Origin of the sequence: Staphylococcus nepalensis (assembly GCF_002442935.1) — a bacterium.
Taxonomy (GTDB): Bacteria; Bacillota; Bacilli; order Staphylococcales; family Staphylococcaceae; genus Staphylococcus; species Staphylococcus nepalensis.
Map to the genome: position 1 here is coordinate 57,672 of NZ_CP017466.1, position 57,671 is coordinate 115,342.

The 57,671-nt window shown below is 32.0% G+C and carries 49 protein-coding genes and 2 pseudogenes (1 of these 51 only partly in view); 33 read left to right on the forward strand and 18 right to left on the reverse strand.

Features of this window, described 5'->3' with window-relative positions; translation table 11 throughout:
* The 3 genes in view from BJG89_RS00245 to BJG89_RS00255 are tightly spaced (at most 9 nt apart) and all read left to right on the forward strand, a layout consistent with a single transcriptional unit that may run on beyond the window.
* Positions 1 to 208, forward strand: the 3' end of a protein-coding gene (locus BJG89_RS00245) for a glycosyltransferase family 4 protein (protein ID WP_096807983.1). The gene continues 938 nt to the left of window position 1, outside the view; 208 of the gene's 1,146 nt are visible here — the last part of the coding sequence; its start codon lies off the left edge, out of view; its stop codon occupies positions 206 to 208.
* 9 nt (positions 209 to 217) lie between these two features.
* Complete coding sequence (locus BJG89_RS00250; RefSeq protein ID WP_096807984.1) at positions 218 to 775, forward strand: sugar transferase; 558 nt, start codon at positions 218 to 220, stop codon at positions 773 to 775.
* A complete protein-coding gene (locus BJG89_RS00255) occupies positions 775 to 1,635 on the forward strand; it encodes an NAD-dependent epimerase/dehydratase family protein (protein WP_096807985.1) in 861 nt (286 codons plus the stop codon). Before BJG89_RS00250 ends, BJG89_RS00255 begins: the two co-directional genes overlap by 1 nt.
* Positions 1,636 to 2,362: 727 nt before the next feature.
* Here the strand turns inward: BJG89_RS00255 and BJG89_RS00260 are convergent.
* From BJG89_RS00260 to BJG89_RS00290, 7 genes are all read right to left on the reverse strand, one after another.
* On the reverse strand, positions 2,363 to 5,392 hold the full coding sequence (locus tag BJG89_RS00260; protein ID WP_096807986.1) for a type I restriction endonuclease subunit R: 3,030 nt from the start codon (positions 5,390 to 5,392) through the stop codon (positions 2,363 to 2,365).
* Between the two features lie 12 nt (positions 5,393 to 5,404).
* Entirely contained in the window at positions 5,405 to 6,715 is a 1,311-nt protein-coding gene (locus BJG89_RS00265; RefSeq protein ID WP_096807987.1) for a restriction endonuclease subunit S, read from the reverse strand.
* Positions 6,705 to 8,492, reverse strand: a complete 1,788-nt coding sequence (locus BJG89_RS00270) for a type I restriction-modification system subunit M (RefSeq protein WP_096807988.1) — start codon at positions 8,490 to 8,492, stop codon at positions 6,705 to 6,707. The genes BJG89_RS00265 and BJG89_RS00270 overlap by 11 nt, the downstream gene beginning before the upstream one ends.
* Before the next feature lie 142 nt (positions 8,493 to 8,634).
* Positions 8,635 to 8,856: a hypothetical protein gene (locus tag BJG89_RS00275; protein ID WP_037576854.1), complete on the reverse strand. Its 222-nt coding sequence runs from the start codon at positions 8,854 to 8,856 to the stop codon at positions 8,635 to 8,637.
* 14 nt (positions 8,857 to 8,870) lie between these two features.
* Positions 8,871 to 9,374, reverse strand: coding sequence for a DUF1643 domain-containing protein (locus BJG89_RS00280; protein WP_096807989.1), 504 nt, complete (start codon positions 9,372 to 9,374; stop codon positions 8,871 to 8,873).
* A 14-nt stretch (positions 9,375 to 9,388) separates the two neighbouring features.
* Positions 9,389 to 9,700: a DUF960 family protein gene (locus BJG89_RS00285; RefSeq protein WP_096807990.1), complete on the reverse strand. Its 312-nt coding sequence runs from the start codon at positions 9,698 to 9,700 to the stop codon at positions 9,389 to 9,391.
* 95 nt (positions 9,701 to 9,795) lie between these two features.
* Positions 9,796 to 10,134, reverse strand: coding sequence for an SAUGI family uracil-DNA glycosylase inhibitor (locus BJG89_RS00290; RefSeq protein ID WP_096807991.1), 339 nt, complete (start codon positions 10,132 to 10,134; stop codon positions 9,796 to 9,798).
* A gap of 556 nt (positions 10,135 to 10,690) precedes the next feature.
* On the opposite strand from BJG89_RS00290, the gene BJG89_RS00295 reads away from it, so the two are divergent.
* Positions 10,691 to 10,978 carry a hypothetical protein gene (locus tag BJG89_RS00295; protein ID WP_232514191.1) on the forward strand — a complete coding sequence of 96 codons (288 nt, stop codon included), beginning with the start codon at positions 10,691 to 10,693 and terminating at the stop codon, positions 10,976 to 10,978.
* 34 nt (positions 10,979 to 11,012) lie between these two features.
* On the opposite strand, the gene ccrB is transcribed toward BJG89_RS00295, so the two are convergent.
* The 5 genes from ccrB to ssb form a co-directional block, all read right to left on the reverse strand.
* Positions 11,013 to 12,644, reverse strand: a complete 1,632-nt coding sequence (ccrB, locus tag BJG89_RS00300) for a cassette chromosome recombinase CcrB (RefSeq protein WP_096807992.1) — start codon at positions 12,642 to 12,644, stop codon at positions 11,013 to 11,015.
* 21 nt (positions 12,645 to 12,665) lie between these two features.
* Positions 12,666 to 14,015, reverse strand: coding sequence for a cassette chromosome recombinase CcrA (gene ccrA, locus BJG89_RS00305; protein WP_096807993.1), 1,350 nt, complete (start codon positions 14,013 to 14,015; stop codon positions 12,666 to 12,668).
* Positions 14,016 to 14,206: 191 nt separating this feature from the next.
* On the reverse strand, positions 14,207 to 14,482 hold the full coding sequence (locus tag BJG89_RS00310; protein ID WP_096807994.1) for a recombinase family protein: 276 nt from the start codon (positions 14,480 to 14,482) through the stop codon (positions 14,207 to 14,209).
* Positions 14,483 to 14,550: 68 nt separating this feature from the next.
* Positions 14,551 to 16,338, reverse strand: a complete 1,788-nt coding sequence (gene cch1 / locus BJG89_RS00315) for a cassette chromosome replicative helicase (RefSeq protein ID WP_096807995.1) — start codon at positions 16,336 to 16,338, stop codon at positions 14,551 to 14,553.
* Positions 16,338 to 16,583 carry a cassette chromosome ssDNA-binding protein gene (gene ssb, locus BJG89_RS00320; RefSeq protein ID WP_096807996.1) on the reverse strand — a complete coding sequence of 82 codons (246 nt, stop codon included), beginning with the start codon at positions 16,581 to 16,583 and terminating at the stop codon, positions 16,338 to 16,340. The genes cch1 and ssb overlap by 1 nt, the downstream gene beginning before the upstream one ends.
* A 137-nt stretch (positions 16,584 to 16,720) precedes the next feature.
* On the opposite strand from ssb, the gene BJG89_RS00325 reads away from it, so the two are divergent.
* The 6 genes from BJG89_RS00325 (at position 16,721) to BJG89_RS00355 (ending at position 23,391) form a co-directional block, all read left to right on the forward strand.
* Positions 16,721 to 17,764, forward strand: a complete 1,044-nt coding sequence (locus tag BJG89_RS00325) for an ACP synthase (protein WP_096807997.1) — start codon at positions 16,721 to 16,723, stop codon at positions 17,762 to 17,764.
* Positions 17,765 to 18,118: 354 nt separating this feature from the next.
* Positions 18,119 to 19,501 (forward strand): YfcC family protein, encoded by a 1,383-nt coding sequence (locus BJG89_RS00330; protein ID WP_096807998.1) that lies wholly within the window; start codon positions 18,119 to 18,121, stop codon positions 19,499 to 19,501.
* A 32-nt stretch (positions 19,502 to 19,533) separates the two neighbouring features.
* A complete protein-coding gene (locus BJG89_RS00335; protein ID WP_096807999.1) occupies positions 19,534 to 20,421 on the forward strand; it encodes a succinylglutamate desuccinylase/aspartoacylase family protein in 888 nt (295 codons plus the stop codon).
* A gap of 10 nt (positions 20,422 to 20,431) precedes the next feature.
* Positions 20,432 to 21,253, forward strand: coding sequence for a MurR/RpiR family transcriptional regulator (locus tag BJG89_RS00340; RefSeq protein WP_096808000.1), 822 nt, complete (start codon positions 20,432 to 20,434; stop codon positions 21,251 to 21,253).
* A gap of 11 nt (positions 21,254 to 21,264) precedes the next feature.
* Positions 21,265 to 22,392, forward strand: coding sequence for a M20 family metallopeptidase (locus tag BJG89_RS00345; RefSeq protein WP_096808001.1), 1,128 nt, complete (start codon positions 21,265 to 21,267; stop codon positions 22,390 to 22,392).
* 444 nt (positions 22,393 to 22,836) lie between these two features.
* Entirely contained in the window at positions 22,837 to 23,391 is a 555-nt protein-coding gene (locus BJG89_RS00355) for a DUF488 domain-containing protein (protein ID WP_096808002.1), read from the forward strand.
* Between the two features lie 131 nt (positions 23,392 to 23,522).
* Here the strand turns inward: BJG89_RS00355 and BJG89_RS14540 are convergent, their stop codons facing one another.
* Together BJG89_RS14540 and BJG89_RS00365 are read right to left on the reverse strand one after the other, a co-directional pair.
* Positions 23,523 to 23,696 carry a hypothetical protein gene (locus tag BJG89_RS14540; protein WP_096808003.1) on the reverse strand — a complete coding sequence of 58 codons (174 nt, stop codon included), beginning with the start codon at positions 23,694 to 23,696 and terminating at the stop codon, positions 23,523 to 23,525.
* Between the two features lie 15 nt (positions 23,697 to 23,711).
* Entirely contained in the window at positions 23,712 to 24,857 is a 1,146-nt protein-coding gene (locus tag BJG89_RS00365) for a globin domain-containing protein (RefSeq protein ID WP_096808004.1), read from the reverse strand.
* Between the two features lie 216 nt (positions 24,858 to 25,073).
* Between BJG89_RS00365 and BJG89_RS00370 the strand changes: the two genes are divergently transcribed.
* The 18 genes from BJG89_RS00370 to BJG89_RS00455 all read left to right on the forward strand — a co-directional run bounded on the left by BJG89_RS00370 (position 25,074) and on the right by BJG89_RS00455 (position 44,255).
* The gene (locus BJG89_RS00370) at positions 25,074 to 25,493 is read left to right on the forward strand and encodes a hemerythrin domain-containing protein (protein ID WP_096808005.1); all 420 of its coding nucleotides are present in this window, start codon (positions 25,074 to 25,076) and stop codon (positions 25,491 to 25,493) included.
* Position 25,494: 1 nt separating this feature from the next.
* Entirely contained in the window at positions 25,495 to 25,797 is a 303-nt protein-coding gene (locus BJG89_RS00375) for a hypothetical protein (RefSeq protein ID WP_096808006.1), read from the forward strand.
* A 17-nt stretch (positions 25,798 to 25,814) separates the two neighbouring features.
* The gene (locus tag BJG89_RS00380; protein WP_096808007.1) at positions 25,815 to 26,087 is read left to right on the forward strand and encodes a hypothetical protein; all 273 of its coding nucleotides are present in this window, start codon (positions 25,815 to 25,817) and stop codon (positions 26,085 to 26,087) included.
* Entirely contained in the window at positions 26,087 to 29,767 is a 3,681-nt protein-coding gene (locus tag BJG89_RS00385) for a nitrate reductase subunit alpha (protein WP_096808008.1), read from the forward strand. The genes BJG89_RS00380 and BJG89_RS00385 overlap by 1 nt, the downstream gene beginning before the upstream one ends.
* Positions 29,757 to 31,274, forward strand: coding sequence for a nitrate reductase subunit beta (gene narH / locus BJG89_RS00390; protein WP_096808009.1), 1,518 nt, complete (start codon positions 29,757 to 29,759; stop codon positions 31,272 to 31,274). Before BJG89_RS00385 ends, narH begins: the two co-directional genes overlap by 11 nt.
* A complete protein-coding gene (gene narJ, locus BJG89_RS00395) occupies positions 31,271 to 31,870 on the forward strand; it encodes a nitrate reductase molybdenum cofactor assembly chaperone (protein WP_096808010.1) in 600 nt (199 codons plus the stop codon). Before narH ends, narJ begins: the two co-directional genes overlap by 4 nt.
* Positions 31,871 to 31,912: 42 nt before the next feature.
* Positions 31,913 to 32,614 (forward strand): respiratory nitrate reductase subunit gamma, encoded by a 702-nt coding sequence (narI, locus tag BJG89_RS00400; RefSeq protein WP_096808011.1) that lies wholly within the window; start codon positions 31,913 to 31,915, stop codon positions 32,612 to 32,614.
* Between the two features lie 152 nt (positions 32,615 to 32,766).
* The gene (locus tag BJG89_RS00405) at positions 32,767 to 33,921 is read left to right on the forward strand and encodes a nitrate/nitrite transporter (RefSeq protein WP_096808012.1); all 1,155 of its coding nucleotides are present in this window, start codon (positions 32,767 to 32,769) and stop codon (positions 33,919 to 33,921) included.
* A gap of 295 nt (positions 33,922 to 34,216) precedes the next feature.
* The gene (locus BJG89_RS00410; RefSeq protein WP_096808013.1) at positions 34,217 to 36,076 is read left to right on the forward strand and encodes an AbiA family abortive infection protein; all 1,860 of its coding nucleotides are present in this window, start codon (positions 34,217 to 34,219) and stop codon (positions 36,074 to 36,076) included.
* A gap of 33 nt (positions 36,077 to 36,109) precedes the next feature.
* Positions 36,110 to 37,435, forward strand: a complete 1,326-nt coding sequence (locus BJG89_RS00415; RefSeq protein WP_096808014.1) for a DUF6038 family protein — start codon at positions 36,110 to 36,112, stop codon at positions 37,433 to 37,435.
* Positions 37,436 to 37,645: 210 nt separating this feature from the next.
* Complete coding sequence (locus BJG89_RS00420; protein ID WP_096808015.1) at positions 37,646 to 38,746, forward strand: DNA polymerase; 1,101 nt, start codon at positions 37,646 to 37,648, stop codon at positions 38,744 to 38,746.
* Positions 38,739 to 39,107, forward strand: a complete 369-nt coding sequence (locus BJG89_RS00425; protein WP_096808016.1) for a hypothetical protein — start codon at positions 38,739 to 38,741, stop codon at positions 39,105 to 39,107. The genes BJG89_RS00420 and BJG89_RS00425 overlap by 8 nt, the downstream gene beginning before the upstream one ends.
* Positions 39,107 to 40,750: a DUF5906 domain-containing protein gene (locus BJG89_RS00430; RefSeq protein ID WP_096808017.1), complete on the forward strand. Its 1,644-nt coding sequence runs from the start codon at positions 39,107 to 39,109 to the stop codon at positions 40,748 to 40,750. The genes BJG89_RS00425 and BJG89_RS00430 overlap by 1 nt, the downstream gene beginning before the upstream one ends.
* A 224-nt stretch (positions 40,751 to 40,974) precedes the next feature.
* Positions 40,975 to 42,651, forward strand: coding sequence for a cassette chromosome recombinase CcrC (gene ccrC, locus BJG89_RS00435; protein ID WP_096808018.1), 1,677 nt, complete (start codon positions 40,975 to 40,977; stop codon positions 42,649 to 42,651).
* A 105-nt stretch (positions 42,652 to 42,756) separates the two neighbouring features.
* The gene (locus BJG89_RS00440) at positions 42,757 to 43,095 is read left to right on the forward strand and encodes an SAUGI family uracil-DNA glycosylase inhibitor (RefSeq protein WP_096808019.1); all 339 of its coding nucleotides are present in this window, start codon (positions 42,757 to 42,759) and stop codon (positions 43,093 to 43,095) included.
* 95 nt (positions 43,096 to 43,190) lie between these two features.
* On the forward strand, positions 43,191 to 43,502 hold the full coding sequence (locus BJG89_RS00445; RefSeq protein ID WP_096808020.1) for a DUF960 family protein: 312 nt from the start codon (positions 43,191 to 43,193) through the stop codon (positions 43,500 to 43,502).
* A 14-nt stretch (positions 43,503 to 43,516) separates the two neighbouring features.
* Complete coding sequence (locus tag BJG89_RS00450) at positions 43,517 to 44,020, forward strand: DUF1643 domain-containing protein (protein WP_096808021.1); 504 nt, start codon at positions 43,517 to 43,519, stop codon at positions 44,018 to 44,020.
* Between the two features lie 13 nt (positions 44,021 to 44,033).
* On the forward strand, positions 44,034 to 44,255 hold the full coding sequence (locus BJG89_RS00455; RefSeq protein ID WP_096808022.1) for a hypothetical protein: 222 nt from the start codon (positions 44,034 to 44,036) through the stop codon (positions 44,253 to 44,255).
* Between the two features lie 110 nt (positions 44,256 to 44,365).
* On the opposite strand, the gene BJG89_RS00460 is transcribed toward BJG89_RS00455, so the two are convergent.
* From BJG89_RS00460 to BJG89_RS00470, 3 genes are all read right to left on the reverse strand, one after another.
* Positions 44,366 to 45,535 (reverse strand): restriction endonuclease subunit S, encoded by a 1,170-nt coding sequence (locus tag BJG89_RS00460; RefSeq protein ID WP_096808023.1) that lies wholly within the window; start codon positions 45,533 to 45,535, stop codon positions 44,366 to 44,368.
* Positions 45,528 to 47,084: a type I restriction-modification system subunit M gene (locus BJG89_RS00465; protein WP_096808024.1), complete on the reverse strand. Its 1,557-nt coding sequence runs from the start codon at positions 47,082 to 47,084 to the stop codon at positions 45,528 to 45,530. Before BJG89_RS00465 ends, BJG89_RS00460 begins: the two co-directional genes overlap by 8 nt.
* Before the next feature lie 117 nt (positions 47,085 to 47,201).
* Positions 47,202 to 49,994, reverse strand: coding sequence for a type I restriction endonuclease subunit R (locus tag BJG89_RS00470; protein WP_096808025.1), 2,793 nt, complete (start codon positions 49,992 to 49,994; stop codon positions 47,202 to 47,204).
* 227 nt (positions 49,995 to 50,221) lie between these two features.
* Here BJG89_RS00470 and BJG89_RS00475 point away from each other — a divergent pair, with 227 nt between their 5' ends.
* The 5 genes and pseudogenes from BJG89_RS00475 (at position 50,222) to BJG89_RS00495 (ending at position 56,813) form a co-directional block, all read left to right on the forward strand.
* Positions 50,222 to 51,301, forward strand: a complete 1,080-nt coding sequence (locus tag BJG89_RS00475; protein ID WP_096808026.1) for a hypothetical protein — start codon at positions 50,222 to 50,224, stop codon at positions 51,299 to 51,301.
* 34 nt (positions 51,302 to 51,335) lie between these two features.
* On the forward strand, positions 51,336 to 52,085 hold the full coding sequence (locus tag BJG89_RS00480; protein WP_096808027.1) for a hypothetical protein: 750 nt from the start codon (positions 51,336 to 51,338) through the stop codon (positions 52,083 to 52,085).
* Positions 52,086 to 52,126: 41 nt separating this feature from the next.
* Positions 52,127 to 53,103: pseudogene (locus BJG89_RS00485) on the forward strand (DUF1002 domain-containing protein).
* Positions 53,104 to 53,383: 280 nt separating this feature from the next.
* Positions 53,384 to 53,577, forward strand: a pseudogene (locus BJG89_RS00490) (sugar phosphate nucleotidyltransferase); the annotation flags it as partial.
* 362 nt (positions 53,578 to 53,939) lie between these two features.
* A complete protein-coding gene (locus BJG89_RS00495) occupies positions 53,940 to 56,813 on the forward strand; it encodes a bifunctional glycosyltransferase/CDP-glycerol:glycerophosphate glycerophosphotransferase (RefSeq protein WP_096808028.1) in 2,874 nt (957 codons plus the stop codon).
* Positions 56,814 to 56,991: 178 nt separating this feature from the next.
* Here BJG89_RS00495 and tnpA read toward each other — a convergent pair whose 3' ends face one another.
* Entirely contained in the window at positions 56,992 to 57,468 is a 477-nt protein-coding gene (gene tnpA, locus BJG89_RS00500; RefSeq protein WP_096808029.1) for an IS200/IS605 family transposase, read from the reverse strand.
* Between the last annotated feature and the right edge of the window lie 203 nt (positions 57,469 to 57,671).

The window sequence follows — 57,671 nt, forward strand, 5'->3', positions numbered from 1 at the left end:
TTCAAGGGAAGAAGTGTTACATGGCAAAAATGGTTATCTATTTGATATTAATGATAGCCAAGCAATAGCAAAATATATAGAAATTCTGTCAAATAATCCTAAATTATTAAATGATTATAAAGAATTTAGTTTTGAAAGAGCTCATTCTATCTATAATGAAGAACTTGTTATTAAGAAGCAATTAAAAATATTTAATAAGTACAAATGAGGTGGAAAATTGAAAAAATTATTTGATTTTACTAGTTCTTTATTTGCAGTTTTTATTTTTTTACCAATATTAATCTTTACATCTATAGCAATTAAACTAGAATCTAAAGGTCCAATCGTTTTCAAACAAAAACGACCTGGTATAGATAATAAAATTTTTAATATTTATAAATTTAGATCTATGAAAATTGAAACACCAGATGTAGCAACTGATAAAATTGATGCAAATATGTATATTACTAAATCAGGACGTTTTATTAGAAGAACTTCAATCGATGAATTGCCTCAATTATTTAATATTATTAAAGGTGATATGTCTGTAGTTGGTCCAAGACCAGCTTTATATAATCAATATGATTTGATTGCTAAAAGAACAAATGAAAATGTGCATACGGTAAAGCCAGGTTTAACAGGTTTAGCGCAAGTTATGGGTAGAGATGATATTACAGATGATCAAAAAGTTCAATATGATAAATATTACGTTGAAAACCAAACTTTCATTTTAGATATGTTTATTATATACAAAACGATTAGAAACACGATAACATCTGAAGGTGTGAAACATTAATGGGAAAAACAATTTTAATCACTGGTAAGAATGGATATGTTGGGAATCGTATAAATGATTATTTAAAAGCACAAGGTCATGTTGTTGATCAAATTAATGTTAGAGATAATCAGTGGAAAGCATTAGATTTTAGTAAATATAACGTCGTTATACATTTAGCAGCAATTGTACACAATAATAACCCAAATGTTACTATGGTAGATTATATGAATGTAAATTACCATTTAACTAAAGAGCTAGCTGAAAAAGCTAAAACCGAAGGCGTAAATCAGTTTATATTCTTTAGTACAATGTCAGTATTTGGACTTGATGGCGAAGTAGGTAAACAAGTTATTATAGATAATAACACTTTAACTAAACCAACAACTTCTTATGGAATATCAAAACTACGTGCAGAAGAAATGTTACGTGAAATTCAATCAAATGAATTTAAGGTAGCTGTTTTAAGACCACCAATGATTTATGGGGAATCAGCACCAGGTAATTTTAGCAAGTTAATCAAAATATCTAAAATTTTACCTCTATATCCTCGGATTGATAATCAAAGAAGTAGCATATATATTGAAAATCTTGAGATTTATATTAATGAACTTATTGAGAATGAAGGTTCAGGTATATTACATCCTCAAAATAATGATTACTTAAATACGAATCATGCAATTTTTAAAATGAGAGAATTGCAAAATAAGAAAAGTATGAGTATTAAATTACCAAACAGTTTATTAAAATTATTTGGTAAAGTATTAATCTTTAATAAATTATATGGAAATTTAATTTATTCAAAGGATATTGATGACTTTGAATATACCGCTAGATTCACAAATGAAATTGAATCTTACAGAAAGACAATTAATAAATAAAAAGATGTTATTAAAGAAGTGTGATTTATCAAGGACCTCAATAAGTGCTGAAAAACATTATGTATTTCAGTACTAAAAACACGGTAAAGTTAGTACAAATTCTAGCTTTGCCGTGTTTTTGAATTTATTAGTTTAAGATAGTAATAATTTCATATCAATTAGGTTATTCAAAGGAATACATGATGTTTACTAGATTCATGCAAGCATGTACTTATTGCTATTTATTTCTTATATATACGAGTATCAAATGATGATATGTTGTTTCAATATCATACTTGATGATAAAGGTAACAGAGAAACATAAAATTTTTAGCAAAATAACTGATAAGGGGAAGCATATCATAAGTGATGCGGTTTTTTCTTGAAAAATTTAATCAGATATTAGAATCCTTTAATTTATTTGAAAATCAGAAGTGAGTAACAAGGGCAAGTGAAATAGTTAGTGAAATAATTGGAGTTATAGGAATTTATTGAGACGTATGAAGATGCGAGGCATTTATTGAGTAGATTATAATTAGAGCATGTAGGTGATTTGCTTCTCCATGCAAGTAAATTATGACCTTTTAAAAATCCTATAAGAATTTAGAAATTTTAGAATAACTAAATATTAAAAAACATATCGTATGAAAGTGAACTTGGGATGAGAGACTATAGCTAAATTAAAAATTTAGCAAAAACTAACTTAAAGACTGTGAACAATCTTTAAGTTAGTTTAAAAATAATTAATTTAAGCAAAATTATCTGCTTTTTGGGATCGCAGCCATCTATAATAATCTTTTGCTAGTAGTTGATAAACAGTGTCATAAAAATCTCTATTATTGCCAAACATTTTAGAGTATGCAGCTTCTCCTTGATTATATTGATCAATCAAGAAGTCTAGGAATTGTTGTTGGAATAAACTATTCGCAAACATTTCTTCGCTATTGTTTTGAGCCATGTTTACAAGTTTCGCATTTGTATTGTTTATCAATGTTTCTCGCATATTTTCAACGAGTACTCTATCGCCTTGAGTAAAATCATCTGGGAAACGTTCATTGATTTTGTGTATAATTTCATTTAAAGAATCGTACTCATCTTCAGGTTCAACAGTTGCACTCACTTCTGAAGGATGAGCCAATTGCCCACTTTCTATATCTTCATTGACGAGTTCTATATTTCCTCTGAAATCTTCTTGCAATTTATAGTATTCTAACTTTACTTTGTCTTCTATATCGATATAATTGCGTTGTTTTTTAGGAATGAATTTTAATAAAAAACCAGTAAAAATACTTTCTTCTAGTAACTCTTTGTCAAAAGTACGATCAATTTGAGCGATATAATTATACCATTTGTTAAAGTTTCTTAGTGTAACTCTGAAATCGTATTGAACATCTTCTGGAAGATCATTGTATCTACTGATAACGGGACGTAACACACTACTCAATCGACCAAGTAATTGATCATTTTGTTTTTGTTTTGCCTGACGATTTAATTTCATGACTGTTTGAATGTCATCATCATTGTATATATGGAATTTACGGAGTTTACTCTGTGTATCATAAATTAAATTAATATTAATTTCTTCTTTTAGAGAAGTTGCTTCGTAAAAAGGTTGGAATGCTTCATATATTTCTTCTTCAGTATTTACAAAATCAAGAACAAAAGTATCTGCTTTTCCAGGCATAGTACGATTGAGGCGAGACAATGTTTGGACTGCCTTTACTCCGCGTAATCTCTTATCGACAAACATTGTATGAAGTAAAGGTTCGTCAAATCCCGTTTGGTATTTTTCTGCGACAATTAATAAATTAAAGTCTTCACTATGAAATGCTTCTTTCAGTTGATTTTCTTGGATGCGTTCTCCAGATTGTGTTAAGTTCATCTTTGGCTCTGTATATTCAATTCCATCATCTTCTACTGTACCTGAGAAAGCGATTAACACATCCATATCTGTGTATCCTTTTTCTTTGATGTATTTTTTAAATTCTTGCATATACCGTACGGCGTGGAGTCGAGAAGCTGTCACAATCATTGCCTTTCCTCTACCTTGAATTGCTTTTTGTGTCACTGATCTAAATTGTTCAATCATAATCTCGGCTTTTTGTCTAAGAACCCAAGGATGAAGAGATTGATATTTAGCGATAGCTCGAACAGCTTCTGTCTTTGGCAATTCCGGGTCTTCTTCAATCGACTTCGCAATTTTATAGGAAGTACTGTATGTCATGTAATTTTGTAAAACATTTAGAATAAATCCTTCTTCTATGGCTTGTCTCATGCTATAAATATGGAATGGATGATAGGAACCATCTCCTTGTTTTGTTCCAAACATTTCAATGGTTTTTTCTTTTGGTGTAGCTGTAAAAGCAAAAAAACTTAAGTTATCATGTTGACCTTGAGACAGTAGCGTTTGAACAATTTGATCTTGATCATCTAGCGATTGATCTTCAACGCTTTCTTCAAATTCTTGGTATTCCTTTAAAGAAGCTTCTTTGTCTGCTAACGCATGTTTTAATTTTTGTGCACTGTTTCCTGTTTGAGAAGAATGCGCTTCATCGACCAAAATCGCAAAGCTTCTACCTGCTGTATTATCTATTTCATCATAAATTACTGGGAACTTCTGTAATGTAGTAATAATGATTTTCTTTTGATCATTTATAGCTGTTTTTAAATCTTGAGAAGTTTTATTATCTCCAATAGTTTCGACTTGTCCAGTGGTATGCTCGAAACTCATTAATGTATTTTGAAGTTGGCGATCTAAAACAGTACGGTCTGTAACAATAATGACCGATGAATAAATCGGCTGATTCTCGTCATTATGCAAGGAAGCAAGATGGTATGCCAACCAAGCAATACTATTAGACTTACCCGAACCAGCAGAATGTTGAATGAGATAATTCTTTCCAGGACCATGATGCTGAGTATCTGATATTAATTTTTTCACAACATCCAGTTGGTGATAACGTGGAAAAATCAGTAGTTTCTTCTTCTCTTCTAAGTTCATAAACCGTTCAATAATATCCAATAACTGATGACTTGTGAGTACATTTTCCCATAAATAAGAAGTCGGATAGCCATCAGGATTTGGTGGATTTCCTGCGCCTCCGACATGACCAGGACCGTTAGATCCCTGGTCAAAAGGAAGAAAGTAAGTTCTGTTTTTTGCAAGTTTTGTTGTCATTAACACATTAAAATGATCTACTGCGAAATATACTAGAAAACGAGTATTAAATTGAAAAATTAATTCTCGTGGATCTCTATCTTGTTCGAATTGTAATCTCGCATGTTCTACATTTTGACCTGTGTATTGATTTTTAAGTTCTAACGCAACAAGGGGGATTCCATTAATCATTAACACCATATCAATGGTGTTTCTATGCTGATTACTATACTGAAATTGGCGCACGCATTGGAAACGATTGGCTTCATATTTTTTAATGTTTTCTGTGTTCAAAGATGATGCAGGTTGAAAGTAAACAACTTTAAAAGAAACTCCTCGATCCCTGATTCCTTTACGAAGAACATGTAAGATTCCATGTGTCGTGATTTCTTCATTTAGGCGTTTTAAAAATTTCTGTTCTGCATAAGTACGATAGATGGCTACATACCGCTTCCAATTTTTGGGTTGAGTTTGTTTTACAAATTCTAATAATACTGTTTGGTCAAGTGCGATATTTGCATCGTAATAAGTGTCTTGAAATCGTATAGATTCCCAACCACCATTTTGAACAAGGCTATTTTCTATGTCTTGTTCAAAATTAATTTCTCTATTTTTTATCACTGATATCACTCCTTACACTTCTTTTTTACCTGTAACATATTCGTAAATTAATGAATTCTTATAATTCTCTAATTCTTCAACGACTTTTGTTTTATCTTCAATAAGTCTATCGATAGTATCAACTTTATCATTTAGATATTTGAAGATTTCTTGTTGTTCATTTAAAGGTGGTTCTATAAAATTTAGTGACAATAAAGCTCGACTAGTAATTGAAGGATAAGCAATACCTGTTGAAAATTGTTCAACTTGATTAGTGAAGTAATCTGATTTAATTGCATATTCTAAAAAATTAGCTGAGATATGATTTCTAGGTTTTAAAACACAAAAACCTGTAGAAACAATTAAAGGAATATTATAATTTATTCTATCAATGCTTTTTAGGTAAGTTCGAACTGTAGAAATGATAATATCATTATGATAAACGATTTTTCTTGCTCTTGAAGGAGCATCTTTGAATTTAAGAGACTCTATTTTTTCCACTCCTTTTGCATAGGAAACCGAACTAATATCAACATAATTTATCTCATCGTAAGGATTCATTTGAGAATTCAATTGTTCTTTTCTTTCATTTACAGAATATTTTATAGGTTTAACTTCCCAATTTTTTGGAACATCACGAACCCACTCAATACCACTATCTTTCATTTCCACATTCGGGTCTATGCCTTTTGTCACCGATTCTGTGATGAGTGATTGTTTGTAATTTTTTAGTTCTTTGATGGATTGTTCGGTCTGATTTATTAATTTATTTACAACTTTTATGTCTTTTGCTAAACTCTTGACAATTAAGTCTTGAACTCTCCTAGGAGGTAGGGGAAGAAATAAACCAGCTAATTTATCCATAGGTATTCTCATTCTAATTGTATTCAATTTACCTGTAGATGACTCTCTCATCATTATTCCATTGCCTAAACCTAAAAGACTTCGTTGGAACTCTCTTGTTCGAAATAAATAATAGTAATAAGTTATATTAATTTCTTCCGAAGTTGTGTATAACGTATAATACACGGGACTAACAACACCCGTGTATCGAGATAGTCCTACTGCACCCGCTAATATATTCATACTGTTAATTACAATATCATTTGGATGAGCTACTTTATAGGCTGTTAGATCCGACTTGGATTTATTTCCGCCACCAGTCTTTTCTGCATAAGGAAAGATTCCTCTTTCGACTGATAATGATAAAATATTATCAGTAATTATTGGATTATTCTTTTCGTTTCTTTCTTCAAGTGTATACTTTAGCTTTCTAATTTCCCAATCCTCTGGTATTTCCCCAATCCACTTAATTTCGCTATCCTTCATTTTCCTAGTCAACATTTTCCACATCCTTCCCTGATAGTGCTTGGAAGTTTGCGACAATTGATTCCTCTAATTTTTTGATGCGTTCAGCAATGACTTCTGATGGCTCTGGTGCTGTGTACTTATAGAAAAGTCGCGTGAAGGGAATTTCATAGCCAACCTTATCTTTTTTACGATCCACCCATGCGTCTGAACTAAACGGCAATACCTCACGTTCAAAATATTCATTTATATCTTCTGTTAGAGGAATATCTTCTGTATCTCTAAGGTTCGTGTCTACATTTTTGCTTCCATTCTTCTTATAAACGATATCTCCGTTTTCGTCTCGTTGAGGCCGTTCAATAGTGACTTGAGTAAAACCAAATGATTCATTATCAAATATTTTTGACTCTACTGTTCTGTCTCCTAGATAATATTCTTTATTATCAAATTCTCCATAAGCTTGCACAATCATTTCTCGACATGCTTCAGAAATATCTACGCGTTTTTCACCAATATTCTTATGGCGTTTTTCATACATATTGGACGCATCAACGAGTTGTACTTTCCCTTGACGTTCTGGAGATTTATCTTTAGTAATAATCCAAATATATGTTGAAATTCCTGTATTGTAGAATAAGTCGTTAGGAAGTTGGATTATGCCCTCTAACCAATCATTCTCAATTACGTACTTACGAATTAAACTCTCGCCTCCACCAGGATTTCCAGAAAACAAGGCAGAACCGTTGTGAATAATTGCCATGCGTCCTGTTTCCTTTAACTTTGAAATACCATTGAGTTGAAACAGCAACTGTCCGTCACTAACTCGAGGCAATCCAACTCCAAAACGACCGAGTTCACCAAGTTCGTGTTCTACTTTTACTGCTTTTTGGTCCTTTTTCCAATCGACACCAAATGGTGGGTTGGAGATACAGTAATCAAATGTAAATCCTTCAAACTGGTCGCTCGTTAATGTACTTCCAAGTGCCATGTTTTCAGGATCTCCACCACGAATCATTGTATCTGCTTTCGCAATTGCATAAGTTTCAGGGTTTAGCTCTTGACCAAATGTAGCTACCTCTGCAGTATCATTCATATCGTGAATACGTTCTGTCATTGCTGAGAGCATTTGAGAAGTTCCCATTGTTTGGTCGTAAACAGTTTTGAAAACATGTTCTTTAAAGAAAGTATCTTTATCTTCGATAAGCAATAAATCAGTCATGAGATAAATGATATCTCGGCTCGTGAAGTGTGCTCCTGCTTCCTCGTTATAGCTTTCCGAAAATTTTCGTACAAGCTCCTCGAACACGTATCCCATATCTGTGCTTGTCATCTTGTCCGGACCTAGATATGCATCTGCTTTGTTAAATTCTTGAATCACATAAAATAGCGCATCATTATCTGCCATTGTCGTAATTTCAACGTCGAACTTAAAGTTATCGAGAATATCTTGCATATTTTCAGAGAAACCATTGAGATAAGCTCTAAAGTTTGATTCAATATTTGCTGGGTCTGCGAGTAATGTTTCAAAAGTATATAAGCTTGTATTATAAAATGAATAACCTGAAGCGTTCTTCAAAAGGTGTTCTCGCATCACGTTATTCATTGATTGAGTATTTTCTGCGGTCTTAAGAACCTCGTCTCGCGTTTTTAATAACGTATCGTGAAGACGCTTAATGACTGTCATTGGTAAGATGACCTTCCCATACTCATGGGGTTTATATAATCCTCTTAAAATGTCTGCAACGTTCCAAATAAGGTTGGCTTGTTTTTGGACGTTGATTGATGTTTGGTGGTGTCTTTTATATTCATTCATTATGTATATCTCCTTTAGTAGATAAAAAGTTGAAGTTCTCTACTTCTATATTATCAGAGATTAAAATAAAAAAAACAGTAATAAGAGCATCTCTCACCGTAAAGTGAAGGATGCTCTATTTTTATTGTAAGTAATATAATGTTCATTTTGATAGGTAATGATTAATAATTATCTGTAAATCATTGTTAAGTACCGTTGTTATAGAGTCATCATTCATAAAATCGTCATAGATTTTATCAAGTATTTCCTCCTCTTCAATTGCTGTGAAGTGATGTACTAGTCCTTTTACTATTGAAACGTAATCATGTGATGCTAAACAATTAGCAACCCTATGCCAATCTGATTGTGTAGTATCATGGTTCATAGATGATCCTCCTTTTATTTCAACGTCCATTTTTGACGTGCTTTAGGGTTAAGTGGATGCATGATTTCATTCGTTACTGGATTAGTGAGCTTTTTGACTTTCTTTTTATGAGGTTTTAACATTTCCATTACTTGTTCAACACGTTCTACAACAACTGACCGCTTCGCATAGGCACCATAAGCTAGAATCACTGTGTCACTTTCACTTATCGCTTTCATCAAGTGAATGTTTGTGTGCTCATCGTATGGCTCTTTGATATGCTTAAGATTTTCAGGTGTTTTGATATTAGAGAATAGATTTACAAGATATACACCGCCATATTGTTCAGAATTTGCTAATTGGTTGAGGATAAGAACTGTTGTAAGATCGAGTGATAATACGCCATCTAAATGAGGATACATCGTTATCACTGTACATGCGGGTTTGTTTTTATCCCAAGTCTTTTTGAGTAAGTAACGATGTTTTTCATCGTCGCTAAAAATTGCTTCTGTGTGTATGGTGCTTTTGATTGTATTCATAGTATTCACTTCCTTTAGTATTCTTCGGGTAAAAGCATGACATAATAAGAAAGGTCTATATCATCTTCACGAATGATATAGACCCTATTGATATTGATAGGATGTTTGACATTTGACTTATGAGTTTTCACATATGTTGGTCGTTCTTGCTTGTGTTTGATATATAGTCGATCATTGTGCATGTTGAACTGGAAAATATGAAAGTAATCTATTGCTTCTAGTTCCTTAGACTGTTCGTTTTCACGTTGAGCTACAAGTTGCCATAATTGATGTTGTAAGGTGATAGGTAAGTTGTTATCGATACCACGAGTGATATATCTATTCATAAGCGTTTTCCTTTCGTTCTGCTTCTTTCATCCAAGTAATGATTTCACTTAGAACTGTAATGACGAGTTGTGTAATTTTGATATATTTATACATATTATTGTCCTCCTGTTAGTAAGTATCGTTGATCCAAAAGGGGCATGACCGTGTTGTGTAGATATAAGAAATCCATATCGTGGTTTTCATCAATATAACCAATGGCTATGAGCTGTTTCTGATAGTAGAGAATGAAAGGGTAGATATTACTTTCGTGAAGTGTATCAGAGTAGTAGGTGTAAGTTTGAAGTGTTTTATTACTGAGTGGCCCAAGCCTTACATATTGGTCAGGTAAGATATCATCAGCGATTTCCTCGATAGATTCACATTCCCACTTTTCATCTTTTGGCAGTTTGAATAAGTTGGTTATATAGTGCTTGAGTTGTTGTTCTAGTCTCATCATTATGACCTCCTAATGTGTTTGATGGATGTATGCATGTGATACATCATTTTGATAATATAAGTTTGAAATACCATTTGTTTCGCCTAGAAATCCCACTGAAATATAGAAAAGATCCCAATCGAAAGTCGTCACAATTGTTGATATGATAAGGAAATCCCGTTATCCCGCTCAATTCTCGGGAAATATAGCTATATATTTATATATCATTTGGATTAATAGGTGTGGTTATGATTTACTTTTTTCTTTTTATATTATTTATTTATAAATAATAATGGGATTTCGGGATTACGCTTGCGTAATCCTTCTCCTACATGAAGTTAGCCAATCCCGTTACTATCCCACTTATATTTTGTTTTGGGATGTTCTTTCGTCATATCAATATAAGCTTCACATTGAGTTATGAGTAGTTAGCGTGTTGAAGATATTTGTTAGATAGGTGTTATTGAATGACGAAAGGACAAAGGAAAAATTAATTGAAATACATACCGATTTTACTTTGACTAACTTTAACCTTTAGTGTAATATAAAGTGAAAGTCAAAGGAGTTGAAGCTAGTGGTAAATTTTAATAACTATGGCCATTATTCAGATGATGACTTGAAGTATGAAATGAATGGTTCTATTGATGGTTATCATTTGCATGATGGAATATACATTACCGATAAAGTTTGGTCTCATATGCAGATAGAAGATGTAAGTTTTGAAAAAGCTTTGAATGATCTAGGGTTGAATTATGATGATGCTGTTGCAGATGAAGAAGATATCCATGAATTCGAGGAAAAGAGAAAGCGTTTTATGGAAGATCCAAATAGGTTTCCATTTGAATATGATGAAGATAAGTGATAGGCAAGGTGCATAAATGCATCTTGCTTTTTTATTAAATTGTAAGGTAAAGTGTTTGAGGCAAAAACAAAGACGAAGTGCTGAGGAGCACTTCGTCGAGCGAGTTATTATTGAAAAGTTGTTTAATAATTTCATTATTGAGCTTGAGTGTGACAAAGAATTGCTTTTTATGACTCTCATCTTTACGAATATCGATACAATCAATGACCGTAAGGTATAATGCCTTGAGTTGCGATTTATCCATGGATTCTATATTTTGAAATATTCGTTGTAATAAAGCAGCGATTTGCTTCGTATCGTAAGATGGTTTTTCTTGGTTTTGTTGCTGCTTGAGTTGATTCATTTGGTTTGTAATGTCATTGAGTTGTGTTTCATATTGATGAATGGTTGGTTTGAGTGCAGATGTTAAGTCTGGATTGTCTTCGATGGTTTGAATTAGATTTTTTAGTTTAATGTTTATTTCATCAAATTGTTGTTGTTTATAAGCAATATCATGGTTAAGTGCAGCTACATCGACTTGATTTTCTTGATTAACACGTTCGACAACTTGTTTGAGAACTTTATCACTTTTGACAATTTCCAGTATCTGATCCATAACATATTTTTCAATGACATCGGCTCTAACACTATTGGCCGAACATACCTTTGATCCTTTGTTGCGAAAGTTACTACACGAATAGTAGCGAATACGTTTCTTTGTACCATCTTTAAGTGTGTTGGTGGTATTGCTGGCAGCCATGGGTGCGTTACATTGTGGGTTTGGACAATGCAGAATCCCTGTTAAGAGGTTTGTCCCTTTTCCATGAACTTGTGGCTTTTTGCTTACTTGCTTCTTACGTGCTTGTACTTTATCCCATAAATCTTGACTAATAATAGGTGTGTGTTTGCCTTCAGCGATCACTGGATTATCATTCAAGCCTTTACGTCGTTTATCATTCCAATCTTTGTATTTCGCGAATTGAATTTTACCAATATAGAATGGGTTTGAGAGAATATAAGTAACAGCTGAAATACTAAATGGATTACCTTTCTTAGTGACATAACCTTTATGATTGAGTGCATTGGCTATTTTACGATAACCATGACCTTTGGCATAAGATTCAAAGATATATTTAACGATGTTAGCTTCATGTTGATTAATAATTAATTCTTTTTTATTATCAGGTATGTTATTATATCCTAATGGAAGATTTCCTTGATAATAGCCCTCTAAAGCTCTTTGATGTTGGCCGGTGTAAATATTCTCTAAAATTGTATTTCTTTCAAATTCGGAGAAACTTGCAAGTATATTTAATAATAGTTTGCCGGTCGAATTTTTGACTTCCATGCGTTCAGACAGGCTAAAAAATTCAACATTTTGGCGATGTAGTTCTTCGACTATTGTTAGTAGGTTGGAAGTATTACGTGCTAAACGATTTATTTTATAAACAATCACACAGTCTAACTTTCCATTTTTTGCGTCTTGTAACATGCGCTGTAGTGCAGGGCGGTTCATAGATTTTCCAGAAATACCTCGATCTGCGTATATATCAACGAGGTCATAACCATTAAATTGGCAAAATTGCTCTATTTGTGTAATTTGCCCATCTACACTATAACCTTCCACTTGTCTCTCTGTGGACACGCGAATGTACGCTCCGATTCTTTTCTTCTTCATTTCATTCATATTTTTTCATCCTTTCATCTATTAAGCAATCGATGATTGCGTAGTTTGATTGATTATGTTTAAAGGTTCATTTTTGAAATAAATGCCAACAAGTATTTTCTTTTTTGTGATATGAATTTCATCAATATAAGGGTATAACATGTTTAACGTGAAACGTTGTTTAATGACGTTTTGAAAAGTCCTTTTAATTTGAAATGCATTGATTGACGATATAGGTTTAGATTGTTGACGTAATAATTGCGTTTGTTCTCTGAACGTTTCTGCATCAATTTTGCCTTTGGCTAATTTTTCTATCAGCTGTTCATGGTTTAGTGTATTTTTGGTTTCTATGTCTCTTTGGTTTTTGAGTTGTTTTTGAATTGATTGGTTGATTTTTGAGTATAGCTGTTGGTTCTGAAAGAAGTCCTGACAAGTCGTTAAAACACTTGTTTCTAATTCTTGTGCATTGATGCCTTTGAAGTCACAAACAAAACGTGATTCATTCATATTTCTTGGGCAGACATAGTAACGTAATGAATGCGTCCCTTTTCTAATGGTCATATTGGTAAGTTTAGATCCACAGTAGGGGCATTTGATTTTTTGTTTGAGTTGATTGTCTGAAGGTGTTCGTTTGATTTGTTTTTGCGATCGTAGAGCTTGCGCTTGTTCGTACATATTTGTAGAAACAATAGACGGAAATATGTTGTCATATTGTCCATATTTATTGATAACACGACCACAGTAATTGGGATTCATAATAATATTACGTACTTGATAAGGTTTCCGGTTGAGTAGTTTGTTATCTTCTTCTAAGAACTGTGTAATTTTTTTATAGCCATTACCTTGAAGATAGTAATTGAATACGGCAATTACCGTTGGTGATTCATTCTTATTTATCGTGAATGTATCACGTTTGTAGTGGTAACCAAAGGGGGCGTGTGTAGTTATCAATTTACCCTGACGCGCTTTTTCTTTTATCCCGTTGTTTACTTGTTCGCCAATATTATCAGATTCTAATTCGGCCAAGCTGATGAAAATATTGAGTTTGAGCCGATCGAATGCTTTATCCATATCAAAATAGCCATCATGAACGCTTAAGATATGGACATGGTATTTTTGACACAATTTCATGAGTTTTAATGCATTTTTTAGATTACGATGAAGTCGATTCAGACGATAGCAACATAGTACGTCACATTGTCCTTGTTGAATCAGTTCAGTAATTTGTTGGTAACCGTTTCGCTTATCAGTGCGTCCTGATTGCTTATCGCTATAAAATGTGATGTGTCGAATATTGTGTTTTTCAGCTAATGTCTTGATGGCTTGTTTCTGTGCCGGAAGTGATTGTTGTTTTGTTGTACTTTGACGTAAGTAACCCATTGCTTGTTTCATCCTGTTTCCTCCTTTCAAAGGGATAATATATATTTATGAATGAATTTACACATAAGCCCAACACCAATCAGGTATTGGGCGTTATTATTAGTCATCAGCGTGATTGATTTCTTCAATCACTAAATCAGCGAGTAATGTGATTAATTCGTCCATATTCTTCCTCCCAATTGACTTTGATAGTAGTAAAAGTGTTATTCCAACATTGGAAACGTTGTAATGAGTTCGATACCTCGTGTTGAGCAGAGTCTGACCAATTCAGGATAATCTTCATAAATGCCCCAAAAGACAATACGTTTAGGTTTGACGTGCTTCAGTTTAATATCATTTATTAATTGGTTATCGTCGTTATAATCTTTTGTGATTTTATAACCATGTTTTTTACAATATGTTCTTACAGTATCAATAGGTTCGTCTAAGTAGGCTTCTCTTTCATCTGTAATATTATGTGCTAATACAATTACATTCATAGTTAATTCCTCCGGTTGATTTAATGAGCTACAACGCATAGCGCGTTGTAGCGGTATAATATTCAAATTTATAGTTCCAAATCGTCACTTGCTTCTTTTTCTTTCGCTTGTTTAATAAAATTATTAAGCAAATCTGGATTTGTATTAATATCAAATTGCGGTGGTGTGAAAGTTTCTGTATTGGAACTTAAGCCAAAAATAGGTGCAAGTTCTTTATCCAATATAAGATGATAGAATACAATCGATTTTGTTTTACCTTGAGTATTTTTGATACTACGCTTTGTTGTCTGACGACCTCGGTCGGATTGAATATGTCCTTTATCTCGTAGAGCATTGACGACATTTTGCACATCTTGGAACTGATACTCTTCCAGCATATGTTTAAAAACATCTTTAAGCATTTTGACTTGAATGTGGTCGTCTTTCAGCTCAATAAGGCCATAATTTTCAATCATTGTTGAGAGTTTTCCATTTTCAGCAAATTTCCCACGATTTCTCATGACGAACTGCACAATTACATCGATGGCCTTATCCCCCAGGGACCTTTCACTTACGGAATCAGCGTGATAATTAATTAGGTACTCTCTTACTGCATCCAAATCTATGGGTGTCGCAATTACACGTGCTAATATTCTTGCTGATGTCGTAATGGTGGCGTAGCGCTTAAACATACGTATGCCTACATTGTTTGTTTCATTGTTAAGCTGTGTTTTGAACCAATCGTGTTCACAATGAAACCAATTGATTACTTCAGATTCACGATTTAGAAGATATTCAGCTACTAATGGCATTACGTGTCCATAGTTTTTCGATGTTCCTTTTTTTATGGCGTCTGCATTGTCAGCACTTGTAGTAAAGACATCAGAAATTTCTATGCATCTTGCTCTCAGACCGTCATTTGCACTAGCATCTTTGAATATTGTGTGTTCTGCTGTACTAATCACACTAGATCCAAAGTGGTGAGGATTTTTTACATTTCCTTCTCGATTAGCACGTAGACGACCTTGCCCCTCTGCTAGGGAATAAAGTAAACCATTTGTATCTTTAAAGGTAGCTGCTGATAATTCATCTAAGGCAATAGGAACACCAAAGTTGTTACTTAAGTATCCTTCAATTGCATTACGGGTGCCGTTCCAACCTCTGAATAATGTTTGGTCACCTTTAGATGGATTACCTGCTATTGAAACTGCTAATGCCGCTGCAGTCGATTTACCCGTACTAGAGTTCCCCATAAATGAAAATACCGTGCCAAAATATTCGACTTCATGCTTTGTTTTTAAGAACGCAGTCACTAATGAAGAAACACCAAATATCACAGCAAGCTCCAGTAACAAGTTTCCTTTTACTTCATCAAGATACATTTGCCACCAGCCTTCAAATGTACCTTTAGGTTGTAAGTCATACTTTGTTTCACAAATGATTTCATCAGCCTGAGACTGCTCGATGTCTTTTGAAAGATATGGTTCATCTAATGAAATGACAGTACCTTCATCAGTACTTAAGACACCTACACCTGTATACAATGTAGAAATGGGCAGTGATTGACGCATTAATTGTAGTGCATTACCTAGCGATTTAATGTACTTTTCATTGATGCTGAACCCAAACATAACCAGTCTAGGTAACTTTTGTGTCGTTAGAATATCTGACGTTTCAATACGTTCAATATTTTTGCCATCCGTGATAGTCAATTTCTCAACCCCTGTAGTAGGGTCGAGAAATTTGTTTTCTATGATGATTGGACTAGATAAACGAATTATCTTATCTTCGTCATTTTTGTTTTTTGCTCGAATAAGTTCATACCATGCAGTTGAATCTAACCAGTATGGATATTGCTCGAAGATATTGTCAGTCATTAGTTGTTACCAACTTTCACTTTTTTATATGTGATAGGATAAGTGTGATCGACTATAACAAATGGTACATCAGCATTTTTAACCCAGTATGCAAAACGTCTTGCAGCTTCTTGCTGATCAGCCGTATTGCACATATGATTCACGCTTTTACGCAAATCGCTATAATGAAAACACTTATTCTCAGGAAATTGATAAGCAACTGCAATAGATGCTCTGTATAAAAAGTTTTGTGCATTACTTTTCATTTTAAATTCCTCCAATAACTTTTAAAGAGTCAATCTGATTAAACAAGTTAACACCTATTCAATCGATTGCTATAATAAGCTTAATTGAAAGAAATAGATTTACCGCGGAACAAAAAATAGGAGGGAGGGGTATGTGAGTGATACCTACTTTGGAAGACGTAATTATTTATAGCGATGATTTTATCGATATAATTAACTACGATACGTCATATCTAGTATATGAAGATGTGTTGCTGATAAAAAGCTTAAACGATTTAAATAAGTATCAAATGGTGGATAGGGTATTATTCATGCAAAAATATTGTAAAGGTGATTTTGATTACTTGTTGGATGATGCAGAATTTAGATATATAAACAAAAATTATAACAATTTAAATTTATTTACATTTATTAACAGTGTAAATAACAACTTTAGTCTTAAACCGTTTTTAAATGAGGAACAGCTAAAATCAATATTAGCCATTAAGAAAGAAGATGCAGCTTGGAGCTATAATTCATCTATTACTTCAGATGAATTATCTAAATTAAATAAGACGCAAAAAAAATTAAGTACAAAGCTCGGTAGTATCTATACTATTTCAAAAAAAGACAAAGAATATGTGCGATTGGGACCAAAATTATCCTATATAAATTTACAACAGCACTGGAAATATTTACATAGTGAAATTAATTACTATAATTATCCTAATCAATTGATAAGTTATGTAGCATTAGAAATGGAGTATGCCTGGGCTTTTTTTAATGAACTATTTTATTTGATTGATTTATATCTGAAATCTCTAATTGCTCAAAAGAAATCTGTTGCAAAATATAAGTCGAGAATAATTAAATTCATTCAAGAGTATTTGATAATTTTACTTATAGATATACAATTACCAACTGTTAGGATTTGTTTGATTAGGAGTATAGTAGATGAGTGTGAGAACGAAACGGATTATAATAAAAAAAGAAAGTTGATAGAGCAAGCTGTCCAAAGGTATAAATATGTGAAAGGTCAAGTAGTTAGATTTCAAAGTGCCATGAAAGCATTAATAAAAACACCAATATCTATTGAAAAAAATATGATGAGAGCTAAAATTAATAATTATAAAAAATATTATTGTCCCAGACAAAAAACTAAATGTAGTAATATTGAATATAATGTGAGTTTGTTTTTTGAAGCTGTAGAAGATTTTAAATAAATTAGCTATAAAAAATGAATATAAATGGTATTTCTAGTTTATATATGATATAGCCATTATATGCATTGAATAATCATGAGGAGTGAAAGTCAAATTAAAGTTAAGTTGAAAAAGTAAATGAATGCAGATAAGTTATAATATGGCTTCCAGTTCAATGGTCTAGTCTAATGACAAGGAAAAAAATTTTAATTTAGCATCAGCACCTCCTATATTCAATTAACACTTAAATTTTACTTTGTAACTAAACATATAATGTGATAATATGTAGCAAATACTTCATTTATGAATATAGTGAAGTATTTAATTTTTATCGATAATTGAAAACGCTTTCTATTAGAAGGAGATGCATTTATTATGAAAAAAAGTAGATTTGCTGTTCCAAATACATTTGTCATTCTCTTCGTATTATTATTTATTGTATGGCTTTTGACATTTGTTATTCCGTCAGGGGCTTTTAAGACGAGCGGGGCAAATGATGCAGTAATTCCAGGAAGTTTTAAATATATAGATAGTGGATTTTTAAATATTTTAGATTTCTTTAAAGCTATACCCAAAGGGTTAATCAGTACGGCAGATTTAATCTTCTTAGTATTAATTATGGGAGGATCCGTTGCAGTTATTGAAAAGCAGGGTACATTTAACGCAGCAGTACAAAAATTGGTCGATAAAACAGGTGGTAATATATACACACTTATTATCGTTATTGGTATTACGTTCGGATTGATACACGCATTTGGTGTAAGTGCGAATGCAGTGATTGCATTTATTCCACTAGGTGTTATTTTAGCTCAAAAATTGAAATTAGATGCAATTGCTGGTGTAGCAATCGTATACCTGAGTTACTTCGTAGGTGCCGTTGCACCATTATTTGATCCCATTGCTTTAGGTATTGCACAGTCCGTTGCCAAACTACCGATATTCTCAGGTGTTGGGTTGCGCATAATCATGTTTATTGTATTTATGATCATAACGTTAGCCTATATTATTTGGTACATTAAAAGAATTTCGAAAGATCCAAGTAAAAGTTTGATGGGTAAAGAAAAGTTTACAAAGTCAATGACTGATAATCCAGAGGAACGACCACCATTAACAACAAGACATAAAATTATTATTTTCTTGTTTTTCGCTACAATATTAGTATTTGTTTATGGTTCATTGCGACTAGAATGGGGTGTTAATGAATTATCTGCCTTATTTATTATAGATGGTATTTTAACTGCAGTTGTAGCAAAGCAGAAACCGAATGAATTTATAGATACCTTTATGAGTGGTGCTAAAAACATATTATTTGGTGCATTAATCATTGGTGTTGCACGTTCTATTACGATATTAATGGAAGATGGACAAATTTTAGACACCGTTGTTCATGCTTTGTTCGTTCCATTAAGTCAATTGTCACCGATGTTGGGGGCAATTGCTATGTTCTTATTCAACGTGATTTTTAACTTACTAATACCTTCTGGTAGTGGTCAAGCTGCAGTAGTTATGCCTTTAATGACGCCATTATCAGATGTGCTTGGTGTGACACGTCAAACAGCAGTTATTGCTTTCAAAATGGGTGATGGTATTACAAACATGGTTACACCTGTTTCTGAAACATTGATGGCTATCTTAGCAGTCGGTGGTGTCCCTTTCACGAAATGGTTTAAATTTGCGTTACCTTTAGTATTCATTTGGTCTTTTTTAGCTATTATCTTTGTTATTGTGGCAGTCTTAATTAATTATGGTCCAGCTTAATAGAAAAAATATAGAAACGGAGTTGTTAGCAAATGGAATCAATTACTTATCAAAGTCCAAGTTTGTCTACGTATGATGTTTGGAATTTTGGCAAAGGTGAAGGCCCATCCATCGTTATTACTGCAGGTATACATGGCGTAGAACAAACTGCAATATACGTAGCAGAACAATTAATTGACTACTTTAATAAGCATGAGCCGTCAGGTAGTGTTAAAATAATACCCGTTTGTAATAAAGCTGCATATTTCGATCGATCAAGAACATCACCTTACGATCAACTTGATTTAAATCGAATCTTTCCAGGAGATAAAGATGGTTCGCAATCGATGCAATTGGCGCATGCGCTATGGCAGTCTACAGAAGGTGCAGATTATTTAATAGATTTGCATTGCTGTGGGCAACACGGTTCGAATTATGTCATGTCATTGTATAGTGAATATGAGCAACAACAGCCTCTAGCGTTAGCTTTAGGTATACCGAACGTCGTACATTCTGGAGGTGCTGCTGGTCAACTCTTTTTGGAAGCATGTAAAAGAGGGCAACAAGCGCTACTTGTAGAATTAAAGGGCGGGCAGCCTGATGGCATGGTTGATTTTGAAGCAGCAGCATTGTGTGAATCACGTTTACTTCAATTTATGTCTCAAAAAGGTGTGATACATGATGACAGTGAAGCAGCTAATGACGACGTAACGGTTTGCTTCCATAAAAAAATGACAACACTTAAATCAGATCGACATGCTTTTTTTAAAGCGATGATGTCTTCTGGTACTCATTGTAAAAAGGGTGATACACTGGGTATGTTAGATAATAAACGCATTCAAGCACCTTTTGATGGTTATATTGCTGCGATTAATTATTCAAGATATTGTTTTGCAGGTGAGCGAATGGTGCGTATAGCTGAAAATAATACTGAAAGGTAAGGAAGCCGTTATGACTCAAGATATTGTTACATTAATAGAGGCTCATTTTGATAGTTTATCACCTGGTAAGAAGAAGGTGGCACGTTTTATTTTGAGAAACCTAAACGAAAGTAGTTATTTGACATTAGCCCAACTGCAAAAAAAGACACAAGTCAGTGAAGCAACAATTATTCGTTTTGCTTATACGATTGGATTTGCAGGGTATACAGAGATGCAAAATTATGTGCGTGATTATGTGTTCCATACAGAAAGCACTGATAAAACGTCAGAAGTTCAGCATGTGAATACAATGTCCAAAGATATGCAATTGATACAAGAAATATCAAATACATTGAATGATGCGGATATCGCAACCACGGTACAATATTTACATGAAGCTAAGATGATTTATGTCCTGGGAAATAATACATCATATGCCTCGGCATATTGGTTTAGTTATGTATTATCAAATTATAAAGCTCAGGTGAAAGTAGTAGATAAAGATGATATGAACAAACATTTGTTAGATATGCAATCAGATGATGTCGTTTTGGCTATTTCATTTCCTAGATATCATAAAGATACTGTGCACTTTTTCAATCAAGCTAAGATGATGGGGGCAAAAACTATTGCCATAACTGATGCCCAAGTATCGCCAATCTATAAATCAGCAGATATAACATTTTTTGGTAAAACGAATCGAGATGTTAGTGGATATAACGAAATAGCACCGGTGATTAGTCTTTTAAATGTCATAATCAACCAATACCGCACAACATATCACGATGAAGTTAAACAACGTATTCAACAAATAGAACGGTTAAATGATCAATCCAATAATTTAGTAGAGTAGGAGTTGTTTTGATGCGTAATATAAAACAATATTTAACAGAGCATAAAGCAGACATCATTGAAGATATTCAAGCACTCGTAAAAATAGAATCACCAACTAAAGATAAAGTGGCAGTGGATAAAGCTGGTAGTTGGATCAAAGATAAAATTAAATCCTATTTAAATATTGAACCAGAAACCATTGAACAACACGAAACGGGTAATCATATTCGTTTCACAGTCGGAGAAGGTGAAGAACAAATCTTACTTAGCGGTCACTTTGACACTGTATGGAATAAAGGTGATTTACCACTAAAAGAAGATGGTGAAGTCATCTATGGCCCAGGTATTATTGATATGAAAACAGGCATTGTTCAATATTTATGGGCTTTGAGAGCTTTAAAGGAAAATGATATCTCCCCTAATAAGAAAATCGTAGCGATCTTTAATGGAGATCATGAAGGTATCGCGTCACCAACATCTCGACCATATATCGAAGCAGAAGCGCGGCATAGTACATATGGTATGGTTGCTGAAGCAGCAACTGGGGAACAAGGCGCATTAAAAACTTTTCGTAAAGGTATATATCGTTATACCATTCAATTTCACGGTAAAAGTTCACATGCTGGTAACGATCATGAAGCAGGAGAAAGTGCTATTTTAGAAGCAGCATATTTTACGTTACAACTAGAGAGATTAACGGATTATGACAAGGGAACAACTGTGAACGTAGGTCAGTTGACTGGTGGTACGGGTATTAACGTGCGACCTGATTTTGCTGAAATGAAAGTAGATGTGCGTGTGACTAATCACAAAGCGGGCGAAGAAATTGACAAGGCCATTCATCACATAGAAACGCACAATCATAACATTAAAGTTAATATCGATGGTGGCGAAGTGCGTCCTGTTATGGAAAAAACACAGGAAACAGAAATGCTATTTCAACAGGCTAAAACATATGCAACAGAGATTGGCTTTGATCTCGAACAAGTTGCAGTAGGTGGCGGTAGTGATGGTAGCTTCATTGCAGCACAAGGTACACCAACTTTAGACGGTTTAGGTGGAGTTGGTGGTGGCCCACATGCACGTAATGAACATATCAATACGTCAAAAGTAGTCAATCGTACAACATTACTTGCGACACTAATTGAGAAATTATAATATATTAAAATTACATGTATGTGAGAAAAATGAAAGAGCGATTCGTTTTTATATAAAACATTAATTTGAAATAAGATCTAAGGAATTTGAAGCAGAAACTCAAGAATATGAATATCTTATGAAATGGAATAGTAATTGAAATTACAAAAGTAACAATAAATAATTTTATGTAAAAAGATAACAAATAATATACTCTATCAAGTCCCACAACTTGATAGAGCTTTTTGTATATATTAAGCATTTATGCTACTAGTTGATATTAGACGTAAAGTATTTATAGTAGTAATATATCGTTTTATCTAGCTGTACGAAAAATCAATTACAAAAAACCGCATCAACAACCGATAAGCAGAGCCCTACCACAAATAAAACTAAAAATCATATTGTATGATATATACTTCTTAAAAATACTTATATTTTATAAGTCATGGAGGGTAAAATAAAATGACAATATTTACGATAGGCCATTATAATTATACGCTTGATACATTTCTAAAGATGTTAGAACAAGCGAAGATAACAAAAATTATTGATGTGAGATCATTTCCAAATAGTAAAAACAATCCACAGTATAATCGAAATGAGTTCTCTGTTTGGTTAAAAGAACATAATGTAAAATACAAACACATTTCATTGCTAGGTGGAAGAAGCAAACGTTCAAATATAGTTGGAGAAAATTTGAATGCTGGGTGGCAAAATCAATCATTTCACAATTATGCAGATTATACTTTGACTAAAAATTTTAAAGAAGGTATCAATATATTGATGAAAGAGAAAGAAAATCATATGGTTGCTTTGTTATGTGCAGAACGTCATCCTTCACGATGTCATCGTTTGATTATTAGTAATTGGCTAGAGTTGCATAATGAAAAAGTCGTTCATATTATTGTAAATAATAATGATAAAGTAGCGCTAATACCGCATGAATTAGGGCAGTGGGGAGCTTTACCTATTATTGAATATGACGGAGAAGTTGTATATCCAACTACAACAGAGTAATTTTATATAAATAATCCAAATTTAATATTAACAAAGCAAGCTACCATTTTTTAAATGTTAAACTATCATTAACTATAATAAAAAGGTTAAGTATAAATATACTTAACCTTGATTGGTAAATTTATAAAAATTTAGTTTGTTTTTAATTTTTTTAAATATTTTAAACCTAAAGCAAAAAGTGTGTAACCTATAAATATTTGCGACATTACTTTAATTAAATTGTTATTTTTAACGAGTATATTTGAAATTAAATTACTTATTAAATACAGCACAAATACTTTAATATATCTTTGATTGATTTTCATATTTGATAACTCCCTTTAAACTTCGACACTTAATCTCGGCACAAATGTTTCATAATGAACGTGGTTCATATCATGATCTAGAGCTTTTAATGCATCTATAATGGAGTGTAAAAAGCTCGTTCCACCACAGATATAAATTTCAGGGTCATTTATTAAGTAGTTTTTTAGATTATCAGAATTGAAGTAGCCATGTTTACTTTTTAGATGTGTCTCTAATTTTGCACTAACGTTGTTATGAGCAATCATTTCAAAATCTTCTTTAAAAGGTAAGTGTGCCTCATCACTTCCAACCTGTATCATTTGTGATTCAAGGCCTTCTGAAGAGGCTTGATTAAACATCGCTACCAAAGGCGTTACTCCAATTCCAGACCCTATGAATAGTTTTGGATGACTTGTATCTTCTAAAACAAAGCCACCGACAGGTGCAGCCAAATTAATCATATCACCTTCATTGACTTCATCGTGTAAAATGGTTGAAACTTCTCCTTCGTATTCGTCAGTTGTATCCCGTTTAACACCAAAAGTTAAATGATTTTCATCACCAGAAGTAATTGAATAGTGACGTTTAGCTCGATAAGGTAGTTTTTCACTAGAAAGATCTACAGTAATATATTGTCCAGGTTTAAATTGGCTTAAATCATACTCTGAAGATTCAATTGTAAATGATTTAACATCTTGAGACTCTTGTTTGATTTTAGAAACTTTAAAAGGTTTAAAGCCAATCCATAACATTTGATCATATATGCTTTTTTCAATCTGTATAAATGCATCTGCAAGCTCTCCATAAGCTTTAACCCATGTTTGGATGATAGGATCATTATCTTCTAATCCTGTAACATCTTGTATTGCTTTGATTAAATTTTCACCGACAATGGGATAATGTTCAGGATAAACTTGTAAAGCACAGTGTTTATAAGCAACAGGCATAATTACAGGTTTAATCGCATCTAAGTTATCAATGTTAGCAGCCCCAGCTAAAACAGCTTGCGCTAAAGCCGATGATTGCATGCCTCTTTTTTGATTTGTTTGATTAAACATATTTAATAATTCAGGATGAGCTTTGAACATTTTAGGATAAAAAATTGAAGTAATTTCTACACCCTTTTCTTGTAATAGAGGTACGGTTTGTTGAATAATATCTTTTTCTTCTTTCGTAAGCATCAAATTCCTCCTTTTGTTCTTTAATTCCATTGAACCACTAAAATAAATACAATTCAATAAACTATTGGCTTAAATTGTGAAAATTTTAGCAATTTTCATACTTTTAAAACAAACATGTAAAATTTTGTTTTGAATAGAGTTGCTTACAATAACAATAAGGTGTAGCATTACATTATAAGGAGATAATATAAGCATATATGATAGGGGGAACGTTAAATGGCAGGTCCTAGTTTGAAAAAGTCCGAAAGTCATAATTCTATTCATGAAGCTTCTTTAAATGAAGCTAGAGAGATTACAGCAGTGCTAAAAAAAACGATGAATCAAAGAAACAAAGCTTTAGAAATTGCATATGTTTTATTAGAACATTGGGAAGCAAGAGTTCTTGCTCATGCCGATGTTGAAGAAGAAGGATTATACCCTGAATTAGCAGGAGATAATCCCTCTCAAATAAAAATTATGCACAGACTTCAAAGAGACCATGACTTATTAAGAAAATTAGCAAAACAAATTAAGTTAGCATTAAAAAATGAGGAAATGAATCATGAAGTATTGGTAAAATTTTATACTATGATAGAAGTGGATGATTTACACAATGAAGATGAAGAAGCTTGGGTTGCAAGTAAGGAGAAGGGATAAAATGATTCAGAAAAAGGAAAAACCATTAAGATTTGTTAATGAAGATATATATAACTTAATGGTGAATGAGTTAGAAAAGAATAATATACATTTTTTTGACGTTGATGCTACTGCAATTGTAGATGGGGATAATTTAGAAATTTCTGTCCGTTATGGCGAAACATTTAAACATGGTACAAGTTGTTATTTTAAGAAACAAGCGCTTGAAGCGCCATATAATGATATATTGAATTTTTTTAAATATACAACAGCAGCATGTCATCGAATATTTATTTCAGAATATTTCAAAATGATAATGCCATAATGAATAGGGGGGATGATATGTTTTCAATGGAAAATGAAGCAATGCTTATAGAGGATAGAGAAGACTTAATAGGTATTTTGCGTATGAGATTTGGCTCAATTTCTGGTGAAATGATAGAGAAAATCTATAATATTAACGACAATAATACAATTGAACGACTCATCTTAGTTGCTGCAAATGCACCAACATTTGAAATTTTTATTGAAGAACTAAAAGAGGGTAACGGAGCATTTAAAATTACAGGTGAAAGATTTAATCCGATTTCTAAGAGTGATGGGGAGATGTCTTGATGGATAAAAAGCATAATAAATTACTACATAAACTTAAACATTTAAAACGTGGAAATTTAATAAACAATAATTGGACTGAAGAAAGTCCTAGACCTCGCGATTGGGAAAGTATTTATCGAAATCGTTGGCAACATGATAAAGTAGTACGTTCGACACACGGTGTTAATTGTACTGGATCTTGTAGTTGGAAAATTTACGTGAAAGACGGTATTGTCACTCAAGAAACACAACAAATTGATTACCCTTCTACAGGAGACGATTTTCCACAATATGAACCTCGTGGTTGTCCTAGGGGAGCAAGCTATTCATGGTATACATATAGTCCAACTAGAGTTAAATATCCATATATTCGTAAAGACTTATATGAATTATGGGAAAACGAACTTGAAGAAGTACAAAACCCAGTTCAAGCTTGGGAAAATATTGTCAGTGATAAGAAAAAAAAGCAGAAATATATTAAAGCACGCGGAAAAGGCGGTTTTATAAGAGGAAATTGGAAGAGTATTTGTCAAATGATAGCTGCTTCATCTATTTATACTATAAAAAAATATGGTCCAGATCGTATTGCTGGATTTTCACCTATTCCAGCTATGTCAATGATAAGTTACGCAGGAGGGACTCGATTTTTATCTTTAATTGGTGGAACAATTATTAGTTTTTATGACTGGTATGCTGATTTACCTCCTGCTTCTCCTCAAGTGTGGGGCGATCAAACTGATGTTCCAGAAAGTGCAGATTGGTATAATTCTAAATATTTCATCATATGGGGGACAAATTTACCACAAACAAGAACGCCTGACGCACATTTTATGGTTGAATCTCGCTATGCAGGTACTAAAGTTGTTGGTGTTAGTCCTGATTACGCTGAATATGAAAAATTTGCTGATATGTGGCTGCCAGCAAAAGAAGGCACGGACGGTGCACTTGCTATGGCAATGACACATGTTATCTTAAAAGAATTCTATGTCGATAAAGAAACACCTTATTTTACTCAATATATAAAGCAATACACAGATTTACCATTTCTTGTCCAATTGAAAGGTAAAAATGGCGGTCTGAGAGCAGACAATTTCTTGAGAGCTTCAGATTTATCTGACGATCATGATTTAGCAGATTGGAAAACAGTAGTGTGGGATGAAAATACACAAAAACCTGTTGTTCCAATTGGTAGTGCCGGTCATCAATGGGATGGAAAACAAAATTGGAATTTGGAATTAGAAGATGAATCAGGAAACGAAGTCAATCCTATACTTAGCTTTATAGATATATCTGACAACGTGGACTCAGTTGATTTCCCGCATTTTGCAACAAAAGATAAGTCATCAATGACACATAAAGTGCCAACTAAAGTAATTAAAGATAAAAACGGCAATAATCTCCTGGTGACTACGGTATATGATCTGATGATGGCTCATACAAGTGTAGACCGAGGTTTAGATGAAAACATGCATGTTACTTATGATGATTCTACTGTACCTTATACACCAGCATGGCAAGAAGGAATCACTGGTGTAAAAAAAGAGCATGTGATTCAGGTTGCTCGTGAGTTTGCGCAAACTGCTGAACTTACTAAAGGTAAAGCTATGATTGCGATGGGTGGGGGTACAAACCATTGGTATCATAGTGACCAAATTTATAGAGCAATACTTAATATTATTATGCTGTGTGGTACAGAAGGTGTTAATGGAGGGGGTTGGGCTCATTATGTTGGTCAAGAAAAAGTAAGACCTTCGGAAGGATTTGCTCAAGTCGCTTTCGCAAATGATTGGAAAGGTACACCAAGACATATGAATGGTACTTCGTATTTTTACTTTGCAACAGATCAATTCAGATATGAATCTGATGAAGATCAAGATAATTTTGAATGGGGTGGAAAATTTAGTAATATGCACCCTGCAGATTTTAATGCTTTATCAGTGAGATTAGGGTGGTTACCAGGGTATCCACAACTAACTGAGAATAGCTTGGATGTAATTAATGATGCAAGAAAACGAAACCTTGACGATGCTGAAGCTATTAATGATATCGCTAAACAATTATCAGAAGGTAAGTTAAACTGGGCTATAGAAAATCCGGATGATGAACGTACTTTCCCTAAAGTGTTTTTTAATTGGCGTTCAAATTTACTTGGAGATAGTGGTAAAGGTCATGAGTATTTTGTTAAACACATGATTGGTGGGGACGATTCGATCTTAACGGATACAAAAAATTCTTGGCAACCAAAAAATATTCATTTAAATGATACTCCAACAGAAGGTAAAGTTGATTTATTAATAAGTATGGACTTCCGTATGACAAGCTCGGGATTATTTTCTGACATTGTGTTACCAGCAGCCACTTGGTATGAAAAAAATGACTTAAGTTCAACGGATATGCATCCATTTGTACATCCATTTAATCAAGCTATTACACCACCTTGGGAAACAAAGAGTGATTGGGATGCTTTTAGAGAAATTGCAAGAACATTTTCAGAATTAGCTGAAGATTATTTACCTAAAAGTGAAGATTTAGTTATGCAACCACTTGGACATGATACTAAATCAGAATTAGCGCAACCATACGGAAAAGTTAAAGACTGGAGAAAAGGTGAAGTAGAAGCTATTCCAGGGCAAACGATGCCAAACTTTACAATTGTGGAAAGAGATTATCCTAATCTTTATGATATGTGGTCAACAATTGGTCCAAATTTAAAAAATGGATATGGTGCGAAGGGCGTAAAAATACCTGGCCAACCAGTGTATGATGAATTACTCAAAAGACTCGGAAAAGCAGATAGAAAAAATATCGGGAAAGGTCTTCCTGATATGAGAACAGCAAAACAAGCTTGTAATGCGATTTTACTTATGTCAGGTACAACAAATGGCAAACGTGCTGTAGAAGGTTGGAAATCACTAAAAGAAAAGACAGGTAAAGATTTTGAATTTGTTTCAAAAGGTCGCGAAGAAGAAGATTTGACATTAGATGATATTACTGTACAACCACGTCAAACAATTTCGACACCTGTTTGGACTGGCCTAGAAAATGATGGCAGACGTTATTCACCGTTCACATCGAACGTAGAATTTAAATTGCCATGGCATACTTTAACAGGTAGACAGAGTTTTTATTTAGACCATGAAGTTATGCTTGATTATGGAGAGGGGTTGCCATTATATATCCCACCACTGTATTCAGGTCCTTATTTAAAAAATGAAAAGGGAATAACAGATACAGGTAAATCAATAAAATTACGTTATTTGACGCCACATCAAAAATGGGGTATTCATACAATGTTTACTGATACTGACCAAATGACACAATTGTTCCGTGGATGGCAAACGGTGTGGTTAAACGAAGATGATGCGAATTCTATAGGTATATACGATAATGATTGGATTGAATTATATAATCGTAATGGAGCTGTGGTTGCAAGAGCAGTTACAACATATAGAATTCCTCAAGGTGTTGCTTACATGCATCACGCTCAAGATAGAGTAATGGGCGTTCCTGGTAATACAATTAATAAAAAACGCGGCGGGACACATAATAGTGTTACACGCATACATCCAAAAGGAACACATATGATAGGCGGTTATGCGCAATTAAGTTATGGCTTTAATTATTATGGTCCAACGGGGAATCAACGTGACACAGTTTCAATTGTTAGACCACTCAAGGAGGTTGATTGGCTTGAAGATTAAATCACAAGTAGCAATGGTTATGCATTTAGATAAATGTATAGGTTGTCATACATGTAGTGTAACTTGTAAAAACACGTGGACAAATCGCCCAGGGACAGAGTATATGTATTTCAATAATGTAGAAACTCGTCCAGGTCCTGGTTACCCTAAACGCTGGGAAGACAGAGATCGATTTAAAGGCGGTTGGGAAATGAAGAACGGGCGATTAAAACTAAAAGCAGGCGGTCCTATTCAAAAACTTGCTAATATATTCTATAACCCAGATATGGCTACAATAGATGATTATTTTGAACCATGGACACATGATTTTGCCCGCCTTCATTTTGCACCTAGAACTAAAAATCTTCCTGTAGCGCGTCCAAAATCAAAAATTACTGGTAAATTTATAGATAAGCCTGAATGGGGACCAAACTGGGACGATGATTTAGCAGGTGGTAGTGAAATTGTTCCTATGGATCCAAACATAGATAAAATGAAACAAGAGCATGTTGCTATGGAATATGAGAAAACTTTTATGATGTATTTACCAAGAATTTGCGAACATTGTTTAAATCCATCTTGCGTAGCTTCATGTCCTTCAGGTGCATTATATAAACGTGATGAAGATGGTGTAGTTTTAGTTGATCAGGAAGAATGTAGAGGATGGCGTTTTTGTATGAGCGGTTGCCCCTATCATAAAGTCTATTACAATTGGAATTCACATAAAGCAGAAAAATGTAATTTCTGTTATCCGAGAACGGAAGCAGGGCTGCCTACTATATGTTCAGAAACGTGTGTAGGACGTATTAGATATATTGGTGTAGTGCTATATGATGCAGATAAAGTGAAAGAAGCAGCTTCAGTTGAAGATCCACAAGATTTATATCAAGCACAACTAGATTGTTTTTGTGACCCCTTTGATGAAGAAGTCATTGCAAAAGCAAAAGAAGAAGGTATTACTGATGCTTGGATTGAAGCTGCTCAGCAATCACCAGTTTATAAAATGGCTATAAAATGGAAAATTGCTTTACCGTTGCATCCAGAATATAGAACGATGCCAATGGTTTGGTACGTTCCACCATTAAGCCCAATTATGAGTCATATTACAAATGAAAATCAATTGAGTGCAGATGGTTATATTCCAGCAGTTGATGATATGCGTATACCGCTTGAATATTTAGCTTCTATTCTTTCGGCGGGGGATACAGAAGTTATACGACAAACTTTACTAAAAACAGCAGCAATGCGCGTTCATATGCGTTCAAAAAATGTTGGTGGTATAAGTGAAGTAGAGCATAGCAAATTGTTAAAAGAGTCTGGATTGACTGTTGATGAACTAGAAGATATGGCAGATTTACTCGGGGTAGCGAAATATGAAAAACGATTTGTTATTCCTACAGGACGTCGAGAAAATAAAGAAGAAAATTATTATGAACAAGGGGCTTGTAGTTTAGAAGATTTAGCGCCTCCAGAAGGATTACATCCGGCTATGATGAGAATGAAATATGGAAGCGAGGCTAGAAAATGATAAGCGAAGAACAGCAAGTTATTTTGTTTATCGCGGCATATCTTCTCGATTATCCTGAAAAAAATAGACTGAGTGAATATAGAGAATTGAAAGATTTATATAAAAATGACGTTGATTCACAAGATGCAAAAAATTTAATAAATTTAGTATTTAATGATTTAGAAAGCTATTCTTTAAAAGACATCCAACAATTATATGTAAGTACTTTTGATTGGCAAGAAGATACAGGGCTTTATTTAACAGCTCATGAGTATGGTGATGATTCTATGAGAGGTGGCGGATTAATTCAAATCCAAGTTATTATTAGTCAAGCTGGATTGGAACGAGACGAAAAACAACTTGCTGATTATCTACCATCTTTATATGAACTTTTAGCTGTATCTACTGATGAGAAGATTCACAACAAACTTATGAAACGTTTAGGAAAGGCTACATGGCAAGTTAATCAATCACTAGATAAAAAGAATCCTTATAAAAATATTTTAAATTTACTTACTGATTTTGTGTTTGATAAACCTACAACTGAAGAAATGGAAGAAATCAAAAAAGAAGATCCTGACACTGAAAATATGCCTTATCCAATAATGTATGAATAAGGAATTTTGTTTTATCATCCCAATTAATATGGAGGAAATTCTATGACAAATATTATATGGTGGATAATCTTCCCCTACATTACGCTTACCATAATGATTTTGGGTGTTTTATACCGATATGCATTTCGACAATTGAGTTGGACAGCACCTTCTACAGAATTTTTTGAGAGAAAAAAACTAAAATTTGGCTCTTTACTGTTTCATTGGGGGATTGTCTTTGCCTTCGTTGGTCATGTGATGGGAATGGTAATACCTATGGAATTTTATGAATTTATAGGTATTACAGATCATATGTATCATTATGGAGCTATTGTTGCTGGTGGTTTCGCAGGATTGATGATTGTAGTAGGTGACATTATTTTATTATATAGAAAAATAACAGACGAAAGAATTCGTGCTCATACGTCTTTTGGTAATTATTTCTCATTGATAATGGTTTTAGTAGTTGCAGCAATAGGTGCTTATATGACAATTATATATAATACTACTGTCATTGCATATGAATATAGAGCTACAATAGGTCCATGGTTTAGAAGTTTATTTATTTTCCAACCTAAATATAATTTAATGGGGGAAGCTCCTTTAATCTTTAGATTACATGTAATTTCAGCATTTTTATTGTTTGCTTCTATTCCATTTACGAATTTAATACACATATTCAGTTTTCCTATAAAATACTTAAAACGTGTACCTCAACAATATAGAGCTAGAAATCAATACCAAAGAGGAAAAAAGAATTTATAAAAAATTAAAAATAGGGAAAGTTATTCGATATTTTTTACATTTAAAATTTGACTTAATTGCGTTATAAGTATTCATTTGTGTAATTCAAATTAAAGAATATTTGTCATTTATTTTAGAAATATCAACAAATTACAAAGGTTGAAGGTGATAACATGTATAAGACAAATGGTAGTTTTCAACTTAGTTTACAAACTTTAAGTTTAGTAGTTGGGTTTATGGCATGGAGTATTATATCTCCGCTTATGCCTTATATATCACAGGATATAAAAATTTCTGAAACGCAATTATCTGTAATTGTTGCAATACCCGTTATACTTGGTTCAATATTAAGAGTACCGTTTGGATATTTGACTAATCTTATTAGTGCTAAGTGGGTATTTTTCTGGAGTTTTGTTATTTTGCTTTTCCCGATTTATTTATTAGGACAAGCACAATCTTCAAATATGTTAATGACTTCAGGATTCTTTTTAGGTGTTGGAGGCGCTGTTTTCTCAGTTGGCGTTACTTCTTTGCCGAAATATTTTGACAAAGATAAAGTAGGCTTAGCAAATGGAATCTATGGGATAGGAAATATTGGAACTGCTGTGTCTTCATTTTTGGCACCACCAATGGCTGGTGTATTTGGTTGGCAAATCACTGTACGTTTTTATTTAATTATAATTGCTTTGTTTGCCATTTTGATGTTTTTCCTTGGAGATGGCAATGAGAAAAGAGTAAAAGTTTCATTAAAACAAATATTTGGACTTGCCACTAACTATAAAACATATTATTTAAGTCTTTGGTATTTTATAACTTTTGGTTCGTTTGTAGCATTTGGCTTGTTTTTACCTAACTACTTAGTCAATCATTTCGGTATAGATAAAGTAGATGCAGGTATTCGAACAGGTATTTTTATTACAATAGCAACATTTATAAGACCTATAGGTGGCATTATTGGTGATAAAACAAATGCTATAAAATCATTAATGGTGGACTTTATATTTTTAATTGTTGGTGCTGTTATATTAGGTATCTCAAGTCACATTGCATTATTTACAATAGGATGTTTGTTAATTAGTTTTTGCGCAGGTATTGGTAATGGCCTAATATTTAAATTAGTACCAACATACTTCCAAAATGCAGCAGGATCAGCAAATGGTGTCGTATCGATGATGGGCGGATTGGGAGGATTTTTCCCTCCACTAGTAATTACATATACTTCATCTTTGACAGGTTCAAGTCACCTAGCATTTATTTTATTAGCTATATTTGGTGTTATTGCTTTTATTACAATGACTCATTTATATAAAAAAGAATATAATATATAATTTAATGAAATTAAAGCTAAAAGCTTTACTGTGCGAAGTCTTAGCTTTAAAAATATTTAGAAAAGTATCAGCTTTAAAAGGTTGATACTTTTTATTATGTTTCTTTTCAATTGATAAATTAATGAATAAGAGCTTTATTTAAACTTTACAAAAACCTCATCATTAAACGATAAGCAGAAGCGTATCACAAATAAAACTAAAAATTAGATTTTGAACAACTTATTTTAAAATAAAAGCCAAAAATAAAGATGGATTATAATTATAAATTTGTAATTTAATTGGAAGGATTTTAATAGTGATTAATATAAATTTCAATGATTGGGAAAAAGTATGTAAATCATTCTTTAATTTAAATGGGTCAAAACTAGAAAGTTACATTCAGTGGTACCCATTTTCGAAGTTAACAGAAAATAGTAAGAATATAATATCAAGTGAAAAATTTTTTGAAAATTTTATTAAAAATGGAGCTATTTTTAAGGAATATAACACTTTTAATTTTCCATCTCACTACTCTCAAAAGACAAGTGCTTCTTTTAGAAATATGTCTCTTGTTTCTCCGTTTGTATATCTTTACATAGAAGCAATAGGTTATCATATCAATCAAGAATACACTCGTAAGTCGAAAAATGTTCGGTGTTATTATTCAGGTGATTTAAATGAAAATCAATTTTCTTATAAGAATAGTTATGATAAATTTTTTGCAGATATAAACGCACTTTCAAGTGTATATGATAATTTTTATAAATTTGATATTAGCAATTTTTTTGATGCTATTGATATAAACTTATTATTTAAATTAATAAACGAACGAGAAGAAGTACTTGATACACGTAGTAGTTTGATTTACAAAAGATTATTACAACAAATCGGTGGGAACAAATTTCCTACTGTAGAAAATAGTGCAAGTTTATCTTATTTAGCAACTTATATATATTTGGATAAGGTTGATTATGAATTAGAGACAGTATTACAGAATGAACCTCAAATAGAAAGTTTCCAAATTATTCGTTATGTAGATGATTTATATATATTTTTTAACTCTATGGAAGATGAATTAAATTTAGTATCATCAAGGATTAAAAATGCAGTAATTGATGCATATAGAAAAGTTAAACTAAATTTAAATGAAAATAAAACAAAACTAGGAAAATCTAACGAAGTAAATGAGACATTGAATGCTGCATTGTATAATCATTACGTTAATAAAAAAGAAATTGACATTGCTTATTTCTATGATAAAAATAATATAAGTTATTTTTTAGATGATTTATATAACTTAGCGTATTCTCACAACCATGAAAATTTTAAAAAAATATTAGATAAATATTTTACTAAAGAAGGTATTACATACTCTTCAGATGAAGTACTTAGATATTTAGCATATTATGAAGATGAGTTATTTCAAGATGAAGCAATTATTTGTAAAATAAAACGACTTATTTTAACTGATTACAATTTTATAAATTATAAAATCAATATATTTTTAAGAATTATATTAAAGACGAATAATGGTGAGTTAATCAAATTTTTATTAAATGAGTTATTTAATAAGGAAAAATTTAATTCTTTTGATGTATCAATAAGTATTAATTACTTATTGTTGAGAAATTTTCAACATAATGACTTAATGAGTAAAGTTAAAGATGTAGATTCAGAAATTATTGATTACATTGATAGATATTGTAAACAGGATTTTTTAAAAGAACTAGATAAAGAATATAACTATATTTTAAACTTAAATTTAAAGAATGCATTTTCAGATAATAGTTCAAAAGTATGGTATCTTTACTTTTTATATAAAGTTCATGACAAAAATGGTGATACACTAGAAGCATTTGCTTATTATAAAACTTATTTTGATAGAATAGTTTCATTACTAATGTGCTATAAAGGTATTTCATATACTAAAAGAAAGTTACCAGATTATCATAGACATTATAAAGTAAATAATGTAAAAAAGGATTTTGAAGAACTAAATCCAAATTATTATAAAAAACAAAACATTGATAATTTTTTGAGTGAATTATATAGATTACGCCAATACAATCCAATCAATCATTCTTCGGCTGAAATAATTGAAGACCAAATGTTGAAAGAATCCCAAATAATTAATTTAATAAGGCAATCGGAAACTTTACTAATTAATAGCTTTTGATATTAATTGTAATGAATCGAAGAGGTGAATAGGTTGAGTAAATCTAATTTCAAAGAAAGAATTCAAAAAACATATACAAAAAAAGATCTTGAGAAAGCTTTAGGTCTTAAAAATAAAGCTCAATTGCAGAAAAGAATTGATAAATTAGTTGATATTTATAAGGTTGATATGAAGAAATTTCAAAAAAATTCTGGGGAAAGTGAAAGGGCAGCTTATAGTTTCAATGGGATTGCTTTTGATATATTATGTGTCTTATTAAATAATATGACAGATGATAACATACCAAAAGCAATTACGGATGAAGATGTAAGGCTGAGAAAAGATGCGATAAAAAATATTGATATTACCCAATATGCGAATTTTATTAAAAATGTTAAGAATGACATAGATAAAATTGAATTTAAACCATTAAAGTTACATATACATGCACAAAAAGCATACCAAGATGTAAAAAAGGTGTTTGATTCAGGGAGTAAAATAAACGATAAGTTACAATTAGCTTCTGAAGTAATGAGTCAATTACCTATAGATAAACAAGTGGAATTAAGTGATAAAATTGCATTTGCTATACACGAAACTATTTATTCATCATTTTCAGAAAGCAAATATAATGAACGAATTAATGAACATCATCAAACGAGTGAAAGGTCAAGTCAGCATGATTTTCGATATAATTATTTTGTAAATCAATTAACAGATAATGTAATAACTGAAGGTATAGATGAAGAGAGAGCATTTATTTATGATAGAGATGAACAATTAGATTGGTTATTAGTTAACATACTAAATAAAGTTCAACGAGCTGCCGATGGATGGGGAATGAGAAATGCTAAACCGCATCACAGAACACAAACATTTAGAGATATGGAGCATTATTTCCTTAGAGATGTATCGAAAATGATAGATAAAGAGCTTAACAAAAAGGAAAATTTAAATAAACAATCTAAAAAATATGACTTCGATAATAAGATAAAGGTCATTAATGACAATATTGAGTTTTTTAATGAAGATGAACAAATTAGAAAGCATTTACTAGAGTTACGTAAACGATTAGACTTTCATTCTGCAGCAGTATTAAATCAGAAAAATCATTCACACATAGACAATGAAATGTTCCAATATTTTATGGATGATATGCAGCAAGTTGTAACATTGATAGACCGATACATTAATAAGACTGAACATTATAATGATATGAAAAATGGCTATATTAATGAATATAAATCATTTTATAATGCATATAATAATGAAATTGAAGTGACTAAGACGCACGAAAATAACATCCCAATGGCAATGTTAATGAAGCAATTTAAGAATCAACTGTTAAAAAGAAGGAATAACCGGAAAAGCTCTAATTGAAGTTAAGTAGAAAATTGATTAATAATTGATAAGCTCAATCCCTCATATAAAGGGATTGAGCTTATTTGCTTGGTGGGAATTTTTTTGAATTTTTTTGCCACTTCATCAACGACCTCTATTTAGTATTAAGATTGTCTTGTCAACACGTTTTGAACAAATTTTAAGTTGAAAGTGAGCGCGCCACTTTTAACCATAAAGGAGAAGATTTACATGGAGACAAGAGACAAACTGATGTCGTTGACTCAAAGTAACAAAACACAGCAGTGGTTAATGGACAAATCATCTAACCAAGATGACGTTCAACTATTACAACAACAATTCAGCCAGCAGTTAGATCAAAAATATAATGCACTTTTAGCTGATGAACAAGCTAAGTTAGACCAATACGTGGAAGTACAGCAAGGATTGGGATCATTAAAGGAAGAGATTGAATCAGAACCTATTTCGCTTAATATCGATAAATTACCCGATATCAAAGCAACAATGTTTGAAAGAGCCAAGAATGATGAACATTCTGATAAGATCGAAAAGCTATTTGATAGGTTAGAACAGGCATTAAATGGTACGAATCGATTATATACGCAATTATCGTTGATTGGTACACGAACACATCGAATTACAACTAAAAATTTTAATCTTCAAGGCTTACCTAAAGCAGTACAACATACGATTTTACCTTCAAAATTTAAGAAGGTGTATACAGTCGATTTTAAATCGTTTGAACCATCAGTTGTAGCGTACATGACTCAAGATTCAAAACTGATTGACTTTTTAAATCAGAAAGACGGACTGTATGATGCATTGCTAAGTGAATTAGACTTACCAGATGAGCTACGAGTATTTGTTAAACGTGCATTTATTGGTTCGTTTCTATTTGGTGGCAACTTCAATAGTCCTAAATTCAAGTTGAAACATTATGTAAGTGAAGTGCAATGGTTGGATGCGGTCAGCCAATTTACAAAAGTCATTGAACTTAAGAAACAAATCGAAGAGCATAAAACCATGCCTATGCCTTACGGCATTGAACATGATATGAGCGCATTTCAAGGTAGCAGTATTATGGCAATCTACGTACAAACTGTAGCGAGTTATATTTTCAAGCACATTCTGCTAAAAGTGTACAAAGCACAGTGCGATCAAAAAACGTTCAAGATTATAGTACCGATACACGATGCGATTATGATTGAATGTGAAGATGAAGAAATTGCACAAAATGTGGGTCAGTTAATGAAAGATACGGCTAACCAGTTGTTCAATGGTGAATTTGCACATGTGAGAGTGGAAGAAATAGGAGGCGTAGACCATGAATAATGATAGAGGACAAAGCTTACACATTCCAAGTATTACACCACTTAAAGAAAATAATATATATGTAGCTACGTTACATTCTGTGAGCCAAACAGATTTCTCAGGTGAAGTAAAACACCAATTCACGTATGAAATTGAAGTGAACAATCAGATTGTATACGTGAATCGTAATATTTCAACACATGCGACAGCTAAACAGGTGTCAATAAATGATTGGCTAAAGAATCATAGCAACTATAGCGTGGGTCACAAAACATATGAACCTTACATTGACCGAAAGCATTTAATCTTTATTGGTCAATATAACGGTAATTATTATGTACACGATGTAGCAACATTAAATGAAACTGGAGGCATATTATAATGAAACATATATTCGATATGTTAACAAAAATAATAAGTGTGGCTAAGGAGGCAGTCGACCGTCAAGGTCTGATTGCTATCCTAACCATGAGTATTGGCAATGATGATGAAATAGAAGAAACGGTACAAGGTGAAACAGTGTATAACGAACTTATCGATCAGTTACGACTTAATATCCCAAAAGATACGGATTATCGACCTAACATCTATAGCTATTTCGGTATTAAGAAGAAACCAAGTGACACAATATTAATAGACATGATGATAAAAGTTTTTCATATCAAACGCTTCAATTCGGAACTGTATATATTCAAAATTAACGGTTGGCAAAAGCTAAGTGAAGACGAGTTAAAAGGATTTGTATCAAAAATGATACAAGTACTGTTAATCGGTTATACGCCTACGCAAAGTGCACTGAATAATGTGGTTGAAGGTCTGCAAAAATCAACAGATGTAGAAGAACTTGTCGAGAACGAGCACTATATTGGTTGTGGTGAAAATATGTTCGATCTTAATACATTCAAAGTCGTTAAAAATTCAATCGACATTTTTCCAAAAACGCGATTAAATTTAGCGTTAGATAAAAATGATGAGATTACTGACCAGATACCCAAACATTTCAATCAATATATGTTAGAACTTGCGAATTATGACGATGACTTACAATACTTTCTTTTTCAACATACAGCAGTGTTATTGACGGCTGATACTAAATACCGTCGAGGTCTCATATTATATGGTGGAGCTAAGAATGGTAAATCTGTATATATTGAACTAGTTAAATCATTTTTCTATAGCAAAGATATTGTGTCTAAGCCACTTAATGAGCTTGAAGGTCGTTTTGACAAAGAAAGTTTAATTGACAAAAGCCTGATGGCAAGTCATGAAATTGGGAAATCTAGGGTTCAAGAACAGATTGTAAATGATTTCAAAAAGTTATTATCTGTAGAATCAATGCATGTTGATCGTAAAGGGAAAACTCAAGTGGAAGTCACATTGGATTTGAAACTTGTTTTTGGTACAAATGCAGTACTTAATTTTCCTCCTGAACATGCGAAAGCTTTAGAGCGTCGAATTAATGTTATTCCATGTGAGTATTATGTTGAAAAAGCGGATACTTCATTAATTGATAAACTCGAGAGTGAGAAGAAAGAAATTTTTCTTTATTTGATGCATGTGTATCAACAGATTGTAAAAGCAGATATCGAATATCTTGAAAATAATCGTGTCACTGAAATTACTCACGATTGGTTAAATTTTGGATATGAATTTGTTTCTAGCAGGTCCGCAAGTATTGCAAGTCAAAAAGACTGTATTAAGTTACTAAAAAAATTAATAAAAAATGAATCAGGGTCTCGTGTTTATTTACCTGAACTCAATAATGCTGTTAAACGAGAACTTAATATAAGCTCTCAAGTTATTAAGGATTTGGTTCAAGCTAACTTTAATGTACAAAGTAGACTAAATAATGGCTATAAATATTGGGTCGATTTAGGATGGAAAGAAACCGAAAAAAAGAATCTTCATAATAATTCAGGCAAAAATAATATCATTTCATTCGATAAGAGCGAAAATGTAACAAACGATGAATTCTTATACGAAGATGATTTGGACATAGGTTGGGAGGACTTTGACGATGAATAATGAACAAATTGAAGCATTTGTAGAAGTGCTTGTACCTCTTATAGAAGAGCGTATGAATAAAAGTAAGTAAGCTAATTATGTACTACAGGCTAATGCCTGTAGTACTCATATTATTAAGTGGCAAAAGTGATAAAAATGAAACGAAGTTATAAATATATATTATCCATGTGATGTTACAAGACCGATGGTCTGTAACAATAATCTAATAAAAGGAGCGGTATGATATGAAGGGTAAAATTGCACTTTATTCACGCGTTAGTACGTCTGAGCAGTCAGAACATGGTTATTCTGTAAAGGAGCAGGAACAAGTACTCATCAAAGAAGTTGTGAAAAATTTCCCGGGTTATGACTATGAGACATATACTGACTCAGGCATTTCAGGTAAAAATATTGAAGGTCGTCCGGCAATGAAACGTCTATTACAAGATGTTAAGGATAATAAAATCGAAATGGTATTAAGTTGGAAATTGAATCGTATTTCTCGCTCAATGAGAGACGTGTTTAATATTATTCATGAATTCAAAGAGCATGGCGTAGGTTATAAATCGATTTCTGAGAATATTGATACATCCAATGCTTCTGGAGAAGTACTCGTTACAATGTTTGGACTAATAGGATCAATTGAGCGTTCAACATTGATTAGTAATGTCAAGATGTCGATGAATGCTAAAGCGCGTAGTGGAGAAGCTATTACAGGTAGAGTGCTCGGCTACAAGTTGAAACTCAATCCACTTACACAGAAAAATGATTTGGTTATCGATGAAAATGAAGCTAATATCGTACGTGAAATTTTCGATTTATACTTGAATCATAATAAAGGACTCAAAGCCATTACATCAGTACTGAATCAAAAGGGGTATCGTACTATTAATCAAAAGCCATTTTCAGTGTATGGTGTTAAATACATTTTGAATAATCCAGTCTATAAAGGTTATGTCAGATTCAATAACCATCAAAACTGGGCTGTACAGCGAAGAAGTGGCAAAAGTGATAAAAATGATGTGATATTGGTCAAAGGTAAACATGAAGCCATTATAAGTGAAGAGGTATTTGATCAAGTTCATGAGAAACTAGCTTCTAAAAGTTTTAAACCGGGCAGACCTATTGGTGGAGATTTCTACCTTCGTGGGCTCATTAAATGTCCAGAGTGCGGCAATAATATGGTATGTCGACGGACTTATTATAAAACGAAAAAGTCGAAAGAACGGACAATCAAACGCTATTACATTTGTTCCTTATTCAATCGCTCAGGTAGTTCAGCATGTCATAGTAACGCCATTAATGCCGAAGTCGTCGAGCGTGTAATTAATGTTCATTTGAATCGTATTCTGTCTCAACCAGATATTATCAAGCAGATTGCGTCAAATGTGATCGAAGAACTGAAACAAAAGCATAGTCATCAAGCAGAAATAAAATATGACACTGATAGCTTAGAAAAACAAAAAGCTAAGCTTAAATCACAACAAGAACGATTATTAGATTTGTATTTGGATGAGGAAATAGATAGCGACATATTGAAAGATAAACAAAGTCGAATGAACGAGCAGTTAGAAGCATTAGATCAACAAATTAAAGAAGCGCAACAAGCAAATCAATCCCAGGATGATATACCCAATTTTGATAAGTTAAAAGGACGACTCATTTTGATGATAACACGATTCAGTGTATATCTTAGAAAAGCCACACCCGAAGCTAAAAATCAACTTATGAAAATGTTAATTGACTCGATTGAAATTACGACAGATAAACAAGTGAAAGTGGTACGATATAAAATTGATGAAAGTCTTATCCCTCAATCTTTGAAAAAAGATTGGGGGTCTTTTTTTATGCCCAAATTCCAATTCGAAATAGACGGTCGAAACAATTATTTCATCGACCAAATTACCACTTTTACCACTTAGTGCTTAGTGACAAAAGTGAGAGAAATGAAATAAAAATCAAATATATATTATCTAAATGATGTATCACATGATTACATCAAACCAATACATTAGGAGGTCATAATTATGACACTGGAACAACAACTCAAGCACTATATAACCAACTTATTCAAGCTGCCAAAGGAAGAAAAGTGGGAATGTGAATCCATTGAGGAAATTGCTGATGATATTCTACCTGATCAATACGTAAGACTTGGCCCACTCAGTAATAAAATACTTCAAACCTATACCTACTACTCTGACACACTTCACGAAAGTAATATCTATCCGTTCATCCTCTACCATCAGAAACAACTCATAGCCATTGGTTATATCGATGAAAATCACGATATGGATTTTTTATACCTACACAACACTATCATGCCCCTTTTGGATCAACGATACTTACTAACAGGAGGACAATAATATGCATAAATATATAAAAATCACACAAATAGTTATTACAGTCCTAAGTGAAATCATTACTTGGATGAAAGAATCAGAACGAAAGGAAGTCTATTATGAATAGATATATCACTCGTGGTATTGTCCAAAACTTACCTACTGCATTACAACATCAATTATGGCAATTTGTAGCACAACGTGAAAAGGAACAGTCCAAGGAACTAGAATCAATAGATTATTTTCATGTCTTCCAGTTCAACATGCATAATGATCAATTATATATCAAACACAAACAAGAACGTCCTGAGTACATCAAAACACATAAAGCTAATTATTCAAAAGCTATCAATATAAATAAGGTCTATATTATCCGAGAAGATGATGTAGACCTTTCTTATTACGTCATGTTACTACCGGAAGAATACTAAAGGAAGTGAATACTATGAATACAATCAAAAGTACGATACACACAGAAGCTATATTTAGCGACGATGAACAACATCGCTACTTACTCAAAAAGACGTGGGATGAAAAGAAATCCGCATGTACAGTCATAACGATGTACCCTCATTTAGATGGCATACTTTCCCTCGATCTAACAACCGTTCTAATTCTTAACCAATTAGCGAAGTCTGATAAATATGGTTCTGTATATCTTGTGAACCTATTCTCTAATATCAAAACACCAGAAAACCTCAAACATATCAAAGAGCCATACGATGAGCACACAGATATTCACTTGATGAAAGCGATAAGTGAAAGTGACACAGTGATTCTTGCTTATGGTGCCTATGCGAAGCGACCAGTTGTCGTCGAACGTGTTGAACAAGTGATGGAAATGTTAAAACCTCATAAAAAGAAAGTAAAAAAGCTCATTAACCCAGTAACAAGTGAAGTCATGCATCCACTGAACCCTAAAGCGCGTCAAAAATGGACACTAAAATAAAGGAGAATTATCTATGAACCATGGAACTAAACAATCGGACTGGCGAATAATTGCTAGTTGTTTAGCATCTCAAAATTACATTTCAATAGTAAAAGGTCTGGTGCATCATTTCACAGCCATCGATGATGAGGAAATACTTGATAAAATCTATGATGATTTTATAAATGATGACTCTATTACAACGGTACTTAACAATGATTTACAGACAATCATTAATAATTATCTATCAAAATAAAGACTATACTAATTACAATAAAAACAGAGCATCCTTCACTTTGCGGTGAGGGATGCTCTAATGCTTATTTTTTTCTAATTTCAATTAACATAATAGGCCATTATCAGAATCTATATGAACATTTTTTGTAAAAAACCTTGTTTACGCTGTTTTAGTACTTTAATTTTCTTCGCTTTGTTATTAATAATACTGTCTAATTTTATGAAAAAAGAGCCTATTTTAATCTGTTCACTTTTATCTATTGGAATTAATATTGTTTCTTTTGAATAATCTTTAAAATATAAGTGAGGAATTGTACTTCCAATAACGAATCTATTAAAATTCATTGTTTTCAAATAATAAAACAGAAACTTAATATCGATATTTTGAGGTAGTAAATAGCCCATTGTTCCAATAACAGATGATTTACCAGGTCTAAGATTTAAACGGCCAACACCTGCTCCATCTTTTAATATCGAAATATATGATTCTTCTATATCAAAATTCGTATCTCTACTAATTTCTTGAACTGCATCATAAACTGGATACTGACCATGAATAATATCTTCTGAATAATAGTTAGAACTACGTTTAGAACTAAGGTATTTTACAACATTAAATAGTTTTTTCTCTTCCCACTCTGGATACTCATTCCCACTTTCATCTTTAAATCGTAGTTCTTGTGAGAAAATCTTTTGCATATATCCCTTTTTCTGTTCTTCTAATTTCGCTAACTTTTGTTCCTCTAATTCAATTTGTCGGTCAAGTTTGCTAAAGAAATATCCTATTTGTTCTTGTTCATTTATATCTAGAGGTTTTTTTATTTGTTTCCTTAATAAATCATTTTTAGTTAAACCTTTTATAGAAGTTCCTTGTAATTTAGTCGATTCTTTTCTAATTAATTTGTATAGCGCATATAATGCATAATTTGTATCTATTAATAAATTACTTAATGATAAAAAATCCTGACTAGTAGAAAATTCATCTCTTATTAAAGCTAATTTTCCAACCCCAACTCTGGTTACAATAGCTATTGAATTTTCAGGGATTAATTTAGCTGAAGAATTTTCTATAGCTACACTGTTTATATACTTGTGAAATTCTACATTTTTAACATCATCAATCTTAAGATCTGAACTTTGAATCCACGGTATGTTTCCTTCCCAATATTCCTTAACTTTAGTACTGGGAGTTCCACCACCCGTATAATTTTCTGCTATATTTCCTAATTCTATGCTTCCCCATTCACCTTTAAACTCTGGAAACCTTAACTTAGGTACATTTTTAATTTTATTAGTCATGTGTTAACACTCCTAATTCTTTTAAATACTCGTTAATTTCTTGTTCTACGTCTGCGATTTCATCATCGATTTGATTCAGTTCTTGTTGAACTTGGTTTAAATCAATCGGTTCTTCTTCTTCAAATGTGTCGACATATCTAGGAATATTTAAGTTATAATCATTTTCTTCAATTTCTTTGATACTTGCCACATAGCTATATTTATCAACTGTTTCTCTGTTTTTATACGTATCAATGATTTTTTCAACTTGCTCATCTGTTAAATGGTTTTGATTTTTACCTTTTTCAAATTCATTAGATGCATCAATAAATAGGACATCTTGATCTGTTTCACGACATTTTTTAAGTACGAGGACACAAGTTGGAATTGAAGTACCATAGAAGATATTCGCAGGCAAACCAATGACCGCGTCTAAATAATTTTTCTCTTCGATAAGATATTTACGTATCGTACCTTCAGCTGCACCACGGAATAAGACACCGTGCGGTAAGACTACCGCCATCGTTCCTTCATCATCTAAATAATGCACCATGTGTTGGATAAATGCGAAATCTGCTTTAGATTTAGGCGCTAGTTTACCGTAATTACTGAAACGTTCGTCATCATTGAATTTACTATCTGCAGACCATTTGGCACTATAAGGAGGGTTGGCTACCACAGCATCAAACTTTTCATCTAAAAATGCTGGATTTTCTAGCGTGTCATCATTTTGAATATCAAAGTTTTCATAACGCACATCATGTAACAACATGTTCATTCGAGCTAAGTTATAGGTTGTGTTGTTACGCTCTTGTCCATTATAACGATAGACTGTTGTTTCTTTACCCACACGTAGTAATAATGAGCCTGAACCACACGTAGGGTCATAGACATTTCTTAACTTGTCTTTACCTAATGTAACGATTTTCGCTAAGATTTTTGACACTTGTTGTGGCGTATAGAATTCTCCGGCTTTTTTACCCGCATTGGCCGCAAAACGGCCAATTAGAAATTCGTAAGCATCACCTAACATATCAATTTCCATATCACTATGCACAAATGGTAGGTCGCCTAAGTTAACCATCACTTTACCTATAAGGGCAGTACGCTCTTTGACCGTATTACCTAGACGTGTTGAGCTTAAATCCATATCGCTAAACAAACCAATGAAGTCTTCTTCACTGTCTTGACCAAGCGTAGACGTTTCTACTTTTCGAATCGCTTGTGCTAAATGTTCAATATCAAACCGTTGATTTTCAATTTCCTTAACCATACTGCTGAATAAGTCTTCCGGCTCAATAAAATAACCCACATTCTCGATGAGTTCAGCTTTTAAGTCTTCACGATATTCTTCATCTTCCCAAGCTTCTTCATATGTTAAATCTTCACCTGACAATGCTTCCGCAACTTCTGTTTCGGCTTTTTCTGATAAAAAGCGATAGAAAATAAGTCCTAAAATATAGTTACGGAACTCACTTGCGTCCATATTCCCTCTTAAGTCATTAGCAATGGACCATAAGCGTTTATGTAATTCAGCCTGTTGCTGACGTTGTTTCTCTGTAATTGACATGTTATTTCCTCCATTTATTCAAATGCTTTTTGCTTTGTTTATATAATTAGCTTATGTGTTTATAGCACATATCAAAACCTCTACAATATTTATTATCACAAAGGTTTGATATACTTTCTAGCTACTGTATTTCTCCGTCACTTCTTCGACAAATGATGTGACTGCTTTTTTCGTTTGACGTTTTTCTCGTAACTTTTTATCACCCACAAGGTCCTTAAGGTGATCTTGATTGACAATACCGCTATATTCATATTCACCTGTGATATCTTTAAGTATCTGTTCATCAATTGCTTGTTGACGTGCAAATTGATTGAATTCTGATTCACGTTTCGCTTTTTCAAATAGGATATAGGCTTCATCTATATTGTCTTCTTCAGACAATTCAGGTATAACGTCATCGATAAATTCGCGAATTAAATCCCGTTTCAAACGTAAAGTTGGATCATCCGCGTTGTCTAACATACGTCTAATTTGTTCACGATTACGCTGCTGTTCTGCTTTATCTTTTAAATCAATTTGTCTGACGAGATCCATGATATAGGAGACATTAATTCGATCATTACGTAAGATTTCAATTTCAAAATCAATATCGTTGAGAATAGAGACTTTTTCAACTTCACCTCGTTTAGGCTTCACTTCGTCATATATCGCAAAATACTTACTCTTATAGTCCTCAAATTCTTGTTCATCCATACCGATATTTGCCTTTGTAAAGTTAAATTCATCGAAGGCTTTCAATCTCAGCACGAGTTTTGAAACTAAACGGAAAGCCTCCACAAACGCTTTTTTCTCATTTTCATCTTGAACTTGATCCATATCTTGAGGTTTTAGTGCAACAGCTTTTAGTTCAGCTAATGCATCAACAAACTCCGCTTTATATTCATCATAATCTCTCATTAACACACGATCTGTATCTTCCGTTTGAGAGAACAGCTTTAAGGCGTTATCTGTATTTTGTTTCAAGTCACGATAATTCACAATCTTACCAAATGGTTTAGTTTCTTTTTCCACGCGGTTCGTACGTGAATAGGCTTGGATTAAGTCGTGATATTTTAATTTTTTATCGACATATAATGTATTTAATACCTTACTATCAAAGCCTGTTAAAAACATATTAACGACGATTAAAACATCAATTTTGTTGCCTTTGACACCTTTTTTGACATTTTTAGAGATATGATTAAAGTATTCTTGGAAGGTATCTGTCGAGAAATTGGTGCCAAAGTTATCATTATAATCTTTGATGACTTCTTCCAATTTTTCTCTAGAATGTGCCTCATCTACTTCTCCTTCATTACGCTCTTCATTGGCGGCATAAGAGAACACACCTGCGACTTTTAAAGGATGTTCATAATCCTTACTGATCTTTTTAAACGTATCATAATATTTCACAAGGGCTGGAATACTCTGAACGGTTAATATCGCTGAATATTGTCTGTTTCTTGTATATTTGTCGTGATTTTCTGTAATATGACGCGCAATGAGTTCAACGCGTTGATCAGATAACCAAACCTCATCAGTATTAATACCTTCAACCAATTCGTCTGTCTCTGTATCTATATTCTGAGCTTTAATGGTATTGATATAGTCTACGGAAAAGCCCAATACATTACCGTCATGAATCGCGTCTTTAATTAAATAAGTGTGTAAACAGCGACCGAAGATGTCCGCAGTACTCCGACCATCCTGACTTTGGTTTTCTTCAAAACGCGGTGTACCCGTAAAACCAAAATATTGCGCATTATTAAAATGTTGACGAACAATGCGATGCATATCTCCAAATTGACTACGATGACATTCGTCAATAATGAATACCACTTTATCTGTTTTATATTGATCCAATGCTTCTGCATTATTTTGAATTGCTTTAGACATTTTTTGAATCGTTGTGACAATAAGTGGTAAACTCTTATCCTTTAATTGCTTAACGAGCTGCGCCGTATTATTCGTTTTATCCACGGAACCTTTAGAGAATTTATTAAACTCCTCTTCGGTCTGACTGTCTAAATCCTTACGGTCGACAAGGAAGATGACTTTTTTGATGTCATCTTGTTCTGACAACACTTGACTCGCTTTAAAGGAAGTTAATGTTTTACCACTGCCCGTCGTATGCCAAATATAACCATTGTTACTTGTTTCTGTAGCTTGACGTATCAAGGCTTCAACAGCGTGGACTTGATATGGACGCATGGCCATAAGGATATTGTCTGTTTCATTTAAAATCATATAGCGTGAAATCATTTTAGCGATATGGCACGGTCTTAAAAATGTTTCAGTAAATTCATTTAATGTATTGATATGATTGTTCTCTTTATCACTCCAATAAAACATATGACTTTTATATATTTCGCCATCATTATTAGAGATATAGCGTGTATCGATCCCATTACTAATAATAAATAATTGTATGTAGCGAAAAAGGCCCGTGTAGTTTTGTTTACGATAGCGCATAACCTGATTAAATGCTTCATTGATATCAATGCCACGACGTTTAAGTTCAATTTGTACTAATGGTAAGCCATTAATTAAAATTGTGACATCATATCTCGCTTTATATGTGTCATCTACAGATACTTGGTTGGTGATTTGAAATTTATTTTGACACCAATTTCTCGTATCCAAAAATGATAAATACACTTCAGATTCATCATCACGTTTTAAAGGCATTTTATCACGTAATATACGGGCACTTTCAAAAATGCCTTTACCATTAATCATGGTTAACAAGCGTTGAAACTCTTTATCTGTTAAAGGTTCCCCATTTAATTTATCAGCGTGACGTTCATTCAATATCGAACGGAAATTATCTAATAATTGTTGTTCATTTCTGATCGTTACCGTTTCATAGCCGTTGGATTTTAACTGTTCCATCATTTCAGTTTCTAACGCAAATTCACTTTGATATACCATAACATCCCCCTAAATTTATTTTTTCTATTATGATCAACGATTATCTTATTAATAATTATAACATTTAAATTGTTATGGAAATACAGACAAACAGATGAATCATTTGTTATTACAGTATCAATATATTAGTTGTATTAAGTATAGTATATTTTTATTTTATTGTATTTGATAACGCTTTATTTTTTGATAACATTGAAAGTGAAGCTTACATATGGGAGATGTATTTAATGAAATTTAGAAAGTTAGGGATGTTAGGTTTGTCTTCTTTTATTATTTTAAGTGCCTGCGGTCAAAATACAGACAATAATAATAAAAAAGACAATGATCAAAATCAAACACAGGAAAGGGATAAAAAATCAGATGAAACTGAAAAGCAATCAAATGATGAAGTAGCAGAAAACAATCAAAATACAAAAAATCAACCTCAAGGTGATTCTAATACTGCAGAAACAACAAATGAAGCAAATAATCGAAATAGTGAACCTATAACAATTGATGAAGCAAAATCTATCGCTTTTAACTCTGAAGATATACTTAATTTCACTAAAAATAAAGATGAACTGATTTACAATAAAGATAAAAGTAATGAGGATGAAATATTTATTGAAACACCTTTTGGTGGGATAAACGAATCTGTTAAGCACCACGCAATTATAGATAGAAACACAGGAGAAATTATAAGTACTGGTAGTGCTGGTACGCATGCAGATGGCCTTATAAAAACAAATGATGGAAAGATAAATAAAAAAGCTTACAATATAACTTTAGATTTCTATAATACTTACGTATACAAAAAAGGGATGCCTGAGTTTGAAACTGCTACTTCTGATGTTCCAGAACAAAAATATAAAGAACTTTCAAACATCGTAGGTAATTATAGACAAAAAGAACAAGAATATGACAATGAATCAAATCAATCAACATCAAATAACAGCCAGTCTCGAAATGAAAAAGAAAATAATCAAACAGATAATGATAGTAAACAATCAACGAATGAAAATACAAAAAATGAACAAAACCGAGACAACTTTGAAACAAATAATGATGAATTCAATCAAAAACAAAATAATGAAGAACAGCAAGAAAATAGTAACGAGGAAGCTTCGCAAAATGAGGAACGTGAGGATCCAAATCAACAAATAGGACAACCATCTAGCGAGGATAAGCAAAATTCAGATGCAACACAAGAAAATAATAACCAAAACAATGATGAAAATACCGATGGTAACAACTATGAAAATGAACAATCTCAAGATGTAGAATCAAAAAGTTCAGAAAATGACAAAGAAACTTCAAACGCTTCATAAATATAAAAATATTATTATCAAAAGGAGTCTTTAATTGGTTAGTGTTACACAAAGAATTTCACAAATTAAACAACCCCGTGGTGGGTATTTAAACAGAAAATCATTTGAAGTTAAGCAACTAGAACCAGAAACATTTATAGATACAAAATATGAAAATATAGCACCTCAAACAATTGGTTTAGTCGTAGACTACCTTACTCGTATGGTTATAAATCAAGACAAAGAAAAATCATTTGCCATATCGTTAACTGGCGCAAAATTAGCTGGGGAATTACAAACAGCCGAATCATTGTTAAAAGATATTAATGATAATGATGATCTATCTATTATTAAAGCATGTCAATTGGTAAATTACGATATGGTATATAGAGCAGGTAGCATGCCTAAAGAATTTAAAATTCCAGATCAAGACACAATTAATAATATAAAATCACTTATAAAGAGAAGTCTTTCATTTTTTAATCAAATTGGTGAAGTTAAAATGGATGGTTTCACATTTGAGGGGGGTTATACAAGCATTATTAACACTGGAGATGGTGACTTTCTAACTGAAGATACATTGTGGGACTTTAAAGTTTCAAAACAATTGCCACAGAAAAATAGTACGCTTCAATTAGTGATATATTATTTAATGGGTAAGGCATCTCAAAAGCCTATCTTTGAGAATATACGTTACATTGGTATTTATAATCCAAGATTCAACCAAATTTATAAGTATGACATGACACAGGCTGATTCAGAAATGATTGAAACAATCCAAAAACATGTTATTGGATACGATTAATATAAATATATGAAATATTTTAAGGGATGGTGTATTTGAAAATGAAAAAAACAGTAACTAGTTTAGCAGTAGCTACATTATTGTTATCAGCTTCAGGAGTTGTTAAAGCAGCTGATAATAAAGCAGATTGGGATGAACCTGTTTTTATTAAAGGTGCTGACCTAGAAGGGCAAGATTTACAACAAACTGAAGATAATTTAGGTGTTGATGATAACTATGAAATTTATAGTGTTAACGTCAATGATGTGAGTAATTATATCCCCAATAGTAGTAATTTAAGTTATATTTATTCAAGTGCAACAATTGAACATAAAAATGGGGTAAGGGTGTTGATGTGAAAATTGATACACCAGATAACATTACAAAAGTGACATCTGAACAATATCAAAATGCTGCAATTACGGCAGGAATTAAAAATGCAGAAATACATATAGCTTCTGTAGAACCAGTAACGGGTGAAGGTGCTTTAGCAGGTATTTATAAAGCTTATGAAGAAAAAGGTAACGATCTAAATACTGAAGATATTCAAAATTCAAACCAAGAAATGAATGATTTAGGTACAATTTCGGAAGAAAATAAAGGTAAAGATGGGTATTCAGATGAAGCTTTAAATGCTTCTATAGCAGATATTAAAGAACAACTTGCAGATATTAAACAAAATCAAGATAAACAAATTACACAACAACAAGTTGAAGACACTGTTAATAAAGTCCTCGATGAACGTGGTTTATCAGAAATATTATCAAATAATCAAATTCAAATGATTAATAATAATATGGTGAATGTGGCAAACTCTAATGCCTTAACTTCCGATCCTAAAGCATTTAAACAAAATGCTAAAGATGTATTAAAAAATATTGAAAAAAACTCTGATGATTTATTGAATAAAGCGAAGGATAAAGCCAAAGATTTGAATACAGAAGAAAATAGAAATCTCCTTCAACGCATATGGGACGGTATTGTGGAAATTATTCAATCGATCATTCAATTTTTCTCTAATCTGTTAAATAAATTATAAACAGAGAAATCTTAATTTGGATATTTTAAAGATGTAATCTCAATACAAAGATTCATGTAAATAGAGTTCATTTTTATATTTTTTTATTATTAAAAGAAATTCAAAATGTATTAAATGTCACTTTATGTTTTCTATTAAATTTTGTTATACTAAAAAAGATGTCTTTTTATTCAAGTATAATATTTAAGAAAGTTTTTATTGATTATTAAGTATAAGATCTATTGATAAAAATTTGGGCTTTTTATAAGTGATTTTAAATGATAAAGGGAGGAAATAAATTATGAAAATTAAAAAGGCAATAATACCAGCGGCGGGCCTAGGCACAAGATTTTTACCAGCAACTAAAGCGATGCCTAAAGAAATGTTATATATCATAATAAAACCTAATATCCAACACATTCAGTAGATGTAGTAGAAGCAAGTACTGAAGATATTATTATAGTCGTAGCCCATCATAAAAGAATATTCGAAGATGTAGTATTGTTGATTCACAAATTTCAAAAAGAAAGACTATTTAGTATTAATAGATTTGTTGAAAAACTACAACCTGTAACAACATCATCCAATGAAGTGATGATGTGTAGTTACGTTCTAACACACAGATTTTTGATCATTTACAGGGACTAGAAATTGAAACAGTTAAAAAGTAAAAATAACAAATGTAATTGAACATTTAAATTTTAATAATTGTGTTTTATAAATATGTTTTCGAGTATGAATTATATGATGGTGAAAAGAATGTAAAAATAGCGATTTAATTTGGTATAAATGATGATTATATAATTAGTTTATTAAAATTACAAATGGAATAATATAAATTATAGAGGGGATATAAAATGGAAACAGTTTTGATATATGGGACCTTTTCTTCTGCTAAAGAACTAGAACAAATTTCCAGTATGTTAGAAAATGATAATAGAAAGATTATTATTGCTAATAATACAAATTCAAAATATAAAATTCATTATAGTGACTTTAAAGAAAAGTTCGACCTAATAATTAATTTTGAAAACTTAAACGATTTAAATGTATTTGAAAAAATGGATATTAAAATCATTAGCTTAAATGAGTTATTGTATGAATCATATGACTTTAAAATAAGTGTTATTATACCTGTATATAATACCCAAGAATATATACATGAATCTTTAAACAGTATCATAAATCAATCTATGGAATTAAAGGACATTCAAATTATAATAGTTAATGATGGGTCAACGGACGATTCTGATTTTATTTTATCTAAATTCCAAAAATTATATCCAGATAATATTAAGTATATATCTAAAGAAAATGAAGGTGTTTCAATTGCAAGAAATACTGGTTTAAAATATGCGAAAGGAAAATATATTAATTTTATTGATTCCGATGACAAATGGGGGTTAACCACATTAAAAAATGTATATCATTTCTTTGAAGAGAATCCGACAATCGATGTCATATCAACACGATTAAGATTCTTTGATGGTATGGTGGGTGAACATCCTTTAAACTTCAAATATGAAAATAAAGAAAATAAAATTGTAGACTTGAATATTGATTATGATCATATTCAAATGAATGCATCTTCAGCTTTTTTTAGAGCGTCTGCGTTAAAAGGATTAACATTTGATACGACTTTAAAATACGGAGAAGATGCCAAATTTGTTTTTAATGTTTTGAGAAGGACATTTAGAATCGGTTTAATGAGTTACACGCAAGGATGTTATTGGTATAGAAAAAGAAAAGATGAATCATCCGCGATTGATACTGCCTTAAAGAGACAAAACTATTATAGTCATACACTTGATAAATTTCATAATTATTTAGCGAATGAATATAAACGAAATCATCTCCCTAAATATGTTCAAATGATGATTTTATATGACTTACAATATCGTCTGAAATACCAAAATACAACATTATCAACTTTAAATAACACACAAATTGAAGCATATACCCAACGAATCATTAACCTTCTTAAAGTAATAGATGATGAGGTAATTAATAACCCTAATTTAAAACAGATTAATGCTGTATATCGAGTAGCCATTTTAGCAGTAAAATATGAAGGCTATAATTTTAATATAAGTAAAGAAGACGGTGTCTATAAAATCTTTTCAAATAATATTTTTATTAAGAATATTACAGATATGTATCTTAAAACCGAATATATTTATGAAAAAAACACAGTGTTAAAGTGTGGATTTAGTTTACCAAATATTAATATGAATATAGATGTTACACCGGTACTAGTTATTAATAAAAAAGAAATAATACACCCTGATAACGATACAATTATTACTGAACAAACTTTTTTAAATAGGAATATCAGCTTTAATAAATTTTATCGTTTTGATATTCACTTGCACGATAGTATTAAGACGATAGAAGTGAAATATTTAATTAATAATCAAACACTGGAAGATATTAAACAAGTAAGTAAAACACAGCATACAAATTTCAGTAATACCAAGATTCCATTTAGGCAATATAAAAATCGAACTTTGAAATTAATAAACAACAACAAAATAATAAATTCTAAAAAACATAGAATCCCAGTTATTAAAAATATTTTAGGTTTATTAAAAAAACATAATACTAGAAAATCTGGAATATATAAATTGATAGGTATTATTAATAAAAAAATCAATAATAAAAAAATTTGGTTATTTATAGATAGATTAGATAAAGCTGGAGATAATGCAGAAGCTCTATTTGATTACGTCTATAATAATAAAAAAGACGTAACACCTTTCTTTTTAATTAATGCATCAAGTCAAGACTACATAAAATTACAAAAAAAATATGGACCAAACGTTGTGGGCTTTAATAGTAAAAAGCATCATCTATTAATGTTTAAGGCAGAAAAAGTATTTTCTTCTCATTCTGAAGCTTATTTAAACAATCCTTTTGGCACAATTAATGGTAAATTCATAAGAGAGTTATTAGATTTTGAATTCATTTTTTTACAACATGGTATTCTTCAAAATGACCTTTCTAACTTACTACATAAACGTAATAAACCTATGGATTACTTTATTACAAGTGCCAAAAAAGAAAAAGAAGAGGTTATTCAAAAATATGGATTTAGTGAAAATGAAGTTTTACTTTCTGGTTTATCTAGATTTGATTTGTTAAAAAATAATAAGAAGAAGAAAGAAAAAAATATTACTATTATGCCAACATGGAGACCGCATTTATTAGGTGCAAGTGACAATGAATTTTTAAACAGTTTATTCTTTAAAAGTTTAATTGAATTTTTATCTAACTTTGAAATTCAAAAGATAGCAAAGAAAAATAATGTGCAATTAAATTTATGTTTACATCCGAGAATGCAAGCAAGATTTTCTAAGTTTTTTGATACATTACCTAATATCGAAGTTATAGATCATGTTGACTATAAAAAAGTAATAAGCGATACTGATATTTTAATTACGGATGTATCATCTATTGCATTTGATGTTGCATATTTAAAAAAACCTATACTGTATTATCATTTTGATATTAATGAAATCTATTCATATTCTGCTTATGAACCTGGCTATTTTAACTACTTAGAGAATGGATTCGGCCCTGTTGTTAATGATTCTCAAGCGCTAGTCTCGGAATTAATGAAAATCAAGAAAAATAATTATAAAATGAGTAAATTTTACCTTAGAAGAGTTGAATCATTTTTTGAATTCGGAGATGGATTTAATAGACAAAGAACGATTGATTTAATATCATAAAATACTTCCGTGTGAATATATTTAAAAAATATTTATGAAATTTGAATAATCAAAACCACCCGTATAACGGGTGGTTTGTTCTTCGGCTATAAGCCTTTGTTACTGACCAGCCCTGATAAGGGCTCTGAGAAGATCAGCCACATATACTACTTTCCTAACAACCCTTAAAAGGGTTGTTTTATTTTTTCTTCTTAGTTTCTTCGCCAGTAAAAGGATCTATATATTCAACAAGTGTTAATTGCTCCGCAACGATATCCTCTTGTAATTGATTATGAATATAATTTTCTATAACTTTTTTATTTCTTCCAACTGTATCAACGTAAAAACCTTTACACCAAAATTTTCTGTTACCATATCTATATTTTAAATGTGCATGTCTATCAAAAATCAACAAACTACTCTTTCCTTTTAAATATCCTACAAATTGCGAAACGCTTAATTTGGGTGGAATACTAACTAACATATGAATGTGATCTTTACATGCTTCAGCTTCAATAATTTCTACGCCTTTTCTTTCACACAGCTGTCGCAATATTATACCAATATCTTTCTTTATTTTTCCGTATATAATTTGTCTTCTATATTTAGGAGCGAAGACAATGTGATACTTACAATTCCATTTTGTATGTGCTAAACTATTTATATCTGATGACATAAGTTGCATCTCCTCGTGTTGTTTATTTTGGTTGGCTGACCAAATATTATTTTAGCACGTAGAGATGCAATTTTTAATACAACGATAAAACCATACTACACCATACGCTATGCGTATGGTTTTTTTATCCAAAAATAATTAATCACCCACTTTTAGCAAATAATGCTAAAAGTGGGTGAATTTATAATTTTTTTATGACAGAT

What these genes read in the sequence shown, in the direction of transcription:
- BJG89_RS00265 (WP_096807987.1), bottom strand. Translation starts at nt 6,715, where the DNA reads ATGTTGACTAGGAAAATGAAGGATAGCGAAATTAAGTGGATTGGGGAA.
- BJG89_RS00450 (WP_096808021.1), top strand. Translation starts at nt 43,517, where the DNA reads ATGAATACAATCAAAAGTACGATACACACAGAAGCTATATTTAGCGAC.
- BJG89_RS00430 (WP_096808017.1), top strand. Translation starts at nt 39,107, where the DNA reads ATGAAACATATATTCGATATGTTAACAAAAATAATAAGTGTGGCTAAG.
- BJG89_RS00280 (WP_096807989.1), bottom strand. Translation starts at nt 9,374, where the DNA reads ATGAATACAATCAAAAGCACCATACACACAGAAGCAATTTTTAGCGAC.
- BJG89_RS00380 (WP_096808007.1), top strand. Translation starts at nt 25,815, where the DNA reads ATGTTTTCAATGGAAAATGAAGCAATGCTTATAGAGGATAGAGAAGAC.
- BJG89_RS00330 (WP_096807998.1), top strand. Translation starts at nt 18,119, where the DNA reads ATGAAAAAAAGTAGATTTGCTGTTCCAAATACATTTGTCATTCTCTTC.
- BJG89_RS00255 (WP_096807985.1), top strand. Translation starts at nt 775, where the DNA reads ATGGGAAAAACAATTTTAATCACTGGTAAGAATGGATATGTTGGGAAT.
- BJG89_RS00405 (WP_096808012.1), top strand. Translation starts at nt 32,767, where the DNA reads ATGTATAAGACAAATGGTAGTTTTCAACTTAGTTTACAAACTTTAAGT.
- BJG89_RS00420 (WP_096808015.1), top strand. Translation starts at nt 37,646, where the DNA reads ATGGAGACAAGAGACAAACTGATGTCGTTGACTCAAAGTAACAAAACA.
- BJG89_RS00460 (WP_096808023.1), bottom strand. Translation starts at nt 45,535, where the DNA reads ATGACTAATAAAATTAAAAATGTACCTAAGTTAAGGTTTCCAGAGTTT.
- BJG89_RS00445 (WP_096808020.1), top strand. Translation starts at nt 43,191, where the DNA reads ATGAATAGATATATCACTCGTGGTATTGTCCAAAACTTACCTACTGCA.
- BJG89_RS00270 (WP_096807988.1), bottom strand. Translation starts at nt 8,492, where the DNA reads ATGAATGAATATAAAAGACACCACCAAACATCAATCAACGTCCAAAAA.
- BJG89_RS00475 (WP_096808026.1), top strand. Translation starts at nt 50,222, where the DNA reads ATGAAATTTAGAAAGTTAGGGATGTTAGGTTTGTCTTCTTTTATTATT.
- ccrB (WP_096807992.1), bottom strand. Translation starts at nt 12,644, where the DNA reads ATGAATGAAATGAAGAAGAAAAGAATCGGAGCGTACATTCGCGTGTCC.
- BJG89_RS00340 (WP_096808000.1), top strand. Translation starts at nt 20,432, where the DNA reads ATGACTCAAGATATTGTTACATTAATAGAGGCTCATTTTGATAGTTTA.
- BJG89_RS00345 (WP_096808001.1), top strand. Translation starts at nt 21,265, where the DNA reads ATGCGTAATATAAAACAATATTTAACAGAGCATAAAGCAGACATCATT.
- BJG89_RS00355 (WP_096808002.1), top strand. Translation starts at nt 22,837, where the DNA reads ATGACAATATTTACGATAGGCCATTATAATTATACGCTTGATACATTT.
- BJG89_RS00425 (WP_096808016.1), top strand. Translation starts at nt 38,739, where the DNA reads ATGAATAATGATAGAGGACAAAGCTTACACATTCCAAGTATTACACCA.
- BJG89_RS00385 (WP_096808008.1), top strand. Translation starts at nt 26,087, where the DNA reads ATGGATAAAAAGCATAATAAATTACTACATAAACTTAAACATTTAAAA.
- BJG89_RS00285 (WP_096807990.1), bottom strand. Translation starts at nt 9,700, where the DNA reads ATGAATAGATATATCACTCGTGGTATCGATAACAACTTACCTATCACC.
- BJG89_RS00290 (WP_096807991.1), bottom strand. Translation starts at nt 10,134, where the DNA reads ATGAGACTAGAACAACAACTCAAGCACTATATAACCAACTTATTCAAA.
- BJG89_RS00365 (WP_096808004.1), bottom strand. Translation starts at nt 24,857, where the DNA reads ATGCTTACGAAAGAAGAAAAAGATATTATTCAACAAACCGTACCTCTA.
- BJG89_RS00465 (WP_096808024.1), bottom strand. Translation starts at nt 47,084, where the DNA reads ATGTCAATTACAGAGAAACAACGTCAGCAACAGGCTGAATTACATAAA.
- ssb (WP_096807996.1), bottom strand. Translation starts at nt 16,583, where the DNA reads ATGAAAAGTAATGCACAAAACTTTTTATACAGAGCATCTATTGCAGTT.
- tnpA (WP_096808029.1), bottom strand. Translation starts at nt 57,468, where the DNA reads ATGTCATCAGATATAAATAGTTTAGCACATACAAAATGGAATTGTAAG.
- BJG89_RS00495 (WP_096808028.1), top strand. Translation starts at nt 53,940, where the DNA reads ATGGAAACAGTTTTGATATATGGGACCTTTTCTTCTGCTAAAGAACTA.
- narI (WP_096808011.1), top strand. Translation starts at nt 31,913, where the DNA reads ATGACAAATATTATATGGTGGATAATCTTCCCCTACATTACGCTTACC.
- BJG89_RS00275 (WP_037576854.1), bottom strand. Translation starts at nt 8,856, where the DNA reads ATGAACCATGATACTACACAATCAGATTGGCATAGGGTTGCTAATTGT.
- ccrC (WP_096808018.1), top strand. Translation starts at nt 40,975, where the DNA reads ATGAAGGGTAAAATTGCACTTTATTCACGCGTTAGTACGTCTGAGCAG.
- BJG89_RS14540 (WP_096808003.1), bottom strand. Translation starts at nt 23,696, where the DNA reads ATGAAAATCAATCAAAGATATATTAAAGTATTTGTGCTGTATTTAATA.
- BJG89_RS00335 (WP_096807999.1), top strand. Translation starts at nt 19,534, where the DNA reads ATGGAATCAATTACTTATCAAAGTCCAAGTTTGTCTACGTATGATGTT.
- BJG89_RS00375 (WP_096808006.1), top strand. Translation starts at nt 25,495, where the DNA reads ATGATTCAGAAAAAGGAAAAACCATTAAGATTTGTTAATGAAGATATA.
- BJG89_RS00440 (WP_096808019.1), top strand. Translation starts at nt 42,757, where the DNA reads ATGACACTGGAACAACAACTCAAGCACTATATAACCAACTTATTCAAG.
- BJG89_RS00470 (WP_096808025.1), bottom strand. Translation starts at nt 49,994, where the DNA reads ATGGTATATCAAAGTGAATTTGCGTTAGAAACTGAAATGATGGAACAG.
- ccrA (WP_096807993.1), bottom strand. Translation starts at nt 14,015, where the DNA reads ATGAAACAAGCAATGGGTTACTTACGTCAAAGTACAACAAAACAACAA.
- cch1 (WP_096807995.1), bottom strand. Translation starts at nt 16,338, where the DNA reads ATGACTGACAATATCTTCGAGCAATATCCATACTGGTTAGATTCAACT.
- BJG89_RS00310 (WP_096807994.1), bottom strand. Translation starts at nt 14,482, where the DNA reads ATGAATGTAATTGTATTAGCACATAATATTACAGATGAAAGAGAAGCC.
- BJG89_RS00455 (WP_096808022.1), top strand. Translation starts at nt 44,034, where the DNA reads ATGAACCATGGAACTAAACAATCGGACTGGCGAATAATTGCTAGTTGT.
- BJG89_RS00370 (WP_096808005.1), top strand. Translation starts at nt 25,074, where the DNA reads ATGGCAGGTCCTAGTTTGAAAAAGTCCGAAAGTCATAATTCTATTCAT.
- narJ (WP_096808010.1), top strand. Translation starts at nt 31,271, where the DNA reads ATGATAAGCGAAGAACAGCAAGTTATTTTGTTTATCGCGGCATATCTT.